Below are 55,215 nucleotides of genomic sequence, written 5' to 3' on the forward strand. Positions count from 1 at the left end.
GCCGACACCGCGCCGGTCGACATCACCTACCCGTTCACGAGCGCCGACGGCGGCACCACCATCGACCGGCAGGTCAGTGGTCAGCGCACCTTCGACATCAACGTCGACGGATTCGTGCACTCGGGCCTGACGCCCGACTACGTCGAGCTGCTGCGCCAGTCGGGCGGCGGCGACGCGCTCGTCTCCGACCTGATGCGCGGCGCCGAGTCGTACCTGCAGACGTGGGAGGCGACGACCGGCTACTCGAGCGCGGCGAACCTCGCGACGGGCAAGCCGGCATCGGCCAGCTCGAGCGAATGGAACCCGTTCACGAGCTACGCCCCCGGGCGCGCGGTCGACGGCAAGGCCAACACGCGCTGGGCGAGCGGCAACTGGGGCGTGAACCCGCAGTGGCTGCGCGTCGACCTCGGCGCCTCGGAGCCGGTCAGCCGGGTCGTCGTCGAGTGGGAGTCCGCCGCGGCGAAGGCCTACGAGGTGCAGGTGTCCCAAGACGGCCAGACCTGGACCACCGTCTCGTCGGTCACGAACGGCAACGGCGGACTCGACACCGCATCGTTCGCCGCGACGAGTGCCCGCTACGTGCGGGTGCTCTGCACGGTGCGCACGACGGAATACGGGTACTCGATCAAGGAGCTCGGCGTCTTCTCCAACTGACGCTGACGACACGGGCGGATGCCGCGGCGCGAGCCGCGGCATCCGCTCGTCTCAGATCGTGGCCCCGATCAGCGCCTCGCCGAGCGGGGTGCGCACATGCAGCACCCGCGCGCCGTGGCGTTCGCTCGCGATGAGTCCGCTCTCGCGGAGCACGGTGAGGTGATGCGACGCCGTCGAGAGCGCGAGCCCGCCGTCGGCCGCGACCTGCGTCGTGGTGCGCGGGTCGTGCGCGGCGAGGAGGATCCCGGCGCGTGCCGGACCGATGAGCGCACCGAGCGACCGCGAGGCGGCCTCCGGGTCCTTCGCCCACGTCTCGGTGACCCCCTGAGCCGGGTAGAAGAGCGTGGGCTGAGCGGGCGGCTCGGTGAGCACCGCGCATCCGAGGCCGCCCATGACCGACGGCACGAGCACGAGCCCGCTCCCCCGGCAGTCCACGAGCTCGCGGTGCCTGCGGAGGCGCACCCGCACGACGTCCCCCTGCCAGGCGACCGACTCGTGCAGGCCGGCGACCATCACGGCGATGCCCTCGGTCGTCATCCGACGGGCGCGCACGGCGATGTCAGCGCGCAGCAGCCGCTCGAGCTGCGGCCAGACGGGCGCGAGCACGGCCTGCCACACCTCGCTCCACGCCTCGGCGATCATGGCTCGCGCGTGCAGCGGCTGCTCGACCATGCGGCCGATGGCAACGCGCCGAGCGCCCGTCGATCGGGCGAGCATCTTCGTGAGGTCGGCGCACATCAGTTCGGCGGGCACCGTCGCGAGCCGCTCGGCCTCGTCGGCCGGGGTCAGGTCCCAGGTCGGAGTCGCGGTGAGGAAGTCGGGGAAGTAGCCGGCCTCGCCGATGATCACGGCCAGGAGCTCGAACGCGTCCTGCGGCACGCGGCCGCGCACACTCCGCAGCCAGCCCCACTGCAGCGGCTGCTCCTCGGGCCGTTGCAGCACCCGTATCGCGTGACTCAGCTCGTGCCCCGGCGAGATGCCGAATCTGATCGCCGAGATGTCGTCGGGCGCCAGCTGGAAGTCCGCGAACATTCGATCCACATCGAAATGCTACCGAGCCGGATGCCGCGGGCGGGAGCCTGTTCCCATCGGAACCACCGCCCGTGTTCGACGAGAGGACGACTCATGACCACCACCGCTTCGATCCCGCCGATCGTGCCCGCCGACGCGATTCGACTCGGCTCCGGCCGAACGCTGCGCTTCGAGGGACGCGATCACGGGGCCGCCGTCTCGTACTTCCTCGTCGACAACGACCCCGGGCAGGGCCCCGACCTGCATCGCCACCCGTACCCCGAGACCTGGATCGTGCTCGAGGGCGAGGTGCGGATCACGATCGGCGAGCACGAGTTCGTCGCGACCGCGGGCGACACGGCGACCGCACCGGCGAACACCTGGCACCGCTTCGTCGCCACGGGCGCGAGCCGCCTGCGCATGGTCTGCATCCACGCATCCGATGTCATCGTGCAGGAGTTCGCCGAGTAGCGCCGCACCCTGAGGCTCGCCCAGCGCAGGCACTGAGAAAATCTCAGTGTTCAGCACGGATGTGGCGGCGGCCGTCGGCGCGCACGCTTGCCCCCATGACTGATTCACGTGCCTCGCAGGCCTCACCATCGCCCACACCGACCGCAACCGCCACCGCCACCGCCCCGTCCGAGTCCGGCCAGACCGAGATCGACCCGACGACGGCCGATCGGGTGCTCAAGACGAAGCACCGGGCGATGTGGGCGTCGGGCGACTACCCGACGCTCGCCGCCGACCTCATCTGGAGCCTCGGCCCGGTGCTCGTCGACGCAGTCGGCGTGCACCCGGGCGACCGCGTGCTCGACGTCGCCGCCGGATCCGGCAACGCGGCGATCCCCGCCGCGCTCCGCGGCGGCTCCGTGGTCGCGAGCGACCTCGCCCCCGAGCTCTTCGACGCCGGTCGACGCCGCGCGCAGGAGGCCGGGGCCGAGCTCGAGTGGCGCGAGGCCGACGCCGAAGCGCTGCCGTTCGACGACGCCGCATTCGACGCGACCGTCTCGTGCGTCGGCGTCATGTTCGCGCCGCACCACCGTCGCGCGGCCGGCGAACTGCTGCGCGTGACCCGCCCCGGCGGCCGGATCGGCGTGCTGAGCTGGACGCCCGAGGGATTCATCGGCCAGATGTTCAAGACCATGAAGCCCTTCGCCGCGCCGTTGCCCGAGGGTGCCGAGCCCGCTCCGCTGTGGGGCGACGAGCAGCACGTCCGCGAACTGCTCGGCACCGACGTCGAGGAGCTCGAGGCACGACGCCAGAGCGTCACCATCGATCACTTCGCATCACCAGAGGCGTTCCGCGACTACTTCAAGCGGAACTACGGACCGACGATCGCCGTCTACGGCCGCATCGCCGACGACCCCGACCAGGTTCGCGCCCTCGACGATGCGCTCGTCGAGCTCGCCCGTTCCCACGGTCTCCGCACCACCGGCGATGCCCTGCAGTGGGAGTACCTGCTGGTCACCGCCCGCCGAGCCTGACCGCGGTCGGCGAACCCCCCGGAAGGAAGATCATGTATCTCAGCGAGGACTACCTCGTGTTCGAACTGCACCACCGCGGCGAGGAGCGCCTGAACCGCGAACTCGAGCGGCGCCGGCTCATCGCCGAACGCGCCACCGAGAACGAGGCGCCGCAGGTGACGGATGTCTCGCGCCCGCCGTTCCTCGTGCGGTGGCGCCGCCGCCTCGCCCTCTTGACAGCCGCAGTCTCCGGATCCGGCCACCACGGAGGACCGACCCCCGTCGCCTCGTGACCCGAGTCCCCGACGACACCACACGCCCGGTGCGGCGCGCGATCCTCGCGTCTACACTGGGCGTCGTGGCGGGCGAATCGCTCACGCCCCGCGAACGCGCGGTGCTCGCCGCCATCGAGCGGCGCCTCAGCAACCCCGAGATCGCAGCGGAGTTGTTCATCTCCGTGCGCACGGTCGAGAGCCACATCGCGAGTCTCCGGCGGAAGCTCGGCGCCGAGAGCCGGGTTGCGCTCGTCGCAGCGGCGGGCGAGCGGCACGAGGCATCCGTTCGCCTGCCGCGCGACGCCTTCGTCGGCCGGGTCGCCGATCTCGACGCGGTCGCCGCCCTCGTCGACGAGAGCGGATGGGCGACGATCGCAGGGCCCGGCGGCGTCGGCAAGACGCGGCTCGCACTCGAGTTCGCGAGCCGGCGGCACGGCGAACGGGCACCGGTCGTCGTCGAACTCGAGCACGCCGAGTCGGACGACGTGGTCGCACGCATCGCTCGCGCCTTCGACCTCGAGTCGAGCCAGGGCACCGACATCACCGCCGCCCTCGCGGTGGCGCTCGGCGCCCGCCCCTACCTGCTCGTGCTCGACAACGTCGACCGAGTCGGGCCGACGGTCGGCGAGGTCGTCGGCCGACTGTTGACGAGCGCCCCGGGGCTCGCAGTGCTGACCACCTCGCGCACCCCGATCGGCGACGGCGGCGAGCGCGTGCACAGCCTCGCGCCGCTGGACGCATCGGGCACGGATGCCGCGGCCACCGAGATGCTCCTCGAGCGCCTCGGTGCCCGGGGTCTCGTCACGACCCCGGCCGAACGCGACCTCGCCGGCGAGATCGCCGCACGGCTCGACGGGCTGCCGCTCGCGATCGAACTCGCCGCGGCGTGCGCACGCCACCTCTCCCTCGCCGAGCTCGCCTCCCGCCTCGAGCGGGACTTCGCGACCCTCGACCGCGCCGTGCCGGCGGGCCGGCACCGCACCCTCGACACGGCGTTCGACTGGACGTGGGACCTGCTCACCGACGACGAGCAGCAGGTGCTCTGCCGCCTCGGCGCACTCCCCCGAACCTTCGACGTCGACCTGGCCGCCGTGGTCACGCACCCCGGCGCCGAGGGCGTCGTGCTCCGACTGCTCGACCACTCCATGCTCGTGCCCGCCGGCGGGCACCCGCGCCGGTTCCGGCTGCTCGCGGTGATGCGGGAGTACGTGCTCGCGCGCAGCGACCCCGCCGACGTGCGTGACGTGCTCGAGCGGCACGCCGAGTATTACGCCGGCCTCGCATCGAGATTCGTCGTGCATGCCCGCACCGACGACAGTCACGAGGCGATGAGCCTGTCGACCCACATGTGCCCCGAGGTGAACGCGGCATTGCGGTGGGCACTGGCCGCGGGGCATCCGTGCGCCCTGCCGCTCGCCGCCGACCTCGCGATCGGCATCGAGCAGTACGGATCGGATGTCGACAGCGTGCGCACGCTCGCCATGGCGGCACGAGACGACCGCCTGCTGTCGTCGGCCTCGGCCGATGACCTGCTCGCGATCGGAAACGCGCTCTCGTACTTCGACGTGCAACTCGTCGACGAACTCGCCATACGCGCCCTCGCGATCGCCGACGACGAGCGGTCGCAGCTCGCGGCCCACCATCTCGCGGGCCTCGCCGCCGCGTACCGGCGTCGCACCGAAGACGCCGTCGGCCACCTCGCGATCGCGGAGCGGCTCGCTCTCGCCCTGCACGACGACTGGGAGCTCGCCGCCGTGCACCAGATGCGGGGCATCGCCGTGCGCGGCCCCGAGCTCGCCGACGCGGCGGCCGCCATCGCCGAGTTCGACGCCGCGATGCGCGGGTACGACCGGGCGGGCGACGCCACCCACGTCAGCAACGCCCGATACATGATGGCCCTCACGGCGGCGGAATCGGGCCTCGAGCCCGATCAGGCGGTCGCGTGGGCTGCGGAGTGCGCCGACTACGCGCGTGCGACGCACAACGAGCACGAGCTCGCGCATGCCGAACTCGTGCAGCAGATGCTCGAGGTGCCGGACGTCTCGACGGGCGTCGACGAACTCGTCGACGTCTTCCGGCGGCTCGGCGACGTGCGGTGCACGACCCGCAGCCTGATCCTCCAGGCCGATCGCGCGGAGCCGGGGCGGCGGGCGATCCTGCTCGAGCGGGCGCTCGGGTTCGCCGACTCGGCGGGCGATCGCGCGAATCAGGCTGCGATCCGCGAACGGCTCGGCGTTGCCGCGCGGTGACGTTCCCCGGCGAGGACCGGGGCGCACCTGCTAGAACTGCGGCATGGGTATCCGCATCGTCGTCATGGGTGTCTCGGCGGCCGGCAAGTCGACCGTGGGCCGGTTGCTCGGCAAGCGGTTGGGCGTGCCGTTCCGCGACGCCGATGAGCTGCACCCGGCGGCGAACGTGCAGAAGATGGCATCCGGCGCTGCGCTCGACGACGCCGACCGCGAGCCGTGGCTCGACAGCGTCGGCGCCGAGCTCGATGCCGCGACCACGGGGATCGTGATGGCCTGCTCGGCGCTGAAACGCTCGTACCGCGATCGGCTCCGCCTCGCCGCGCCGTCCACGGTGTTCGTGCACCTGCACGGTTCGCACGCGCTGCTCGCTGCGCGGGCGGCCGCCCGCGTCGACCATTTCATGCCGGCGAGCCTGCTCGACTCCCAGCTCGCCGCACTCGAGCCGCTCGCAGCCGATGAGGCCGGCATCACGGTGGACGTCTCCGGTGCTCCCGCCGAGATCGCCGATCGCGCCGCCACCGGTCTCCGGCCGTACTCCGCGACGATCACACCCCGATCGTGAGCGCCGCGGTGTATCCGCCGGCGACCGAGCCCGACATGCTCGCGATCTGGTGGATGCCGCCGTCGTCACGGAACACGTTGTCGCTCGAGAGGCTCACCTGCGAGATGTTCCGCACGCTCTGCTCGTAGCCGCTCGTCGCGTAGACGAGGCCGTTGACCTCCTCGGGCAGAGCGATCTGCGAGGTCTTCACGATCGGGCCCGACGCGACGGCGTTCGCCACGTCGGAGTACACCTCGAAGTGGATGTGCGGCCACCGGCCCGAGTAGCACGCCGGGTAGATCGAGGTGAAGCGCACCGTGCCCATCGCATCGGTCTCCTGCACGCCGCGCAGGTAGTTCTCGTTCTCGATGCCGCGCGAGTAGAGCGAGTAGTCGCCGTCGCGGTCGCAATGCCAGAGATAGACCCCGGCGCCGACGAGGGCGCTGCCGGTGGCGGCACCGCGCACGGTGAGTTCGATCGTGAGCGGCACGCCCTGCGCGACGGTCGTCGACGAGCCGAACGACGAGCGGATGTCGCTGCGCACGATGCCCGAATCGTCGAGCACGTTCACCCCCTTGGAGCCGTCGGCAGGGTACGGCCCCCCGGTCTCGTCGGGCACCTCGTCGAGCGGTCCGGATGCCGCGGCCGACGCCGACGGGCTCGGTGTCGCGCTCGCCGTGCCGCCGCCGGTGGCACTCGCGCTCGGCGCCGGTTCGCCGCCCGAGCAGGCGGCGAGGAGCGTGGTCAGCCCGATGCCGCCGAAGATGCCGAGCATCCGGCGCCGGTCGACGAGCGTGCGGATGTCGTAGACGAGGCCGCGGTGGTCCTCGTCGATCTCGTCGCCGTGCTCGTCGATCCAGCGCGGGTCGGTCGTGGGCCGGTCGGTCGTCATGGACTGCTCCTCGGATCTCGTCGGAGCACCAGCATGGGCAGCCGCGCAATGGTCGTGCTGTGCGCCGCCGATGAGGCTCCTATGGCGTGTTCACGCCCCTGCGCGCGTGCACCCGCTCGCCCTGCACGCTCAGCAGGTTGAGGATCTCGGCCGGTTCGGTCGACGCACTCGCGTGGCCGTGCGGCACCCGTGTGTCGAACTCGGCGGCCTCACCGGGCTCCAGCAGGATCTCCTCGTCGCCGAGCGCCAGTCGCACGCGACCGCTGAGCACGTAGATCCAGTCGTACCCCTCGTGTGCGCGCTGCGGGACGGGCCGGTCGGGCGGATGCCCCGGCAGCACCATCTTGAAGGCGTGCAGATCGGGGTTCTGCCGGGTGAGCGGGATGATGGCGGTGCCGTTCCGGTAGTACGGCTTCGGGTGCACGCGGGGATCGGCGATCTGCGGCGCGCCGACCAGGTCGTCGAGGTTCGCCCGGTAGGCCGCTGCGATGCGGATGAGCAGTTCGAGCGTCGGCCGCCGCAGTCCCGATTCGAGGCGCGAGAGGGTGCTCGTCGAGATGCCGGTCTCGGCGGCGAGTTCGGCGAGGGTGTACCCGCGGCGACGGCGCAGCTCGCGCAGCCTCGGCGCGACGGCGCTCAGCATCGTGTCGAGGTCGTGGGCCATCTGCGCTCCTTGCCGCTTCGGCAACAGTCGTTGCCAATCGCTCAGGTTACCGCGAGTCTGGTGGCATGCAACCGGAACCATTGGATGTCATCATCGTCGGCGGCGGCAGCGCTGGACTCAGCGCCGCGCTCATGCTCGTGCGCGCCCGGCGGCGCGTGCTCGTGCTCGACACGGGCGCGCCACGCAACGGCGTCGCCGCGCACATGCACGGCGTGCTGGGTCGCGACGGCTGGTCGCCGCTCGAGCTGCTCGAGCGCGGGCGCGACGAGGTGGCACGCTACGGCGGGGTCGTGCGCGGCGCCGAGGTCGCGAGCGCCGAGGCAACCGATGGGGATGCATCGGGCGGGCCCCGCTTCGCCGTGAGCCTGGCCTCAGGCGAGCGTCATGTCGCACGCCGACTGCTCGTGGCGACCGGCCTGCGCGACGAGTTGCCCGAGCTGCCCGGCCTCGCGGAGCAGTGGGGAACGGGCGCGGTCGTCTGCCCCTTCTGCGATGGCTGGGAGGTGCGCGATCGCCGCATCGGCGTGCTCGCGACCGGCCCGCGCAGCCTCCACCAGGTGCAGATGCTCCGGCAGTGGTCGCCGTCGGTCACGTTCTTCACGAACGGGGCCGAGCTCGACGGCGACGCCTCGGCCGGCATGCTCGCGCGCGGCATCGCGGTCGAGCCGCGCGTCTGGGCGAGCGTGGCCGCCGACGAGGCGGGCCGGCTCAGCGGCATCCGGCTCGTCGACAACGCGGTCATCGCCCTCGATGCGATCTTCCTCGGCCCCCGGCCCGTTCCCAACGACGCCCTGCTGACCGGCCTCGGTGCGACGACCGCCCCCGCGTTCGGCGATGCGGACTGGGTCGGCGTCGACCCGACCGGCCGCACGAGCGTTCCCGGCGTGTGGGCCGCCGGCAACGTCGTCAACCCGGGGGCGAGCGTGCCGATCGCCGCAGGTGCCGGCAGTCTCGCCGGCATGACGATCAATTCCGACCTCATCGAGGAGGAGATCCGAGCGGCCCTCGCCGGCTGAGCTCGAAGGGGGTTCCCCTCATGGGCATCGCGGCGAACAATGGGGAGGGTGCAGGGGAAGGAGCACGCCATGGGAGTCATCGTCGTCGACCTCTTCGTCACGCTCGACGGGGTGTATCAATCGCCGGGCAGCCGCGACGAGGACACCGAGGGAGGGTTCCCGTTCGGCGGCTGGCAGGGCGCGTATACCGACGCCGAGTCGGGCGCGGCGATCGGCGCCAACATCGAGCGCGTCGACGCGCTGCTGCTCGGCCGCAAGACCTACGACATCTGGGCCGCGTACTGGCCGTTCCAATCGGACGACATCCCCATCGCAGCCAGGTTCAACGCCGTGCCGAAGTTCGTCGCCTCGCACTCCCTGACCGACCCGTCGTGGGCCGGCACGACGGTCGTGACGGAGGTCGCGGCGGAGGTGCGCGGCATCCGCGACCGCTTCGACGAGACCCACGTCGTCGGCAGCGGCGACCTCGTGCGCACCCTGCTGCGAGAGGACCTCGTCGACCGCATCAACCTCTGGCTCTATCCGATCGCGCTCGGCACGGGCAAGCGGCTCTTCGCCGAGGGCACCGTTCCCGCGGCGTTCGCGCTCGTCGAACCCCCGCTCGCCTTCCCGAAGGGGTCGGTCCAGCTCGTCTACGAGCGGGCGGGCGAGCCGGTGACGGGCGTCGACATGAGCACGGTCGACGAGGCCGGGGCGTGAGTGGACGCGAGTCGGGCCGTGCCCGGCTCGACGAGATCGCGCCTGAGCTGCTGGCGCTCCCCGATGTCGCGATCGGCCGGATGTTCGGCTCCGACGGCATCTCGGTGCGGGGCAAGCTCTTCGCATTCGTCGCGAACAGCGGCAGCCTCGTGGTGAAGCTGCCCGAGGCCCGCATCGACGAACTCGAGCTCGACAACATGGTCATGCGCGGCCGCCCCATGCGCGAGTGGGCGGTGGTGCCCCTCGACGACGGCGTCGACCGCTGGCGCGAGGTCGCGGGCGAAGCGCACGCCTTCGTCGACTCGATCACGCCGTGAGCGGGTCACCTCGTCTCACCCGCGCAGCAGGCCGCGCAGCGTTTGGATCGTGTCGGCCTCGGCCGCGGTCTTGTCGTCGCGGTAGCGCTTGACCCGTGCGAACCGCAGCGCGATGCCGCCCGGGTACCGGCTCGACCGCTGCACGCCGTCGATCGCGATCTCGACGACGATGCTCGGCTCGACCCACACGGTGTGCTCGGTGCGCCGGGTCTCGATCTGGGGGAACCGCTCGGTCTGCCAGCGCAGCAGCTCGTCGGTGAGGCCCTTGAAGGTCTTGCCCACCATCACGAAGCCGCCGGGCTCGCCGAACTCGCCGCTCGGGTCGAGCGCGCCGAGGTGCAGGTTCGAGAGCCAGCCCGTGCGCCGCCCCGACCCCCACTCGCACGCGAGCACCACGAGGTCGTAGGTGAGCACGGGCTTGACCTTGATCCAGCTCGAGCCGCGGCGCCCGGCCGCATACGCGGAACCGATCGCCTTGACCACGACGCCCTCCTGCCCCGCGGCGAGCGCGTCGCGGGAGACCCGATCGGCGACCTCGGGGTCTGCGGTGACCTCGCCCGGGATGCGATGCCCGGGCGCGATGCGCTCGAGCTCGGCAAGCCGGGTCGCGAGCGGCTCGTCGAGCAGGTCGCGCCCGTCGACGTGCAGCACGTCGAAGAACCACGGATGCAGCACCGTCTCGCTCGCCGACTCGGCGCCGAAGCTCGACATCGTGTCTTGGAACGGGCGTGGTGCGCCGTCTTCGTCGAGCGAGAGCGTCTCGCCGTCGAGGATGACGTCGTGCACCGGCAGGCGCCGCACGACGTCGACCACTTCGGGCAGCCGCCGGGTGACGTCGGCGAGGTTGCGAGTGAAGACGCGCACCTCGTCGCCCGCGCGATGCACCTGGATGCGCGCGCCGTCGAGCTTGTACTCGACCGACGCCTCGCCCGTGGTCTCGAGCGCGGCGGCAGCGCTCGAGGCGGTGGCGGCGAGCATCGGCAGCACGGGCCGACCCACGACGAGGCCCACGGCGGCGAGTTCGGCCTCGGTGCCGGTGAGCGCGAGCCGGGCCGTCTCGCCGAGGTCGCCCGAGAGCATCGCGGCACGGCGCACCACGTCGACCGGGCGTTCAGCCGCCCGGGCGATCGCGTCGGTGACGACGCCCTCGAGCGCGCCGGTGCGCACCTCGCCGAGCAGCACCCGGCCGATGAAGCCCTGCTCGCGGTCGGTGGCCCGGCCGATCAGCTCGGCGAGCTCACGGGCCCGCTCCCCCGACGATCCGGCACCGGATGCCGCGGCGAGCCGGTCGAGCACGGCGTCGAGTTCGCCGACGGTGAGCGAGGGCTCGGCGGCGGGCTCCCCGGTCGCTGCAGCGACCCCGCGCCATCCGACACCCACCCGGCCTTGCCGCGGCTTGCCCACGAGGAACCCGACGGCGAGTGCGATCTCGTCGGGTTCGAGTCGGCGCAGCAGCTCGGCCAGCGCCTCGATCTTCGCGAGGCGCGAACGGGTCGAGGCGACGGTGTCGGCGGTCAGCACGAGTTCATCGAGCAGCACGGGGCCAGTCTCCCACCGGCGTCCGACATGCGGTCCGGCGGCCCGGCGGTCCGGCGGTCCGGCGGCAGCCGATCGCTCAGCGAGTGCCGTCGCCGACCCCGTACGCCGCCACGAAGACGCGCGCGGCGTGGGCCGCGTGTCGCTGCAGCGCCGCGGCATCGGGGATCGCTCCGTCGCCGAGCAGCATCGCCTCGTTCATGGGGGCGCCCATGATCAGCCAGTTGAACGTGGTCGCCGCCTCGATCGGGTCGTCGACCGAGAGCAGCCCCCGCTCGGCGAGCGCGGCCATCGTGACGGCGAGCGAGCGGATGGCGCGCGACGGACCGTGCTCGTACAGCGCGCGAGCGAGGTCGGGAAACCGCTCGACCTCGCCGATGACGAGTCGGCGGAGCTTGAGCAGGCGCGGGGTCATCACGACGGCGAGCTCATCGGCGGCGTAGCGGGCGAGGTACCCGGCGACATCACCGTCGGGCGCCGGGTGCTCGTCGTGATCGTGCAGGCCGTCGCCCGCCCCGGCGGTCATCGACGAGACGAGTTCGACGAACAGGGACTCCTTGCTGCCGAAGTGCGCGTATACGGTCTGCTTCGAGACCTCCGACAGCTCGGCGAGCTCGTCCATGCTCGTGCCGAGGAACCCGTTCCGCAGGAAGAGGTCTTCCGCGGCGGCGAGGATGGCGCGGCGCTTCCGCTCCGAACGCGATAGCTCGTTCGTGGTGGCCATGGCACTCTCCTCTTGACGCGCAGTACTGGACAGTCTAGTTTGACTGAATCACACTGGTCAGTCCAGTTCGAGCATCGTCTCAGGGAAAGAGGAACCGCAATGTCCGAGTTCGTCGTCTCCACTGCCGGGGATCGCATCGCCTACGACCGCCATGGCGACGGGCCCGCGCTCGTCTTCGTCGCCGGCGCCGGCCCCTGGCGGGCGATCGACCCCGAGACCACCCGCACCGCCGAGCGCCTCGCCGGCCTCGGCGTCACGGCCATCGTCTACGACCGCGTCGGCCGCGGCGAGAGCGCCGCCGACGGCACGATCACCCTCGAACGCGAACTCGCGGCCATCGAGGCGCTGATCGACGCCGCCGGTGGCAGCGCGGTGCTCTGCGGCCACTCCTCCGGCTGCTCCATCTCGCTGCGTGCGGCGGTCGCCGGCCTCGCCGTCGACGGCCTCGCCCTCTGGGAGGCGCCCCTGGCTCCGCCCGACAGCGGCGGGCGCGAATGGGCCGACGAGGTGAACCGCCTGATCGACGCCGGCGACAACGGCGGCGCTCTCGACGCGTACATGCGCGACATGCCGCCCGAGATCCTCGAGATCGTCCGCGGCATCCCCGCGATGATCGAGCAGGCCCCGAGCCTGCGCCCCGACGGCGAATCGCTCGCCTGGGCCGAGTCCGCGCCGCACGCCGAGCTCTTCGGCGGCATCCGGGTGCCGGTGCTCGCGATGGTCGGCGAGCAGACCTACGACATCATGACCCCCGCCGCCGAGTCCATCGCCGCGGCGATCCCCGGCGCGACATGGAAGGCGATGCCGGGAAGCGAGCACGGCTGGGAGCCCGAGTCGATGGCCGCCGAACTCGCCGCGTTCGTGCACGCGGCTGCCGCTCGGCGCGTCGCTCGGGAATAGCCGCGGCATCGGCTCGCCCGTCACGCGGCGGGCCGTATCCTGAACCGGTGGAGCTCACGTTCGATGGCGAGATCTGGTACTGGCGAGGTCCGGCGCCATGGCACTTCGTGACGGTGCCCGACGACGAGAGCGCCGCCATCGAGGCGGTCGCGGCGCTCATCACCTACGGCTGGGGCATGGTCCCCGTCACCGTCCGCATCGGCGGCAGCGAATGGCAGAGCTCACTCTGGCCGAAGGACGGCGGCTACATCGTGCCCATCAAGGCGTGGGTGCGCACGGCCGAGCAGCTCGAGGTCGGCGACACGATCGAGGTGCGCTTGACGGTCGGAGCCTGAGCCTCAGCGTGCGGCCGCGACCCGTTCGGTTGCACCGGATGCTTCGTCGGCGCCGGATGCTTCGCGGAGGAACCCGTCGACCGCCGCCGTGAACACCGCCGGATCGTCGAGCCACGGGAAGTGGCCCGCGCCGGGCTGCACGGTGAGTTCGCTGCGCGGCAGCGACGCGGCCAGCTCGGCGACCATGGCGGGCGGGGAGTTGAGGTCGGTCTCACCCGCGACGAGCAGCACCGGGGCCGCGAGGTCGGCGAGCGCGGCACGGGTCGACTCGGGATCGAACGCCCCGTCTGCGGCGAACACGGCCGCCGCCTCGTCGTTGCGATGGCGTTCGTCGGCGGCTCGATGCGCTTGCGCAGAGGCATCCCACCGCCCGTAGATGAAGGGGTCGATCGCCTGCCAGTCGTCGCTGTCGCCCGCCATGATCGCCTGCAACGCGGCGTATGCCGGGGCGAACCACGGCTCGGCCGCCCTGAGGCCCGCGACCGAGAGGCGCATCTCGGCGGTCACCGTCAGTCCGAGCGCAGCGGCGCTCGGGGTCACGAGTACGAGCCGTTCGATGCGCTGCGGGTACCTCGCCGCGTACATGACGGCGAGGTTCGTGCCGGCAGAGTGGCCGAGCACGTCGAGGCGGTCGAACCCGAGGTGCACGCGCAGCGCCTCGAGGTCGTCGACGAGTCGGTCGCATCGATACGACGACAGGTCGGATGGAGCGTCGGACGCCCCGGTGCCGCGCGGGTCGAACATGAGCAGTCCGCGCTGCGCTGAGAGGCCTCCGAGGTCGCCCAGATATCGGGAGTCGTGCATCGGGCCGCCGGGCACGCAGACCAGCGGCCGCTCTGCCGCCCCGTCTCCGTGCAGGTGATAGGCGAGTTCGGTTCCGTCATACGCTGCGAAGGTGGGCATCCGTTCGATACTCGCAGCTCCCACCGACGGCGGGGGAAATTCTCCACAGGCCCGCGGCGAGCGCAGCTCGCCCGTCGAAACCTGAGAGAACGCCAAGAGTCCTTACTTTCGACGTCATGATCACGTCACGGCGTCATCTCTCCAGTGAGGCGGTACCCGTCGTCTCGACCTTCGATCCCCCCGGAGACCAGTGAACACCCGAGCTTCCGCGCGCCAGCGCGCCCGTTTCCCCCTGCACACCGTCATCGCCGCGGCATCCGCGACCGGCCTCGCCCTGATCGGCGCGGTCGCCCTCGGAGCCGCCCCCGCGACGGCCGCGCCACGCGCAGCCGCGGTCGCCCCTGTGCCGTTCTGCCCGCCGCCCGGCGAGATGCCGGGCATCGGCAACGTGCCCGCCTACACCGACTCCAACGTCGCGGTCTTCGCCGGCGGCGACTACCTCGCGACCGGCAGCGCCGCGGAGTCCGAGGGCCTGCTGCTCGTGCAGGGCGATGCCGTCTTCGACAAGGCGAACGGCGGCGTGTTCAACGTCGGCAGCGTCGGCGTCGGCTCGGGCATCGTGCCCCCGGGCGGCACGACCATGCTCGCGGTCGGCGGCGACCTCACCGTCGCACCCACGACGAGCGTGCACGTCGGAGCGAACGTCGACGGCGGCGGTGCGGTCGCCGCGGGCGGCGCAGCCACGGGCGCCTTCGACCTGTACGGCGCCACGCTCACCGTCGACCTCGGCCGAGCTGCCGCGATGGCCCCGAACGAGGACTTCCAGTCGGTCGTCGACGGCACCTCGACGACCCTCGGCGCGCTCCCGGCGACCGGCACGACATCGGTCGCGTTCGGGCGCGTGACCTTCACGGGCACTCCCGGCGACGCGATGCAGGTGTTCGACGTCGACGGCGCGGACCTCGCCTCGACCTTCGAGGTGTTCTTCGAGGCCATCCCCGCCGACGTGCCGATCCTGATCAACGTGACGGGCGACGACGTGTCGTTCGCCCCGAACTACTTCTCGCTGAACGGCGAGCGCGTCGACGCCTTCTCGAGTCCGAACTTCGGCAACGCGGCATCCCGCATCCTCTGGAACGTCACCGACGCCACGTCGCTGCTCCTCGGCGGCTCGAGCCAGTTCATGGGCTCGGTGCTCGCCCCCACCGCGACGACCGAGGTGACGGCGAGCACGAACGGCAGGATGCACGTCGGCGGCGACCTGACGTACTCGGGCGTCGGCAACGAGCACCACAACTACCCCTGGACCGGCGGCGGTTCGCTCGGCTGCGGCGGCGGCTTCAGCGCTTCGAAGCTAGTGACCGGCAGCGGCGCGGCGCTCGTGCCGGGCGACACCGTCTTCACGCTCGCCTACGACTCCGAGCTCGACGGCCGCGAGGTCACCGGCACGCTGTCGCTGCGGGCCGACGGCACCGTCGCGAACGGCCCCCAGGGCCTGCCCGACGGCACCGTGGTGCACCTCACCGAGGTCGACCTGCCGTCGGTCCCCGGCGTGGAATGGGGCCCCGCGACGATCAGCCCCGAGGTCGTCACGATCGCCTCGGGCGAGGTCGTGCACGTCACGGTCACCAACACGGCGAACACGAACGCGCCGAGCGCGGTCGGCGGCTTCTCGGTCGCGAAGGCGCTCGGCGGCGAGGCATCCGCGCTCGTTCCCGAGGGCACCGAGTACACCGTGCAGTACCGGTACCTGCTCGACGGGGAGCCCGTCACCGGCACCGTGACCGTGCGCGCCGACGGCGTGGTGGTCGACGGCCCGCAGGGCCTGCCCATCGGCACAGTCGTCGAGTTCACCGAGATCGACCTGCCCGAGATCGACGGCGTGGCGTGGGGCACGCCGGTCTTCAGCCCCGAGACGGTGACGATCGCCGACGGCGCGTCGACCCTCGTGACGGTCACCAACACGGCGACGGATGCCCCGGTCGAGCCGACCCCCGTCGACCCGACGCCCGAGACTCCGGGCGACGGCGCCCAGGGCGGAGGATCGGGTCTCGCGAGCACCGGCGTGCAGGCCGTGCTGCCGGCCCTCCTCGCGGTGCTCCTCGTCGCAGCCGGCATCACGGCGCTCGTCGTGCGCCGCCGACGCACCGCCTGACGCGGCGCGCGACACTGAGCGGATGCCTCGGGGCTCGCGGCCCCGAGGCATCCGCCCTCGTCATCGAACCCGGCGGGCGGTCTCAGCGCGCGACGATGCCGGCGACCTCGCCGACGGCGCGCATGAACCCCTCGAGGTCGGGCTCGTCGGAGGTCGGCTGCAGCACGACCGCGTCGACACCGACGGCGAAGTAGCGCTCGGCGATCTCGGCGACGGCCGAGGCGTCGCCCACGGCGGCCGAGCGCTGGTCTTCGGGCATGTTCCACTGCGTGAGCTCGTGCGCGACGCGTGCCTCGGCGTCGCCGCCGCCGAACGCCGCCATGAGGTAGACGACCGACTCACTGCGCCCGTCGCGGCCGGCGGCGGTGCGGCCGGCGGCGATCGCGGCAAGCGCCTCGGCCGCGCGCTCGACCGTGGTGCCGCCCGTGAGCACAGTGCCGTCGGCGACCTCGCCGGTCAGGTGCAGCGTCTTCGGGCCCTCACCCGCCGCGTACACGGGCGGTGCGTCGGCGGGCGGCCAGTCGAGCTGCACGCGGTCGAGCTTCACGTAGCGGCCGTCGACTGTGACCTCGTCGCCGGCGAGCAGTCGCCGCAGCGCGGGCACGTACTCGCGCATGAGCGTCAGCGGCGATGCCACCCGGCTGCCGGTCTGCGCCATCCAGCGCTGCACGCCGTGGCCGACCCCCGGCAGCAGTCGGCCAGGGAACATGCGCTCGATGGTCGCGATCTCCATGGCGGTCACGGCGACGTTGCGCAGCGGCATCGGCGCGACGCCGATGCCGACTCGCAGCCGCTCGGTCCACGCAAGCGCGGCGGCCGCCGTGGCGAACGCCGACTCCTGGAAGCAGTCCTCCCAGAGCCACAGTTCGGGTACTCCCCCTGCATCGGCCGCCTCGACGGCGGCGCGCAGCCGCTCGGGTGGGAATGCGGGTTGGAAGATCGCTCCGATGCGTCGCATGTGCTCACTCTGGCACCACCCGCAGACGCCACGAGCGCATGACGCCGGTCGGGCATGATGGGCGCATGAGCGAATCCGTACCGACCGCCGCCCAGGGCGCCCCGATGAACTTCCGACTCCTCGGCGTGATCGCCTTCATCATCGGCGCCGCCGCCGTGCTGATGACGCGGCTGCTGAGCCTGATCGCACCGTTGATGATCAGCACCGGAATGCCGTCGGCGTACTCGCTCATCAGCGGCATGGGCGTGTTCGCCAACGCGCTCTCACTCATCCTCGGCATCGCGGCCCTCGTGCTCGGCCTGATCGTGCTCCTGCGTCGCGGCGCCCCGAAGGGATTCGCGGCCGCAGGCGCCGCCCTCGGCGGCGCAGAGATCCTGAACGCACTCATCGGGTTCGGCCAGGCGGCGTTCTACTCCTTCCTCTGACCAGCGCTCCTCCGATGTTTCGACCCAGGTCGAAACACTGGCGAGCGGATGCCCCGGCCCCCGAGTCTGTTCGAGGGGGATGCCGCGGTGGCATCCGCGAAGGGACCGTCAGATGTCATTCCAGGCCTACCTCGACAACATCGAGAAGAAGACCGGCCTCACGCCGCGCCAGTTCGTCGAGCTCGCGACCGAGAAGGGGTTCGGCGCGGGAACGAAGGCGACGCCCATCGTGGCGTGGTTGAAAGAGGACTACGGGCTCGGACAGGGGCACGCGATGGCACTCGTGCACGTCATCACCAAGGGCCCGCAGATCAGCACCAAGCACGTCGGCACCGACGGCGTGCACCGCGATGAGACCGACACGCTCTGGCTCGACGGAGCGGCGACGAACCCGAACGCGTAGCCGAACGACCGGCCGCCTCCGCGCCAGCGGCTCTACAGGTCGTCGGGCTCGACGACGCGCTCCTGGTTCCACGGCACAGCCCAGCCGAGCTCGTCGAACATGCGGGCGAGCACGAGCGCGGTGACACCCCAGACGAGGCGGCCGCCGACCGTGAACGCGGGCGAGCGGTAGGTGCGGTCGGCGAAGGTGAGCTGCGTGATCGCCCGGTTCGCCGGGTCGAGCATCTCGGCCACGGGCACGCGGAACACGTCGACGGACTCGTCGTGATCGACGGCCGCCACCTCCGACGGGCGGGTCCACCACGCGGGCACGGGCGTGACGAGATGCCGGCTCACGGGCACCGGCATGGGCGGCAGCGTGCCGAGCGGCTCGATGCCGTCGACCTCGACCCCGGTCTCCTCACGGGCCTCGCGGATCGCGGCGGCCACCGGTCCGGCATCGGATGCCTCCAGCCGCCCTCCAGGGAAGGCGATCTGCCCCGGGTGGCTGCCGAGGGTCGCGGCCCGGCGCAGCAGCAGCACGTCGAGGTCGGCCGCCACCGCTCCGCCGGTGCCGGCGGGCACCGCGTCGAGCACCCCGAAGAGCACGAGCACCGCGGCCGGGCGCAGCGCCGGGGCATCCGCTCGCCGCTTCGGCTGGTCGAGATGCCACTCGAGCCCGCGCTCGCACAGCGCGATGAGCTCGGCACGTGCATCGGCGACTACCGGCATGGCCCCACCCTCTGGGCCACCCACGTCAGCGCCGCGCCTCGGCGGTCGACCAGATCGCCAACGCCACGAGCAACGGCTGGAAGAGCAGACGGATGCCCCGTGCACGATCGGAATCGAGGCCGAATGCGGCTCGCTTCTCGGTGAACTGCGCGATGTTGCCCGGGAACACGGCGACGAAGAACGCGGCGACGATCCAGCCGATGCGCCGACGATCGCGGGGCAGCGCGACAAGCGCCCCGCCCAGCCCGATCTCGACCGCGCCCGATGCCACGACGACGCCGTCGGCATCCATCGGCACCCACGACGGCACTTGCGAGCGGAACTCCTTGCGCGCCCAGAAGAGGTGACTCACCCCGGCGAAGACCAGGCCCGCGGCGAGCGCGAGACGCGCGATCGTGCGGGGCGTGGTGCTCGTGGGAACGTCGCTGCGTGCCATGTCGACCTCCGGTCCGATATGTACGCCCACCCTACGGCGTCGGAATGACGATGAGCGCGGCGAACGCCCGACCCCTCGAGAGGAGGGCCGGGCGTTCGCTGTGCGACGCGTCGCGAGCCGGAACTCAGCCCTTGCCCGGGCGCGTCGCTTCGATCGGGAAGCTCCACGCGTTCACGCCGTCGCCCGTCGCCGCGTCGCCCGCAGGCTGCTCGGCGAAGGAGACGAGGATCTGCGCGTCATCGATGAGCGCCGAACGGATACCGGCATCGATCGGCACCGTCAGCGTGCCCTTGCCGGCGTCGACCGCCTGCTCGAACGACGCCACGAGACGACCGCTCATGTCGGGTGCCCACGGCGGTGCCGCGCCATCCGTCGGTGCGCAGGCCTCGAAGCCGAAGAGGTCGCCGACGCAGCTCGAGGTCCACACCGGGATGAACGACGTGTCGCCCTTCCAGAGGAACACGCGAACCGTTCCGGCCTCCGTCGAGCGGTACGACAGGCTCACCTTCTTCTGCTGGATCTTCACGTCGGAGATGGTCAGCGCGTCGCTCGGCTGCACACCCGAGATCGTGCCGCCCCGCGTCGCCGACTGCGCGACGGTCTGCGGGGACTGCACGCCCTGCAGGGCCGTGTCGGGGATGATCGGATCCGCCGACTCGGTCGGCCGGTCCGCCGGGGGCGTGTAGCCGTCGAGGTAGGCGTGACCCCATCGGTACGGCTCCGACTGCTGGCTTCCGAAGGCCGACCACGCGGTGCGGGTCTGCCCGATGAAGTTCTGCGTGTCGGAGTCGTACGGCGTGACGTTCAGCCCGAGGTACTGCGGATCGACGTCGTTCAGCGCGGCATCGCCCTGCGGCACCGCGCTCGTCGGTCCGACTCCCGCCGGCAGGGCGGAGAGCGGCACCTTCACCTCGATGTCGTAGCCGCCGCCGGCGAACGTGCCGTCGGCCTGGCGTGCGACCTCGACCGCGACCTCGACGCCCTCGGCGTTCAGGCCGCCTTCGACCGTCTCGGCGAGCGGGCCGGTCGAGAACCCCTGGTGGTTGTCGGCGTCGCGCGACCAGCACGGCCCGTCGGCTCCGTTGCCGTTGGCGCCTTCGGCGTCATCGGTGAACGGGAACATGCCGAGCTTGAACGTCGACGAGGTGTCGATCGAGTCGCCGCGCGGATCGAGCAGCAGCTCGACCGAGTCGACGAGCCAGTGGCCGAAGCAGCGGTCGGGCGTCGATGCGGCGCTGGCCACGTCGTCGGTCACCCGGATCTGGGCGTACAGCGCGTCGTCGTACCAGCCGAGCCGGGCGACGCCGCCGTCACCGCAGTCCACCCCGTCGGCGGCGCATTCGGCGCCCTCCCATCGGGTGCCCACGTCGATCGGCTGACCGACGTAGAGCTCGTCGGCGATGCCGTCGACGGCCGGTGCGGAATCGAGCTCCGGGATCACGACGGTCGGCACGAGGTACACCGTCTCGTTCTCGGACGAGACGCCGGCACCCGACATGGTCGTCGCGGTGAAGGTCACAGTCCTGCTGCCGGGGTCGGCCGGATCGGTGTGCGTGACGACGAACGGGACCGTCGTCGTCTCACCGGGCGCGAGCTCGGCGAACGGCTTGCTCGTCGCGTCGACGACGAAGCCCGCCGGCACGGCGAGCTCGACCGAACCCGACTCGACGACCGCGGTGCGGTTGGTCACCTCGACCGGCACGGTCACCGTCTCGCCGGCGCCGACCTTGGCGACCGCTCGCGAGCGACCGCCGACATAGGCGTCGTTGTCCTGCGTCCACTCGTCGTACTCGGCTGCCGTGCCCCAGCGGTCGAAGCGACCCTCGACGGGTGCGACGAGCTCGATGCGCGTGTCGTTGTACGCGGTGACGCCGTCGCCGGCGAACTCGGCCGCGAGCTTGTAGACGGCCGGTGCCGCGTCGCCCGAGGGCGTGACGGTGAACGTGGCCTGCGTGGCATCCGCGTCGCCGATGCCGTCGACCTCGACCGGTTCGGAGACCTGCCAGCCGGTGGGCACGACGAGGCTCACCGTGCCGTCGCCGAGCTCGCCCTCACCGGAGCGCAGCGTGACGGTCGTGGTGAACGGCTCGCCCGCGGCCTCGAAGTACTCCTCCGCCTCGAGCGAGAACTCGGAGCCGAGGGGCATGCCGCCCGGGTCGGCGATGACGGCGCCGTAGAGCACCGCGTCGTCGTTCGCCGAAGCCGGCGACGAGTTGGGCTGCATCGGCACGATCGACTGCGAGACGCCGTAGCGCTGGCAGGTCGGATCGACGAGTGCGGTCTGCATCGTGCGCGCCTGGGTGGGGTGCGCACGGCCGCCTTCGCGGCCGACCTGCGCCCAGGTCTTCGCGGACCCGGCGGCCTGGCCGGCGAGGTTTCCCTCGGCCCAGACGTAGGGCGACTCGTAGCCGGTCCAGGTGCCGACGACCGTGAACGGGTTCGTCGCGGCGGGCACGAAGCCGGCGTTGCAGCTGGGCGCGGCGGTGCCGCCCGTGCCCGTCGTCAGTCCGCCCGCGAGGACCTTCTTGACCTGCCACGGGTCGACGGCTCCGACGCCGGTGAGCTGCTCGGGGAACATGCTCGGGTCGGCGGCGGCGGCCGCGGCCTCCCAGATCATGCGACCCTGCGCGTACTGGTGGTTGCCGTGCCCGGCCGCGAGCGACGGCGTGCTGCCGACGAGGATCTCGGGACGGGTCTCGCGGATGATCCGCACCGTGCGGCTCAGGGTCTCTTCGGCGTCCCAGACCTTCGCGGTCAGGGGCGCCGAGGTGTTGTAGAAGAAGTCGACGCGGTCGAGGTTGAAGATGTCGACGGTGCCCGACCGGATGTGCGAGGTGCGGTCCTCGTTCTCGCGGCGCAGGCCGAGGTCGGGGCCTGCCTCGGGGCCGACCGAGTTCGAGCCGCCCTCGCCGCGCGTGGCCATGATGATGCCGCAGCGCACGCCGTAGAGGTCGTTCCAGACCCCGCACGGCGTGGTGAACCCGGCGTCGTCGTCGGGGTGGGCCCAGATGCCCATGATGTCGATCTTCTCGCGGTCGGTCTCCGTGGCGATCGCCGGGTCTCCGACCTCGAGCTTGACCGCCGCATCCGGTGGCCCCGAACTGCCGTTGCCCATCGTCGCGGCGACGGCTGTGCCCTGGCCCATGAGTGCGGCGACGGCGATCAGCGAAGTGAGCAGGATTGCGTGATGACGTTTCATGCGGTCCTCCGTTGGACGCTCGGTGCGGCGGATGCCGCCCGATCCCCCTCAAGCTAGGGCAGTATCAGTCACCTTGCAAGCATGAACGTGCATTTGCACGCAGAACAGCGCGCAAACGCGCGCGACTCGCTCGATCACTCGCGAACGGCGCCCTCGATCATTCCCTTGATGAAGTGCCGCTGCAGGAACACGTAGAGCAGCACGACCGGCAGCGCGACCATGACCGCGCCGGCCGCGAGCAGGGCGGTGCCCTGCGTGTACTGCCCTTGGAAGAACGCGAGCCCGAGTGGCGCGGTGCGTACCGCGCCGTTGGGCGACATCACGAGCGGGATCAGGAACTCGTTCCAGGTCCACATGAAGACGAGCAGCACGAGGGTCAGGATCGCGGGTCGCCCGATCGGCACCAGCACCTGCCAGAGGATGCGCATGGAGCTGGCGCCGTCGAGGCGGGCGGCCTCGATGAGCGCCAGGCTCGAGGTGCGGAAGTACGTGCGCATCCAGTACGTGCCGAAGGCGATCGACATCGCGATCTGCGGCAACGCGACGCCCCAGACCGTGTTGGTGAGCCCCAGCACGCGCAGGTCGAAGTAGAGCGGCACGATGAACGCCTCGGTGGGCACCATGATGCCGAGCAGGAAGATGTAGAAGACGAGCGTCGCCCCGCGGAATCGCATCGTTCCGAGCGCGTAGCCGGCGAGGATCGAGGCGAGCACCGACACGACGACCACGACCGTCGCGACGACCACCGACGTCAGCATGTACTGGCCGAATCGGCCGATCTCCCATGCCTCGGGGAAGTTCTCGGGGTGGAACGCGCCGCCCTCGCGGGCGGCGGAGGCGTCCTTCGGCCCGAACGCCATGGTTACGATGACGCCGATGGGGCCGAGCACCACGAGCGCGAACCCGATGAGCACGAGGTAGTTCGCGCCCCGTTCGATCGGGGAGACCTTCATTTCCTGTCTCCGATCATGTTGACGACGCCGTTGATGGCGAAGACGATGATGGTCAGCACGATGCCGACGGCGGTGGCGACGCCGACATCCCCGAGTTGGAATGCACGGCGGTAGATCTCGTAGCTCGGCACGGTGGTCGACGTGCCGGGGCCGCCGCTCGTCGTGACGTAGACGAGGTCGAAGGTCTTGAGCGCGGCCACGATCGTGAGGGTGAGCGCGACCGTGATCTCACCGCGAACGGTGGGCAGGGTGATCGCGAAGAACTCGCGCACCGGACCCGATCCGTCGAGGCGCGCCGCCTCGTACAGCTCGCGCGGCACGCGGCTCATGCCGGCCATGAGGAGCACGGTGACGAGGCCGGTGCACACCCAGGTGCCGATGAGACCGACGGCGGGCAGGGTGAACGTGTAGTCGCCGAGCCACGGCCGGGTCAGCGAATCGAGGCCGATGAGGCGCAGGAATCCGTTGAGGGGGCCGTCGGGGGCGTAGATCTGCCGCCAGGTCACGGCGACGACGACCATCGCGATCACCTGGGGCAGGAAGATGACGCTGCGGAAGAAGCCGAGCCCCCGCACCTGCGAACGGGTGAGCAGCGCGGCGAGCACGAGGCCGATGGCGAGGGGCAGCACCGCGTAGAAGAACACGAGCACGAGGGCGTGCCAGAACGCCTCGCGCAGGCGCTCGTCGAAGAGGATCTCGACGTAGTTGTCGAATCCGACGAACGTCGACTCCCCCAGGCCGTCCCACTCGAAGAGGGAGTACTGCGCCGCGCGGCCCAGCGGGAAGAGCAGGAATGCGCCGTAGATGAGCAGGGCCGGTGCGACGTACGCCCACGCGACCCAGCCCGATCGGGCGGGGCGCCGAGTGGCGCTCCGCCCGACCGTGGTGGTGCCGTCACTCATTGCTTGCGACGAACTCCGAGTAGTCGGCTTCCAGGGTCTCCGTGAACTGCTCGGGAGTCGCCTGTCCGGCCAGCAGGTCCTGCAGCGCCTGACCCATGGTGTCGCCGAACGTCGGCGTCGCGTAGTCGAGGTACGGCAGGAGGCTGCCGTCGCCGGTGACGTTGCCGAACACCGTGAACACGTCGGCCTGCACGCCCGAGTCGGGGGCGAGCTCCGCGGTGCGGTTCACCGGCAGGTTGCCGGTCTCCGCGAGCACGTCCATCGCCTCATCGCTCGTGATGAAGTCGAGGTAGGCCGCGGCCACGTCGGTGTTGTCGGCCGCCGAGGTGATCGTGAAGGGCAGGCCGGTGCCGCCCGTGGTGGCCGGGGTGCCGTCGCCCGTGTTCGGGATGAAGAACCCGACGTCGTCGCCCATCGCGTCGCCGAGGTCTGCGGCGAGCCACGAGCCGCCGATGAGGAACACGCCGTCGCCGCCCGCGAGGGCCTGCCATGCCGCGTCGTAATCCGTGCCGTTCACGCCGTCGTTGAAGTACCCGGCATCGACCCAGCCCTGCAGCGTCGCCGCGGCCTCGACGTTCTCGGGCGTCGTCCAGCTCTGGCCGGCGTTGCCGAGTCCGAGGTCGGTGATGACCTCGGCGTCGACGTAGTCGCCCTGCAGCGGACCGAACACGTGCAGCGCCGGCCACTTCTCGATGTTGCCGAGCTGCATCGGGGTCTCGCCTGCCGCCTTGGCCGCCTTCAGCGCGGCCTCGAACTCGGTCCAGTCGGCGGGCACCTCGAGGCCGAGGCTCTCGAGCTTGCTCTTGGAGTAGAAGATGCCGACGACCTCGCCGACCTGCGGGAGGCCGTAGAGGCTGCCGTCGCCGAAGACCTTCGCATCGTCGCTGTAGGTCGAGTACTGCAGCACCGACTCCGAGAAGCGGTCGCCCCAGCCGTAGGCCTCCGCGTAGTCGTCGAGCGGGCGCAGCTGGTCGGCCGCGACGAACTGGCCCATCGTGTTGCGGCCGTTGTTGGCCTGCACGACGTCGGGCGCATCGGCATCGGTGAGGGCGAGACGGAGCGTCGTCGCCAGGTCGTCGAACGACTGCGAGTTGCGGTCGATCGTCACGTTCGGGTACTTCTCCATGAACGCGGCGTTGAGCTGCTCCATCTGCTCGTTCTGGCCACCGCGCACCTCCTGGTCCCACACGGTGAGGGTGACGTCGCCGACGCCGGAGATGTCGGTGCTGATCTCACCCGTGGTCTCGTTGCCGCCGGTGCTTCCGGTTCCCGGCGCACAACCCGCGAGGGCGAAGATGAGCGCCGCACCTCCCAGGGCAGCAGTGCTCAGTCGGATGTTTCGCTTCATGATGTACCTCTCTTGTCGGGGAACGATCGCCGGGCTGCTGTGGCTCGGTAGTGGGCGAAGGGGAAATCGGAGTCCGATCGGCGGCGGCCCGGTGTTTCGGGCAGTGCATCGGAGAGGAATGCGAACCTGGCGACGAGGTCGCGGTCGCCGTCACGGCGCGTGCGCTCCCACCAGTCGGCGAGGTCGCCCCATCCGGGCGCCGCGAGCGCTCCGCCGGGATGCTCGACGGCGAGGGCGGCGCAGAGCGCGGCGAACGACAGCCGCTGCTCGAGCGGCCAGTCGCGCAGGGTGCCGAACACGAGCGCGGCGCCGAACACGTCGCCGGCACCGGTGGCATCCCGTCCGTTCGCGGGAACCGCCGCCACCGTCACCGCTTCGCCGCTCGCCGAGTCGACCGCGACGGCGCCGTCGCCGCCCCGCGTCACGACCACGAGCGGCACCCGGTCGGCGAGCGCCCGCGCGGCCTCGACGGCGGAGGTCGTGCGGGTGTAGGCCATCGCCTCCGACTCGTTCGGCGTGAACGCGAAGCAGTCCTCGAGCGGCTGCAGGTCGGCGGCGTCCCAGCGCTCCGTCGAGTCCCACCCGATGTCCGCGAAGATCTTCGTGCCCGCTCGGGCGGCGGGCCGCCACCAGGCGTCGTCGGCTCGGGCGCCGCGCGACATCGCGCCGAGGTCGGCGAAGGTCGCGCGAGCCGCGACCTGGTCGCCGACGAGGTCGCCGGCCGCCACTGGGGCCGCCACCTCGCGCGTGATCATGCTGCGATCGCCGCCCGATGCGATCGAGACGGTGACCGGAGTGGGCCAGTTCGGCACCAGTCGGGACGAGGCGAGGTCGATGCCCTCGTGGTCGGCGAGGAACTCCCAGCACCAGCGCCCGTAGACGTCGTCGCCGAGCGTCGAGGCGAGCGCGGTGGTGAGGCCGAGCCGGGCGGTCGCGACGGCGAGGTTGGCGACTCCGCCCGGGCTGCTCGCGAGTGCGTCGGCGTGCACCTCGGTGCCCGGCCGCGGCGTGCCGTTGAGCTCCGTGAAGATCAGATCGAAGAAGACCGGCCCGGTCAGCAGCACATCGACGACGTCGTCGGCAGCGCGTTCCGTCACGGATCCTCCTTGAGTGCGATCGCGTGAACGATCGTCGATGACCTTTGACTGAACATACTCTCGAATGAACGCTCTTGCGTCAATTCGTGCGCGAAGTTGACTGCTACGCTCTTCCACATGCTCACAGCAACGCGACAGGCGCACATCCTGAACTCCCTGCGCACTGACGGCGAAGTCACCGTCGAAGAGCTCGCCGAGCAGTTCGGCGTCTCGCTCTCGACCATCCGCCGTGACCTCAACACCCTCAGTGCCGAGGGCCTGCTCCGTCGCGTGCGCGGCGGCGGCAGCATCGAGCCCGACCAGATCCCGTTCACCGACGTCGAACGACAGCACCACCCCGAGAAGTCGCGCATCGCCGAGAAGGCCGCCGAGCTCGTGGCCGAGGGCGACGTCGTCATCATCGACATCGGCACGACGACCGCGCTGCTCGCCCGCCAACTGCGCGGCCGGCGCATCACGGTCATCACCGCGAGCCTCGCGGTCATCGACGAGCTGCGCGACGACGACGTGGTCGAGCTCATCGTGCTCGGCGGGGCCGTGCGCAAGAACTACAACTCGATGATCGGCACCCTCACCGAGCAGGCGCTCGCCCAGATCCGGGCGACCACGTGCTTCCTCGGCACGAGCGGCATCCGGGCGAACGGCACCATCTCCGACACGACGGGCATGGAGGTGCCGATCAAGCTGGCGATGATCGAGTCCTCGCAGCGCACGGTCGTGCTGGCCGACGCGTCGAAGTTCCCAGGCGTCGGCGTGCTGAGCGTCTGCGGCCCCGAGCACATCTCGGCCATCGTCACCAACGACGACGCGGATGCCTCGACGCTCGAGGTGCTGCGCGAGGCCGGTGTCGAGGTGATGGTCGCGTGAAGCTCACCATCATCGGGGGCGGCGGCTTCCGCGTCCCTCAGGTCTTCGAAGCCGTCTCGGCCGACCACGCACCAGTGCGCATCGACGAACTGAGCCTCTACGACGTCTCCGAGTCCCGGTTGCAGACGATCGGTGCGATCCTCACGAGCCTCGCCCGCGAGAAGCGCCACGTGCCCACCATCACGCTGACGACCGACCTCGAAGAGGCGCTCCGCGGGGCCGACTTCGTCTTCAGCGCCGTGCGCATCGGCGGCACCCGCGGCCGCATCCTCGACGAGAAGACGGCGCTCGACCTCGGCGTGCTCGGCCAGGAGACGGTCGGCCCCGGCGGCCTCGCGTACGCGCTCCGCACGGTGCCGTTCATGACCCGGCTCGCCGAGACCATCCGCGATGTCGCGCCCGACGCCTGGGTGATCAACTTCACGAACCCCGCCGGCATCGTCACCGAGGCGATGCAGCGCGTGCTGGGCGACCGCGTCGTCGGCATCTGCGACACGCCCATCGGACTCATCCGTCGTGCAGCCACCGCCGTGAGCGGCACCGCCGACCGCGTCGACTTCGACTACGTGGGCCTGAACCACCTCGGGTGGCTCCGCTCGATGACCGCCGGCGGCGAAGACCTCCTGCCGCGGCTGCTCGAATCCGACCAGGCGCTCGAGGGCATCGAAGAGGCCCGCCTGATGGGCTTCGACTGGGTGCGGGCGCTCGGGGCACTGCCGAACGAGTACCTGTACTACTACTACTTCACGCGCGAGGCGACCGAACGCATCCGCTCGGCGCCGTCGACCCGCGGCGAGTTCCTCGACCGCCAGCAGGCGGCGTTCTACGCCGCGCCCGGCGACGACCCGCTCGCGACGTGGATGAACGCCCGCCACGAGCGCGAGTCGAGCTACATGGCCGAGAGCCGGCCCGCCGATGAAGAGCGGCACGAGTCCGACGTCGACGGCGGCGGATACCACGAGGTCGCGCTCGACCTCATGGCCGCCCTCGCCACCGGCCGGTCGTCGACGATGATCCTGAACGTCCGCAACAACTCGCTCGTGCCGCAGCTGCCCGACGACGCGGTCGTCGAGGTGGGCTGCGTCGTCGACGCCGACGGCGTGCACCCCTGGCCGATCGCGCCGGTCTCGGGCGAGATGCTCGGGCTGATCACCCAGGTGAAGTCCGCCGAGCGGCTCATCATCAGCGCAGTGCACGAGGAGTCTCGCGAGCAGGCCTGGCGCGCGTTCGCAGCGCATCCGCTCGTCGACTCGGTCGGCGTCGCGCGTTCGCTGCTCGACCGCTACCGCGAGAACTTCCCCGAGATCGGCTCCCTGCTGCGCTGAGACGGTGTCGGCGTCGGGTTCGACGCCGACACCGTCGGCGAGCGGATGCCTCGGCTCGCCTAGCCCTCGAGGGTCGGCCACCAGGCCGGGTCGGTCCAGAGCGCGAGCTCCTGCTCGAGGGCGGCGCCCACGCGGAACACGGTGGTGTCGTCGTACGTGCGCCCGACGATCTGCACGCCGGTCGGCACGCCGTTCGGCGCGATGCCCGACGGCACCGAGAGCACGGGCACCCGACCGATGACGTTGAACGGCAGGGTCATGAGCTTCGAGAACACCTCGGTGCTGTCGGTCGCGGGCTCGTCGGCGGCCATGCCCGTGTTCGCGACGGTCGGGCAGATCATCACGTCGTAGTCGAGCATGATCTCGGCGAAGGGCCGGTAGAAGGCGGACTCGGCGACGAGGCCCTCGACGTAGTGCCCGCCCGCGGCGGCCTTCGCGGCGAAGGCGCGCGTGTACGGCATGAGCTGCGCCGCGCGCGCGGGGTCGCCCTCGACGATGCTCTCGATGAACGGCCCCATCACGGCGCCGAAGTGCGGCCAGGCCGTCTCCTCCACCTGCCCGAACGTCCACGGCAGCGTGACCTCGTCGACGATCGCGCCGGCGAAGGTGAGCGCCGCGGCGACGGCACGGGTGTTGGCCTCGACCACCGGATCGACGTCGTACGCGCCGAGCTGGATGCAGAGGGCGACTCGGATGCCTCGGAGCGAGCCGACCGCGCCGGAGACCGCAGCGATGTCGCGCAGCGATGCCGCGTCGCCGACCCACGGGCCCGAGATCACGTTCTGCAGCAGGGCGACGTCGGCGACGCTGCGCCCCATCGGACCATCGGCGCAGAAGGTGTCGGAGTTGAACGGAGCCATGCCCGGCACGCGGCCGAACGGCGGCTTGAAGCCGACGACGCCGCAGAACGACGCCGGGATGCGGATGGACCCGCCGATGTCCGAGCCGGTGGCGAGCACCGTCGAGCCGGCGGCGAGCACCGCACCCGAGCCGCCCGACGAACCGCCCGGCGTGTAGTCGGGATTCCACGGGTTGCGGGTGATGCCCCACAGCTTCGAATGGGTCACAGGTGCGCAGCAGTACTCGGGCGTCTTCGTGCGTGCGTGGATCACGGCGCCGGCGTCCTGGATGCGCTCCACGATCGGGTGCGTGACGTCGGCGATGTTGCCCCGCTCGAGGAGGCATCCGTCTTCGAGCAGTCGACCCGCGATGGGCTGCTCGTCCTTCAGCATCAGCGGGATGCCCTCGAGCGCGCGCACCGCGTCACCGGCGGCGAATCGCGCCTCGGAGACGACGGCCGATGCCCGCGCCTCGTCGAGCCACTGCTCGGTGACGGCGTTGATCGTGGGCTCGGTCGCCTCGGTGCGGGCGATCACCGATTCGAGCAGCTCGACCGGGGAGAGCTCCCGGGTTCGGAACAGCTCGGATGCCTCGGTGGCCGTGAGCCGATAGAGATCCATGAAGTGGTGCCTTTCGTGCGTCCGTACAATGTACGGACGATACTGTTGCACGCATGGCGCCACGTCAAGCGGTTGAGGAGATTCGGCAGAATCTGACTCGACGCGACCTCACTTCGGCCGCGATCACGCTGATCGAACGCGATGGTCTCGGCAAGCTGACGATGCGGCGACTCGCCGCCGAGCTCGACTGCGCGCCGATGAGCCTCTACACGCACGTGCGCAATCGCGACGACCTGATCGACGCCATCGTCGACGAGCTGATCGAGCGGCTCGACCTGCGCGAGCCGCGCGAGCCCGGCGGTGATGGCTGGCAGGAGATCGTGTGCCAGACGTTCCGGGCGTACCGCGATCTCGCCGTGCGGCTGCCGAACTCCTTCGAGCTGCTCGCGCTGGCGCCGTACGACACGTCACCCGTCGCGCCGCACCTCGCCCGGTTCGTCGCGACCCTCGAGGCCGCCGGCCTCACCGCGGAGCAGGCGCAGCAGATCCTCGGCATCGCCGACGCCTACGCCTCGGGGTTCCTCGTCGTGTGGGCGCGCAGCCAGGCGCGACGCGGCACCGAGCAGCCGCCGGAGCAGGGCGGCATCACGGGCCTGCGCGACCTCGCCATGTTCGACCAGGGTCTCGACGCCCTGCTCGCCGGGCTCGACGCGACGCTCGTGCGCGGCGTCACGCCGGCCGAGTAGGCCCGCCAGGCGCCTCGCCGGTCGCGCAGGCCTGCCCCGGCCGTCGCGAGGCCGGTACGCGACCCGTCACTCGTCGACGAGCGCCTCGTCCCACCGATCCATGATCCAGTCGACGGTCTCATCGGGGCTCTGGCCGGTCGAGTCGACCCAGAGGCCAACAGGCGGCGTCTCGCCGACCCATCCGTCGAACACGCTCACGGCGTCGGCGAGCGTGCCGTCGCCGATCCATCCGTCGTAGGCACCGGTTCCGCGTTCGGTCTCGCGGCGCACGATCGCCTCGACGCTCGGCCGCAGCACGACGAGCGCGCGCGGGCGCCCGCCCATGCGGTCGAGCTGCGCGGCGACGCCGTCGCCGAAGATGTTGTCGACGTGCACGGCGCTGATGCCGGCGTCGACGAACGAGCGGCCGAGCATCGCGCCGTGCCGGTAGCGCAGCTCGAGCTGCGCGAGTGCGGCGTCGGTGGGCGGGTCGCTCATGTCTTCACGCCCCGCCACGACCATCTGCCAGAGCGCGTCGCCCTCGATGAACGCGCCGGGACGAAGGCGTTCGGCGAGCAGACGACCCACGGTCGACTTGCCCGAGGCCGGGGCGCCGACGACGAGGATCGCGGTCGGCCGGGCATCGTTCGTCGGGTCGGCCTGCGCAGTCATGCCCGTCAGGCTATCGAACGGATGCCGCGGCGCGCCCGGCTCCCGGGCCCTACTCCCCCGCGCCCGCCCACTCGAAGCCGTCGGGGTCGGCGAACGCCCCGGCGTCGCCGTCGATGCGGATGCGGTGCGACCCCGTGCCCTCGGCGGCGACGCCGACGGTCTTGGCGAGGGCACGACGCTTGTAGAGGCCGAGCCCGATCGGGCTGCCCGGGGTGGCGAAGTCGACGTAGCTGCCGAAGCTCTTCGCGACGGCGAGCCCGCGGTCGACGTAGAAGCGCTTACTCGCGCCCACGTCTTCGGCGCCGATGAGCAGCACGAGGTTGTCGATCGTGCGGGTCGCCGGGCCCGTGTCCTTCTTCGACGAGGTGGCGACCTGCCAGATCGCCCCGTCGGGCGCCTGCACGACGCCGCCGAAGCCCCACATCGACTTCTCGGCGGGCTTCAGCACCGACGCACCGGCGGCGACGGCCGAGTCGAACAGCGACGTGACGTCGGCCGGCTGCGACACGATGACCGACATGGTGAATCCGCGGAACCCGCTCGACGGGGCATCCGCTGCCCTGGTGCGGATCTGCGGGCCGAGGCCGAAGGCGTCGGCGTAGAAGCGCGCGGCCGCGTCGGGGTCGGCGACGTCGAGCGCGATCGAGGCGATGGACGTGAGTTTCGTCGTTTCGATGTTCATGTCCCCGACGCTATTCACCCCGTTCGTCGGATGCTTCTTCGATCCTGCTTCATCGTCCGCTGAGGTATTTCGGCACTTCGGCACCGCAGACCTCACATTCCGCACGGCTGCATCGTCAGTACTTGCAGAGCGCCGTTCGGCGCGAAGGAAGGAAGCAAGCACATGCGCATCGTCGTCATCGGAGGAACCGGGTTCATCGGCGGACAGGTCGTCGAGCAGCTTCGAGCGGCCGGGCACGACCCCGTGATCGCGGCACCCTCGACCGGCGTCGACACCGTCACCGGTGCCGGGCTGGCCGAGGCCATGGCCGGCGCCGACGCGGTCGTCGACGTCAGCAACTCGCCCACCATGGACCCCGAGGGTGTCATGGCGTTCTTCTCCGGCTCGGCTCGCACCATCGCCGAAGCCGAGGCGGCCGCCGGCGTCCGCCACCACGTGCTGCTGTCGATCGTCGGCATCGACCTCGTGCCGAACAGCGCCTACTACCGCGCGAAGGTCGCGCAGGAGGAGGCCGCTCGTTCGGGCGAGGTGCCCGTCACGATCCTGCGATCCACCCAGTTCGCGACATTCGGCCGTCAGATCGCAGACTGGTCGACGGTCGACGGGCGGGCGTCGGCGACGCACGACCTCGTGCAGCCCGTCGCGCCGTCCGAGGTGGCGGCCGAGATCGTGCGCCTCGTCGTCGAGTCCGCGCCCGCCGGCATCGTCGAGATCGCCGGCCCCGACCAGCTGCACCTCGACGAGCTCGTGCGCGCCACGCTCGCGCTGCTCGGCGACGACCGCGAGGTCGACACCGTCGACTCGTCGCCGCTCATGGGCACCGAGGGTGCGCCCGAGGGCGCGCTGACCCCGAACCCCGAGTCGGGGCATCCGCTCACCATCGGTCGCGTGACCTGGCGTGAGGCGGTCGCCGAGGCGGCGCAGCATGCGGCATCCTGATTGGGTGAGCGATGAGGTGCTGAGCGAGCGTCGGCGACTCGTCGCCCTCGGCTACCGCATGCTCGGCACGGTCGCCGACGCTGAAGACGCCGTGCAGGAGACGTACGCGAGGTGGTTCCGTCTCTCCGAGGAGGAGCGCCGCGACGTGCGGTCGCCGGCGGCGTGGCTCACTCGTGTCGCCGGCCGGGTCTGTCTCGACATGCTCGGTTCCGCGCGGGCGCGGCGCGAGCAGTACGTCGGCGAGTGGCTGCCCGAGCCGCTTCCCGCGGGGCAACTGACGGATGCCTCGTCGGCGACCGATCCGCTCGAACGCGTGACGCTCGACGACCAGGTGGGCGCCGCCCTCATGGTCGTGCTCGAGTCGCTGTCACCGGCGGAGCGCGTGGCGTTCGTGCTGCACGATGTGTTCGGCATGCCGTTCGCCGAGGTCGCAGAGACCGTCGGCCGCTCCCCCGACGCCGTACGGCAGTTGGCATCGAGCGCGCGCCGACGCATCCGCTCGGCTCCCCCGGCGCCGCCGGCGAACCGCCGCGAGGGCATCGTGCTCGCGTTCGCGGCGGCCGCGAACACCGGCGACCTCGCCGGCCTTGTGGCGATGCTCGACCCTCGCGTCGAGCTGCGCGCCGATGGCGGGGGCGTCGTGAGCGCGGCGCTCAGGCCGGTGCGCGGAGTCGATCACGTCAGCAGATTCCTCGTCGGCGTGCTGGCGAAGCATCCCGATTGGCAGTTGCGGCCGCTCGACCTCGTCGACGGGCCCGGTCTCGCACTCGCCGACGCGCACGAGATCTACGCCGTCATCTCGCTCGGCCTGACGGAAGGCGCCGTCACCGACGTGTGGCTGATGCGCAATCCCGACAAGCTCACCGGCTGGCGCTGACCGCCTCAGCCGAGGGCGGCGATCGCGTCGGCGACCAGCTGCACTTCGGAGGGCTCGTCGTCGGCGGCCGGCGTGAAGCCCATGCGCACCACGACGAGCTCCTCCGACGGCACGATGACGACCTTCTGGCCGTCGTGACCGCTCATGTGATGAGCAAGCGCGATGCGCGCCGCCGAATCCTGTTCGGTTTCCACGGTTGGACAGCCGATTCGCCCGCCAGACGCGAGTCTTCCCCAGAATTCCGCCGTGACTGGCATCATCGTCCGGGAGCGATTGCGCACCACAGCACCACGACCCGAGCAGCACCACGACAGAGGAGCATCATGACCGACCCGAACCAGCCGCAGGAACCCACCGTTCCGACGCCGCCCGCAGCACCCGACTACGTCGCCGCGCCGCCGGCAGCGCCCGCCGCACCGGAAGCACCTGCTGCTCCCGCTGCTCCCGCGGCAGCCGAGGCGCCCGCCGCTCCGGCAGCTCCTGCAGCGCCGGCCGCTCCGGCATATGCGCCCGCTCCCGCCGCGGCGCCGGCTCCTGCCGCGGCATACGGCGCACCCGCCGCGACGGTTCCCGGCAAGGGCCTCGGCATCGCCGGCCTGGTGCTGGCGATCGTGCTGCCCCTCGTCGGCCTCATCGTGAGCATCGTCGCGAAGTCGCAGTCGAAGAAGGCCGGCGTGAAGAACACCCCCGCGACGGCGGGCATCATCGTCGGCGCGATCCTGACCGTGCTCGGCATCATCACCGCGATCGTCCTCATCGCGATCAGCGCGTCGCTCGTCGGCTCCGTCGTCGACATGTGCAGCCAGCTCGGCCCGGGCGTCTGGGAGGTCGACGGAGTCACCTACACCTGCGAGTGATCGCACCCCGCAACACAGCATGAAGCGCCGCCGGGCTCAGCCCGGCGGCGCTTCGTCGTTCTCACGGGCCGGCGACGCCGATCGGCCGACCGGCACCTCGTGACGGGTGTTCGGTGATTGTGCGCGACGCCAGACCGGAGCATCCTGAGATCATGAGCGATCGTGAGGATTTCCTGATCTGGCTCCAGAGCGAGTTCGTGCGGGCCGAACGCGCCATGTTCGACGGCGACGACGGCCCGCGCCGCGCCCTCTGGTCGGTGGAAGAACCGGTCAGCGTGCTCGGCGCCTGGCGCAACGCCTCGAATCGCGCCGAGCTGGTCGAGGCGTTCGAGGAGCTCTCGACGAGCTTCTCGAACTGCACCGACTACGCGTTCGACCTGATCGCCTTCGACGTGCTCGGCGAGGCGGCGTACACCGTGGGCTACGAGCGTGCCGCGGCGTCGATCGACGGCGAGCCGCGCACCTTCACCCTGCGCGCCACCCAGGTGTACCGACGAGAGCCCGGCGGATGGCGCGTGGTGCACCGCCACGCCGACCGGATCGGGTAGCGGGTCAGAAGCGCATCGGGAAGGTGAGCAGCACGACGAAACCGCTCAGGGCGATGACGCCTGCCAACCCCAGCATCATCCAGGCCGCCACGTGGTGGATGTCGCGCTGCGCCATCGCGGTCAGGAAGAGCACGAGGGCGAACAGCACGGTCAGCAGCGAATAGTTGTCACCGCGCTCGGTGTCCTCGAGCGCTTCCGCGAACCGCCGCTCGGCGACGGCGGTGAGCTCCGCGCTCTCCTCGGTGCCCGGCGGCACGTATTCGGCCATGGCGAACGGCCCGGGTTCGACGTCTCCGCCCGCCTGCCACGCATCGAAGGCGATCGTGAAGTGCGGCGTGAAGCGCGCCTCGATCTGATCGGCGAGTGCCGTGTCGCCCTGGGCGGTGGCGGTCACCCATTCCGCGTAGATGATCAGGTCGACGACCCTGGCCTCGCGCGCCTGGCTGTCGGCATCGCTCGCCTCCACACGGGCAGCGGATGCCTCGGCGAACGCGATCGCCCGCTCGCCGCTCCACTTGGCCGATTGGAAACCGCACCAGGCCGTGAGGATGGCCGTCACCGACAGCATCGCCACGGCGACGATCTCGATGAACGGCCGATGGCGCCACCGGGAGACCGGCACGGTCGTCGTGGCGGCTGGGGCCGCGGGCGCCGGTTCCGTCGATGCCTCGCTCATGGTGCCCCCTTCGCCCCACCCGACACGGATTGCTGCCCACCATGGCACAGCGCTCCGCATCCGCGCCAGCGTCTCCTCAGTCAGGCGGCGGAGTCCTCCGGCCGGGCAACGGCCCGTGATCAGGCGGCGGGGCCACCTGCCCGCGGGTCCGCGGTGGCGCGAACGCGCGCGTAGTGCTCGCGCACCCGGTTGCGGTTGCCGCAGTCGGAGGCGACGCACCAGCGGCGATTGTGCCGCGGCGAGGTGTCGAGGAACACCCAGCCGCACTCGGCGTCGGAGCATTGGCCGAGCCGATCGAGATCGTCGCGCAGAAGCAGGTCGACCGCGGCGAGCGCGATGCGCCGACGCGGCAGGGCGAGATCGGTGTCGAACTCCCAGGCCCACCCCTCGCCGTCGCGGTCGAGGCGGCCGGCCGTAGCGGCCTCGGCATGCGCGGCGACGAGCGGCTGTGTCGACCCGCCCTCGTACGCGGCCGAGTAGATCGCCTCGCGCAGCGCGATGACTCGAGCGAGTTCAGCCGCGGCATCCGCTGGGCGTTCGTCGGAGAGCGGGCCGAGCGCGGCGCTCTGCGCATCGTCGACGAGGCCGAGCTGGAGCGCCCACCGCCGCACGTCGTCGAAGTCGACGAGGTGCTCGGTGAACCGTTCGGCGTTGAGGCGCCATGACACCGTGTTGACCAGGTCGAGGGCCACGGCGCCGCCGACCTGCCCGTACGTGTCGCGGGACAGCGACCTCTTCGCGGCATCCATTCGGCAAGCATAACGCGTGATTCACGCTTTACCCATTCACTTCTCTGTGCCAACCTGTAACGCATGCACCGCGAATCACCAATTAGTTTTCGGCGGCGGCCGTGGTCGCGCGACTTCGCTCGGCTCTGGCTCGCCGAGGGCGCGTCGGTCGCCGCACAGCAGGTCGCCGAGCTCGCGCTCCCCCTGCTCGCGGTGCTCCTGCTGCATGCCTCGGCGATGGAGCTCGGCCTGCTGGGGGTGGCGCGATGGCTGCCGTTCCTGCTGCTCGCCCTCCCGCTCGGGGTGCTCGTCGACCGCTCCCGGCGCCGGTCGCTCATCGTGACGGCCGACTGGGCGCGGGCCGCGCTCACCCTCGCGATCGTCGTGGCCTCGGTGGCGGGCGCGCTGACCTTCCCGGCGCTCGCGCTGCTCGCCGCGGCGATCGGCTGCTTCACCGTGCTCTTCGAGGTCTCGTACCAGTCGGTGCTGCCGAGTATCGTGCCGACGGCGGCGCTGCCCGGCGCGAACACCCGGCTCGCGGCGACCGCGTCGGCCGTGCAGGTCGGCGGCCCCGGCCTCGGCGGCCTCCTCGTGCAGGCGGTGTCCGCTCCGTTCGCCTTGCTCGTCACCGCGGGCGGCTACCTCGTCTCGGCGATCTCGGTCGCGGGCATCCGCGCGCCGGAGACACCGTCGGGGCGAAGCGGCGGGTTCCTGGCCGAGCTCCGCGGCGGCCTGCGGTTCGTGGCGCGCGACCGCTACCTCGTGGCGAACCTCGGGTTCTCGGCGCTCTACAACCCCTTCAGCCAGTGGATCATGGTGCTGTTCACCCTGCACGCCGTGCAGGGGCTCGGACTCGATGCCGCCCAGCTCGGGCTCGTCCTCGCGATCGGCGCGGTCGGCGCCCTCGCCGGTTCGGTGCTCGCGGGGCCGGCCGTGCGCCGCTTCGGCGCGGGCCGCCCGATCCTCTGGTGCGCGGCCGTCAACTGCCTCTCCCTCTTCGCCATTCCGTTCGCGGATGCCTCGTGGGCCGCGCCCTGGCTCATCGCCGCGTTCGGCACGGCATTCGCCCTGAACGGCGCCAGCACGACATTGTCGAGCGTGATCCTCGTGACGATCCGGCAACTGCGCACACCCGATCGGCTGCTCGGGCGGGTGAACGCGAGCATGCGCTGGGTGTCGTTCGGCACGATCGCGATCGGCGCGGCGGCCGGCGGCTTCGCGGGCGAGCTGCTCGGCACGCGCACGGCGCTCGTCATCGGCGCCGTGCTCTGCCTCGGGTCGTTCGTGTGGGTCGCCCTGTCGCCGCTGCCGCGCATCGGCGACCCCGCCGAGCTCGCCATCGCCGAGCGACGTGAGCCCGAAGGCATGGCCGACGCCGGCGCCCTCGGTACCGGCGATCCTGGCGGATCCGGCGCGCAAGGCTGACCCTCGCGAGGCCGGCCTCACCGGTCGAGTCTCGCGCTGCACCATCCTCGTCTCTCGAGAGCCCCCGGTACTCCGGTACTTCGGTACTTCGGTACTTCGGTACCGCAATACGGCACGGGCACCCCTGCCGCCGCCCGAACGGCCCGAACAATCCGAACGGGAGTGATGCGCGGGGCCGGCTAGACGGCGGCCTTCGACGCCTTGCGCGCGACTCGCTGCGCCGCAACGCGTGCGGCGACGGTCTTGGGCGTCAGGTCCCCCGGCGACAGCACGGCCCTGAGCGCATTGCTCTCGCGCACGGCGGCGTCGGCGTCGAAGACGGCGATGAGCATCGCGACGATGAACGCCGCCGCCGCGAACGGCAGGGCGATCGCGGCATCCGCCCAGTACACGTCGAACCAGATGTCGGCGAACGCCACCACGATCGCGGCCGGTGCGATGGCTGCGACGAGGCCCTGTGCGAACAGCACGGCGGCGCGGCGGCCGATGAGGAACCGCTCGATGCGCTCGGCGCGCGTGCGACGAGGCTGCCCGTCGGCGATCCAGCGTGCGGCGGCGATCTCGCGCATGCGAAGCACGACGAGGTGGGCGACGAGCAGCACCACGAGCAGCACGGCGAGCACCGCCATGACGACACCCGAGGTGGCGCTGAGCCAGTCGATGAATCGCTCACCCGGCTCGTCGTAGGAGAGCTCGTCGCAACGGCGGCACGGCTTGCGCATCACGAACGACACGAACCATGCGACGACCGCGAGGCCGAGCGCCGCACCGGTCGCGCCGGTGGCCCAGGTCAGCCACCAGGTGGTGCGCGAAGCGAGGATCGCCGGGCCGGCATCGTCGACGGATGCCGCGCGGCGGCGCTCCTCGGCCTGTTCGACGAAGTTGTGACGGGCCTCCCAGTCGGCGGTGAGCAGGTACGTGCGCGCCTCCCATCGGTCGACCGAGGCGGAGAGCACGGGGGTGAGCGCGATCCAGGCGACCAGGACGACGGCGCAGACGACGAGGCCGATCCACGGTGCTGGCTCAGCGCCGGCATCGGGCTCCGTGACGAGCAGCATGACCAGCAGCCCGGCGACCGCCAGGGCGGCGAAGCCGCACCACATCATGAGCTTGCGCAGGGTGCGCGCCGGAGCCGTGGCCACGCGTGCCCTGGCGCGCGCGCTCGGCACGATCGCACGGTCTCGTCGCGCGGCTGCTTCGAGCCGCCCGAAGTACAGCCTGCTGTCGAGTGCGTACAGCGCGGGCAGCGCGATCCCGACGCCGGCCGCGGCGATCGACGCGGCGCCCACGCCGGCTCGAACGAACAGGTCGTACTCGATCGCGTCGTTCAGCCGGCTGAACGCCTCCTCGCCGATGATGCCGGTGATGAGCACGAGACCGGCGACGATGCTCATGCCCACGGCGAACCCGAGCATCACGTCGAGCGCCGCCCTCACGTACTTCGATCCCCCGCCGCCCACGTCGACGAATCGCGGCACGTAGGCAGCGCGGTCTTGCTCGGTGTGATCGTTCGGGCGCACCAGGATCCTCTGAGTCGGGGCGTTTCGGCTCGGCTCAGCGTACTGGGGGCGGTCGCCGCCCCACTCACCTTGACAATTTTCCTGAGTCGACTCACAATTGAGTCAACTCACTAAAAGGAGAATCCTCATGAGCACCACCCCCGATACCGCGAGCGGGCCCGTCACGTCGTACGCGAAGGCCCCCACCCGCACGATCACCGCCGGCGGCGTGTCCTACGCCTACCGCGAGCTGGGCCCGAAGGGCGGCGTGCCCGTCGTCTTCTTCGTGCACCTCGCCGCGACGCTCGACAACTGGGACCCGCGCATCATCGACCCCATCGCCGAAGGCCGCCACGTGATCACGTTCGACAACCGTGGCGTCGGCGCGACCACCGGCGAGGTGCCCGACAGCGTCGAGGCGATGGCCGCTGACGCCACGACCTTCATCACGGCGCTCGGCTTCGACGAGGTCGACATCTTCGCCTTCTCCCTCGGCGGAATGGTCGCGCAGGCGCTCGTGGTCGAGCACCCCGAGCTCGTGCGCAAGCTCGTGCTCACCGGCACCGGCCCCTCCGGCGGCGCCGGCATCGACAAGGTCGCCGGCGTCACCTACTTCGACATCCTGCGCGCGACCCTGACCCGCTCCGACCCGAAGGAGTTCCTCTTCTTCAACCGCAACGCCACCGGCAAGCCCGCCGCGAAAGCATTCGTGAAGCGACTCCAGGAGCGCACCGTCGATCGCGACGCCCCGATCACGACGAAGGCGTTCCAGACGCAGCTGAAGGCGATCAAGAAGTGGGGTCGCTCGGCGCCCGCAGACCTCTCGAAGCTCACTCAGCCCACCCTGATCGCGAACGGCGACCACGACCGCATGGTGCCCTCCGTGCTCTCCAACGACCTCCACCGCCGCATCGCGGGGTCCGAGCTGATCATCTACCCCGACTCCGGCCACGGCGGCATCTTCCAGTTCCACGACCGCTTCGCGCCCGTCGCCGTCGAGTTCCTCGCGCGCTGACCGGCATCCGAATCACTCAAGAAGGCATGCCATGACGAACACGATCCCGTTCACGAAGAAGGCGCTCGCGTCATCGATCCTGCTGTGGATGCGCACCGATCAGCCCCGCCAGCAGGGCATGGAGCACTGGAAGGGCCCGCACTCGAAGATCATCTCGGCATCTCCGGGGCTCGACGAATACCGGCAGCTCCACCTCGAGGCGGTCAACCCCGGGCTGTGGCCCGCCACCCACGGCGTCGAGACGGCCATTCCCGCAGATCGCAAGATCGACGGGGTCGCCGAGGTCACCTTCGCCTCCGCGCTCGCGCCGTTGCAGGGCCGCGCGCAGACCAAACTCGCCTTCCAAGACGAGGTGAACGTGTTCCGGCGCACCCTGATGTACGCCGGCCCGCCCAACTCCACCCGCTGGTACGAGCGAACCGGCGACACGGGGTCACGTGCCCTCATCTACGTGAGACGACGCGAGGGCGTCGGCACCCGAGCGTTCCGGAGGCATCTCACCGACGCCCTCGTGCCCGCGCTCGCGAAGACCGCGAAGTTGACCGAGCTGCGCACCCAGGTGTTCATGCCCTGGAACGAGCGGCTCTGGAACACGCCCGACGTCGCCCACGACAATCCCGCCGATCAGCGGTTCCACGCCTCGCTCGTGCTCGGCTTCGCCGATGCCGCCGCGCGCGCGGCATTCTTCGACGGCGACGAGATCTCGACCATGTCAGACGAGCTGTCGATGTTCGCATCGGCGATCCACGCCTACAACGTGTCCGAGGCGTTGACGTATGTCAGAGAGGGCCGCGTCCTGCCGCATTATGCTCAGGACTGAGCACAGTCAGATCCAATCCTGGAGGACGGAATGGCCTCGGTCACGGCACCGGTCGGGCGGCGCGAGCGGAACAAGCAGGTCAAGCTCGAACGCATCACCGCCGCCGCGCGAGAACTCTTCGCCGAGCACGGCGTCGACGACGTCACCACCCAGCAGATCGCCGAGAAGGCCGACATCGGCGCCGGCACCCTGTTCCTCTACGCCAAGACCAAGGGCGAACTGCTTCTGCTCGTGCAGAACTCCGCCTACGCCGACGCCCTCGACGAGGGGCGGGCGGCCGCCGCGAGCCTGCCCGATGCGCTCGACGCGGTGATGGCGATCGTGCGCCCGGTCGTGCACTGCAACCGCATCCAGATCGACAACGGGCGCACCTACCTGCGCGAACTCGTCTTCGGCGACCCCGAAGAGCCGCACCACCGCGACGCGCTCACGCTGACCCTGCAGACCGAAGAGGCCATCGCCGCCGTGCTGCGTCGCGACGACCGCGTCGGCGAGCGCGACGCCGCCACCCTCGCGCGCATCGTCTCGGCGATCATGTTCGTCACCATGGCGGCGACGGTGAACATCACCCGCACCGTCGACGAGCTCGTGCAGGAGATCAGTGACCAGGTTCGCGTGCTCCTGCCCTGCTGATCACCGCACGCCCGAAGCACGAATGCCCGGCACCCCCTTGAGATGCCGGGCGTTCTGGTGTCGACACGCGCTTCGCGCTACACGTCGAGACCGAACCCACTACTCGCTTCAGCCGACCAAGCCGCAAGCTTCGGATGCCTCTCCTCAGACGTCTCCTCGTCGAACCGCACCCCTTCGGGCTCGCCATCGGTGGGTTCGAGGTCTGCGCCGTTCTCGTCGTCCTCGATGCCACGATCATCGAGCACCTCTTCAGCGACGTACTCGAGGAGTTCGTTCTCGAGCTCATCGGTGTCGAGATACGGCACGAGCAGCTCGGGATCGGTGAGGGCGACGTCGACAACCTCGGCGCCCTTACCGATGAGCCATGAACGGAAGTAGTGGAATGCATCGTCGCCCATTCCGCCGGCTGCCGCGTACCCGGCATCCCAGAGCGACCAGCGATTGAGCCGAACGAGCTGGCGGCGAAACTCCGCCGCAAACGCCGCGACCACATCGTCTGGCAACCGGCTCAGCACTTCACGCAGGGCGTCAGGGTCGGCACTTGGAGAGTCAGGTGTCGCGCTCGGGCGCGCAGTGTCGATGAGTGCATAGAACTCGGTCTCGGTCATCCGTGGATCGTATCCATCGCCACCGATGTTTCTCCGTCACCAAGGTGTCGCTCAATGACGAACGCCCGGCCCTCGTGATGAGGACCGGGCGTTCGTCTTCGACCGGTTACGGCCGCTGCTTCACACGGTTACGTGCGACGCCGCGAGGTGGTTACGCCGCCGCCGGCAGCGTCACGGTCGCACGGGGCACGGATGTCACGACGAACTCGCCGTCCGCGGCATCCACCTTCACGCCCTCGCCGTCGCCGAGCGCACCGCTGACGAACAGGTCGCTGATGCGGTCGTCGATCTCGCGCTGGATGACGCGGCGCAGGGGCCGGGCACCGTACTCGGGCTCGTAACCGCGTTCGGCCAAGAACGACACCGCGGCATCCGTCACCTCGAAGGCGACCTCGCGCGCGGCGAGCCGTGACGCGGTCGCGCCGAGCATGAGGCGCACGATCTGGGCGAGCTGCGGCTCGTCGAGCTTCTGGAACAGCACGATCTCGTCGATGCGGTTCAGGAACTCGGGGCGCATGGCCTCGCGCACCTTGCCCATGACGCGGTTGCGCACGTCATCGGAGGAGCTGAAGCCCGAGCCATCCGTCGATGCCACGAAGCCGAGTGCACCCGAACGCGACGCGAGGAACTCCGAACCGAGGTTCGAGGTCATCACGATCACCGTGTTGCGGAAGTCGACCGTGCGGCCCTGGCCGTCGGTCAGGCGTCCGTCGTCGAGCACCTGCAGCAGCAGGTTGAACACGTCGGGGTGCGCCTTCTCGATCTCGTCGAACAGCACGATCGAGTACGGGTTGCGCCGCACGCGCTCGGTGAGCTGCCCGGCCTCGTCGTACCCGACATAGCCGGGAGGGGCGCCGACGAGTCGCGACACCGTGTGCCGCTCGCCGAACTCGCTCATGTCGAACCGAATGATCGCCTGCTCGTCGTCGAAGAGCGACGACGCCAGCGCACGCGCCAGCTCGGTCTTGCCGACACCCGTCGGCCCGAGGAATAGGAACGAACCCACAGGGCGCTTGGCGTCGCCCATGCCGGTGCGGCTGCGGCGCACGGCCTTCGCGACCGCGGTGACCGCGTCGTCTTGGCCGATGACGCGCGCGTGCAGCTCGCCCTCGAGGTCGCCGAGGCGCTCGCGCTCGCTCTCGGTGAGGCGGTTCACCGGAATGCCGGTGGCCCGCGAGATCACCGCGGCGATCTCCGCTTCGTCGATCACGGTGCTCTGCTGGTTGAGTCCGTCACCCTGCTGGTTGAGCTTGTCGAAACCGGCGCGCCCCTTCTCGGTGGCCGCATCGAGCCGATCCTGCACCTTCGAGATCTCGTCACGGATGCGCGAGGCCTCCTCGTAGTGCTCGGCGCCGACGGCGGCGTTCTTGTCGGCCTCGAGGTCGGCGAGTCGCGCGATGAGCGCGGAGACATCCGTCTTCATGCCGAGCTTGAGGCGCAGACGCGCGCCGGCCTGGTCGATGAGGTCGATGGCCTTGTCGGGCAGCACCCGGTCGGTGAGGTAGCGGGCACTCAGCTCGACGGAGGCGCGCAGCGCGGCATCCGTGTACTGCACGCCGTGGTGCTCCTCGTAGGCAGGCTTCAGCCCGTGCAGAATCAGCACGGCGTCTTCGATCGAGGGCTCCCCCACGCGCACCGGCTGGAACCGGCGCTCGAGGGCGGGATCCTTCTCGATGGTGCGGTACTCCTTGAGCGTGGTCGCACCCACGAGGTGCAGCTCGCCGCGCGCGAGGCGCGGCTTCAGGATGTTGCCCGCGTCGGTGCCGCCGTCGCCCGAGCCGCCCGCGCCGACCACGGTGTGGATCTCATCGATGAAGATGATGAGCTCGCCCTTGTTTGCGGCGATCTCCTCCATGGTCTTGGTGAGGCGCTCCTCGAAGTCGCCGCGGTAGCGGGTGCCCGCGAGCATGCCGGGCAGGTCGAGCGAGATGACGCGCTTGTCGAGCAGCGCCTCGGGCACCGACTCCTCGACGATCGCGCGGGCGAGGCCCTCGACGATCGCCGTCTTGCCGACGCCGGCCTCGCCGATCAGCACCGGGTTGTTCTTGGTGCGACGGCTGAGGATCTCGATGGTCTGCTCGATCTCGTCGGCACGGCCGATCACGGGGTCGAGCTCGCCGTTCGCGGCCAACTCGGTGAGGTCGGTGCCGAACTTGTCGAGCATGGGGGTGTCGGATGCCCCAGGCTCACCCTCCTCTGCGGATTGAGCCTGTCGAAATCCGCCCGCTTCGACCGTCTCCCGCATGCCCTGCGTGAGGGCCTCGGCGGTGACGCCGGCGCGCGCGAGCACCTGGCCGGCGGGGGCGTCCTGCCCCAGCACGAGCGCGAAGAAGAGGTGCTCGGGGTCGATGTAGGTCGAGCCGGCCGAGCGCGCCACCTGGTAGCTGTGGAACAGCGCGCGGGAGGCGCTCGGGGTGATCGTGGCGGCATCCTGCTGGTTGAGCTTGTCGAAACCAGCCGCGGGCAACCGAGCCTCGGTCATCGTGACGATGCGTTCGGCAGACGCGCCGACACGCTCGATCGCCTGCGTGACGCTCTCGTCTTCGACGATCACGCGCAGGATGTGCAGGGCGTCGAGCTCGGTCTGGCCGCGCTCGAGCGCGAAGCGTCCTGCTTGACGCAGGATGCCTTGAGTACGGGCGGTCAGGAACCGGCTGAGGTCGATCGACCGAGCCTGACGCGCCTGCTCACCCGCGAGATAGCGGGCGAGAAACTCGTCGAACGAGCTCGCGCCGGCTTCGGGGTTGAAGTCTTCGGGCACCAATCCTCCTGGAAGTTGAGCGGGGTACGCTCAAGTTCAACGCGGAGAGGGCGTGGGTATTCCCGACTTCGGGTAGCGACGTCCTGCGGTCATGTTCGCACGCGTCGCGTCTCAAAATCTGCTGTGGTTCGATCCCGTCAGTTCCTCGAACCCCGCAACCCCAGGCACCCGGGTCGCTCATGTCAGAGCACGTCGACTGGCCGGGTGTGGCGACGCACCTGCCATCAGCAGGGTTCTGGACTCTGCTGCACTTCTCGACCCTGGGTAAGGAACCTCGGCTCCTCAAGTGCTAATTGAAAGTCGGGAACGAAGCGCGTTCCTCTGCAGGCAGAGCTTCCCGCCCCATTTCGACGAGATCCCCCTCGAACGTAGTTGTCCCGAGCGGGTCATCGGCATTGAGCAACCAGTAGTAGCGGAACCAGCCCCACGAGTAATGGCTCCTAATCACGCTGACCTGCCGGGCCTCGTTCGTATACACCTCTGCATCGCCGAAGAACGAGCCCCACGGCATATCGCCCGTGAGTCGCAGCTCCAGCATGTCTTGCTGGATCGACAACGTGAAATGAAAATGCGGAGCCGCGCCAATTGCGCTTGGGTCGTTCAAGTAACCTCGCACACCGTCAGGGATTTGAACTCCAGATTCCACGGCTCGGCAGCAGGCGTGCTTGACGAAATACTTGATCAGGTTCGTTCGCTCTGCTGCCCAATCCGCACCGTAGACCTCTGAGAATCGGAACCGCCTGGACGTTCCCATTTCTTCTTCGTGATCCACGATGTACGCCAGCATCTTTTGGTAGGCGCGATCGAAAGGCTGACTGCGAGCGTTGTTGCAGTTCGCGCACATCGACGGAGGGAACTTTGCCAGGGCTGAATTGGGGCCCTGTACCTGCAGCAACTTCTCGGAGAAGTCGCCGTGAACGACGGCGCCATCACCAATCCAGGGTCCTGGGCCGTTTGCGAGTCGAAGCTCATACGCAGTGAATTTGTGCTCGCGAGAATCTGCAATGGCACCACACCACCAACATGATGGCCGAGCGACCGCAGTGTCCGTCATGATCGAACGTTAGCGTTGTTTCAACGCAAACCGCGCGTAAGCACGCACCCAAACCAATGGCGGTGGGAACGTGGATACATTCGTCCCATGTCACCCGAAGAGTCCGCAGCTGTCGCTGCTTGGGTTGCCGCATTCGTCGCCATTATCTTCGGGGGAACCGGTTTCATCGTCGGGCTCGTCGGTCTTCGTCATGCACGACAGGCAAAAGAGGCTGCCGCCGCAGCCAACCTGATCGCCAAGGAAGCGAACGGGATTTCAAAGAAGGCCAATTTCCTCTCGAACGAGTCCAACGAGATCGCTCGAGAGGCCAACGAAATTTCAGGTCGCGTATCTGAACTGAGTTACGAGCAACACGATGTCGTTTGGGAATGGGAATTCGACTCGGCGAATGATGGCGTCGTGACCATCCAGAACCTGGGCAAGGACGAGGCACACGAGGTCACTATCCAGTTCATGTTCGAGAGTACGACGGAGGCAAACCCCTCTCCGATTCAGGTCGCGGGTCGCGAGGTCGTGAAGTTCACCATCCCCACTCTGCGCGAGTCAATCGCGAAGGAGCGCGCTGAGGAGCGGGAGTCGGCGCGACATGCTGGGAGCCCGTACCGCTCGCCCCACTTCCCCTCGATGTATCGCGCTCGTCTTCGGGTGAAGTGGCGCACTGCTAGGGGAACTCCCAAACAGTCAGACACGGACTGGACTACCGCCTACCTGCCCACATAGTTCTACCGGGGATATCGGCAAGGGGAACCGACTACCCCGGAAATGGGGACACCCCGAGCGAGCCGAGGTGCCGAAATGGAATCCCGAGCCCCAGTAGGGTACGGAACATGGCACGAATCGAGGGCGAGTCGGCGCAGGCGAAAGGTGCCGATGGCGCTCGTCGCGCGAAGCGCTGGCTAGAGTCCACCACCCGCGTGAGCGCCCAGTGGGTAAACCCAGACCCCCCGGCCGTGAAGAAGCTCCGGTTCACATGGCCACACGGTGGCCAGAATTTTTCGTTCGACCTCGGGGGATTCCTCAAGCACGGCGACTACGACGGCGAGATGTTCTTCGCAGAGTCGAAGAACTACGCGACGCCAAGCGACCTTCCGGACCACTACTCGAAGTTCCTCGCTCAGTGTTACGTGGCATACCTGGACAAGCCGAGTTTCTGCGACCACTTCATGTGGGTGGCTTGGAGTCCGCACTCGATCAACCAGTGGCCGAACCTGATGAGCGAGGGCTACGTTCGGAAACACGTTCTGAAACACCGAGACAAAGTGTTCGGCGTCGAGAGCGAAGAGGAAGCCCGACCGCTCATCGATGACGATGCGGTGTCGGCTGTTGCCAAGAGACTGTGGCTAATCATCCTCTCGGAGAAGCAGGAAACACTCGTAATCTCCAAGGAGCACCGCGGCGTTATCGACAAATACGAGACCGGAAAGGACGACTGACGTGGAGACCTCCGGTTACACCACCCAGATCCGTGACGGCCTCTTCGATCCTTCCCCTCGCGATTCCATATTCCGGGTCAAGGCGGCAGTCGCGGACGAACTGGCCGCGCTTGACGACACGGCACGGATTCGTTCGACGGACTTCTTCAACCACACATTCGCGCCGGACTTCGTGCTGACATGGCCAGACAAGGCCGAACGTCACGTCTTCCTCCGGATGAGTTATGACCTCAACGCCCTCGTCGAAGACGTCGCCCTCATCGACTCGCACGACCCATTCATCTTTGGGTTGACCCCCAACGAAGGCACCGAGAAGGACAGCCGCATCGATGGTGCGGTCGAGGAGAGCGGCGCGATGTTCGCCGAGCCGGACGCGCTGGAACGCTTGATCGACCGGAAGAAGACAGATTCGACGGCCAACATGCTGAGCAACGCGATCGCCCAAGGTGGGCGCGGGACGTTCATCGGCAACGAAGCTGTGGAGTTCGCATCGGTTGTGTCTCGGGGATTCGAAGCTGCCTCTGACGTGAAGGCGGCAGGCACCGCCGAGGCGATCTCAGAAATCGAAGAACGTCTGGGCGGTCCGCAGGCGTGGCGTATGAACCGTGTCCTCCAAGCCGTGTGGGAGGGCAGCGAGGGTCCACTCATGCTGTTCCCCGGAAAGGCCGACCTGTCCGGGCGACTCAACATCGAGTCACTGCGATACCTCGTGACTTACATGCGGACCGACGATCCCGAGTTCTGGAAGAGGGTGGGCCGTGGCTTGAAGATGGCCGACCTCGAACACCTGGACTTCGCCGCGTCCAGGCCGAATATCGAGCGTTTGATCAAGGCCAACCTCGACATACTCTCCGCGCGGGCAATGGTGCTCGTTGACGACCCACTGGGTGTTGGTGAGATCGACCGGGAATCCAAATTCAGCTGGGACATCCGCGAACGCCGCCTGACCTTCGAAGCGCCAGGGTTCTTTGCATTCATCGGTGCGACGAAGAAGGATCTCGAAAGTGTTAGGAAGACGACCGCCAACCCTGTTGCGGTTTCGACCTTCGTCGACCGGGCCGAGAAAGCTGAACTTGCGGAGGTGACTCTTCACTCGGGCAGTGAGGTCTTCATCTTGAAGCACGAGGACGGCGCAATCGACACCCACCGCCTCGTCGGAGTTTCCGGGCAATTCGACGGCCCTTCCGAGGTGACGCAGGCCATCGCGACGTCGAGCTCAGGTCGAGTCACGGTTGACCTCACTGCGATGTCAGGCACTGGCCAGACACGGAGCAAGATTCGCCTCGCTGATCTGCTCGTCACTGCCACCCCACTCCTCCGCGACCTGCCGTACGAGGACACTGAGGCGCTGAATCACTATCTGGCGTACGAGGTCGATCACGGCGGGGTGACACTCGATGTACCGGACGACGAGGAGTCACTGGTTGATGACGGTGTTGCCGGCGGCGCCGAACCAGACGATGAGGACGAGTAGATCAAATTCTTCCGCAAGCAGCACACGGCCTGTTCTGATGTAGACCGCCGCTGAGAGTATCGAATGGGCGGCCGAAGAGCCGATTCGTGACTCGGGCCGCGACTACACGATCCTCAAGGCTGGCATGGTCTACGGCCAACGCCCCAAGTCCGCACTTCACAAGCAGTGCTCATCCCACCCAAAGCGGGGTTCGGACCCGTCCCGCGATGCTAATCGAGACCGTGAACCAGTCGTGACAGGTTGTGAACCTTCGCCGAACCCCTGACAAGGTCTCTACGCCACTCGAATGCACCCTCACTCAAGTCGCTGAGTACTAACCCGAACGTTCCCAGAATCTCAGCGCTCGCAATGCATGCGACGTCCAAACTAAGGGCTGTCATTTCGGGACTCAAGGTCCCAAAGCGCAGAGCCCCATTCCGGAACCGCACCGAGTGAAGCAGACCAAGCGGAGTCATGTGGGTCACCTGACTAAGCGCTGAATATGCGACCTTCAGCCACCCTGGCTCAGGGAAGGACTGACCGAGCATCCCCAGCATTTGCGCCACAGGAGGAAGCGGCACTCTCCCCCGACTCGCCGTCGATGGCACTCGCGACTGATCAACGTACTCGGGAAGCGCAAAGAACCGTTCCGCAGCCGCCCTGGAAACGCCGCTTGTGATTAGTTGGTCAATCGTCTTCTTGCGACGCGCTCGGTACTCATCAAAGAACTGCGTAGCTTGTTTCTCAAACGTGGGTACGTCCTGCGTTGCGTATCGCCACCTAGTTCGAGCGGCTTCCTCCAGCATCAGTCGAGCCACAAATGGCAGGATGATCGAAGCGCCCGGCTGATTGTTGACAGTCAACAGACTCTGAAAGTTTGAGATGGCCGCCCCGTAGCTGAGCACAGCGTGAAAGGTTTGATTCGGGGCCCAAGGGTCTACCTTGAATCGCCCAACAAGCTCGGCGTACTCCTGCACCGCGTCCCAAACCGGCTCTACGGAAGCAACGTCAGGCAGGAGGGCGCTCGTCTTCGGTGTAGCGCGCGGGTCAGGAGCAAATGGACCGTTCCGTCGTGAGGCAGTCGAACGCTTACGGCCTCCAGTAGCTCGAGAGTTAGGGCGCCCGACCAACTTGTGCACAGCGGTCGCGGCAGTCGATACGTTGTGGGCTAGATCGAGCGCAGTGTTGATGAAAGCGGCCTTCGGAACTTCTTGTGGCCACCAAACCCCGTCCGGGACCGAGGAGCCCACCAGCGTACCCACTACCCCAATCGCAGCGGCCTGCATGAACAAAGCCTCGTGATCGAATCGGAGATCGAACCCAACGCCACCGGCTTCGGCCACGCTGCTAAGGAGGCCAAGATAATTGCCATGACCGCTGTGTGCGAGGATCATGGTCGTCCCGTAGAGCTCTGCACTCGACAGCAATTCGTGCATGCGTTCCATCAATTGTTGCGATTGCGGCCGGGCTGAAACTACCGGATTAAGACGGCCCTCCAAGTATTCCGCGAGCAGGTCGTTGTCGCTGGGCAGTGGCTCTAGCCGGGCCCATCCCTGCGCCTGACCAGTGAGTCCTGCGATGTTGGGTAGAGGTTGCAGCCAACGGTTCAGTGCTCCGCAAGTACTGCCAGTACTGCCAAGCGTTTCGCAGATGCCGTCGCGTTCGCGAAGCAACTCCGCCAACAAACCCGCCTCGCGTGGCGCATCAGACGCAATCCACCACCACTTCAGCGCGTCGACAAGGAGGCCACGGCTCATTGCTCCCATCGCTGTCCCGCCGAATCCTGCGCCAATCAAGGACTCGACACAATCGAAACGCTGTCGCGCGGACGCGAATGCGAGCCCCGTCAAGAATCGCTGCGGCAACGCACCGAGACGATAATCAATCGGGAGTTCGTCGATGTGCAGCCGCAGGGCTCTAGTGGCGTTTCTCAGGCGTGCGACGTCCCCCGGCGCGATGCGTCCGTCCGGGCGCTGGGTGTTCTCTCTCATCGATACCATCGTGAACCGCGCATGAAGTTCGCCTCCTCTTGAACCTGCCATGCCGGTGCCTTGGCGATGACAGCGTAGTGTGAATGGGCCCAACATCCCGCTCGCCCTGCGGCATGCCGCCCCCTTGAGGCGGACCCGCGCGTGAGCGACCGACCTCAGCAGTGCGGCGAGCACCTTATTCCACGGCGCAGACTCATTCCACGGCGCAGACTCGCTAAAATTCGCACCACAAAAGTGCCTGAGCGCGAACACGAAGTTCGCGGAGGCGATGCCTTCTAGTCCTTCGCGGCTGCATCTGCGTCTTCCGGAGGTCGGAAGATCATCATGCTGAGCTCCCTGCGGGCCCGACCGACTGCGGATTCCCCTACAGGAGTCGAAATGGGCGGCCGGAGAGCTGATCCGCGACGCTGGCCTCGACAACACGATCCTCCCGAGGCGACCACAGCTCAGCACGCCAGCATGAAGCCGCGCTCGGGATCACGGCCTATGCGTGGTGAGCGGGTCGGTGTCGGGTCCAATTCTCGACGATAGTTACTTGGCGCACATCATCATCAGCAGCGTCGATGATCAGCCGAATGTCGTAACCAGCTGAGGTGGGCGTTATCTCCGTGACCACGGCGTCGGGCACATCCGCGAATCGCGACTGCCCGCCACCCAGCGGCCAGAGTTCCCCACGAGCGGGCGGCGACTCCATCTCGAAGTTCCTTGTGGCGTAAGGGAACTGATCCTCGCCTTTGGTGAACAGATCGACCCTAAGTTCTGTCATGATTTCACAGTGCCCCACGCGTGGAGGGACGACAAGCTTCGATCCCGGATGAGTACCGCAGCACTGGCGCGAAGGTCCATTCCATAGATTCAAGGCATGACCCAACACCCCCGCACCGCGATCACCGGCGGCACCGGATTCGTCGGACGCCACCTGGCCGAGCGGCTCGGGCCCGAGACATCCGTCGTCATCTCTCGACGCACCGGCGTCGACACCAGTGACGTCGACGCGCTGACGCGAGCGTTCGAGGGGTGCGAGGTCGTCGCGCACTGCGCGGGCATCAACCGCGAGATCGGCGACCAGACCTACCAGCATGTACACATCGAGGGCACCGCGAACGTGGTCGAGGCGGCCAAGCGCGCCGGGGTGCGCAAGGTCATCATGCTGAGCTTCCTGCGGGCGCGGCCCGACTGCGGCTCGCCGTACCACGAGTCGAAATGGGCGGCCGAAGAGCTGATCCGCGACTCGGGCCTCGACTACACGATCCTCAAGGCCGGCATGATCTACGGCCGCGGCGGGTCTCGAGACGCGCGCTTCGCGCGCTCCTCGACCTGCTGAAGGCACCACCTCAGCCACACCGTGCAGACCCTGCCGGTGTTCGCGACCGTCGGCTTCCGCGAGAAGCCCATCCGGCCCATCCCGATCGACGACCTTACCGACATCCTCGTCGCCGCGATCGACGGGCGGATGCCGCGCCCTTCGACAGGCTCAGGGAGCACCTATGCCGTCGTCGGCGCCGAGCAGCTCATGCTGTCGAAGGCCGTGCGGCGCGTGGCATCCGTACTCGGACGCCGCGTGGTCGTGGTGCCGCGCCCTTCGACAGGCTCAGGGAACACAACGGCGCAGTTCGCGCTCGCACAGGTGACCGAGTGGACCATGAAGGTGCCGCTCGTCGCGAAGGCCCAGGTGCGCATGCTCGCCGAGGGCGTGACGGATGCCGCGCCGCCCGCGGCATCCGTGCCCGACGGCCTGAAGCCGCGGCGCATGTTCACGGCCGAGCAGATTCGGGAGAGTCTGCCCGAGCCGGGGCGGTTCGGGTGGAAGGATCTGCGGGTCAGTCGCTGACGCCGTTCGCTCAGGACAATCTCTCCGGGCGCGCGCCAAGCCCCACGAACCGGCCCCCGATTCGTGCGAGACGGGGGAACTTTCGCAGCAGCCGAAGGAGCCCAGGCATCGGAGAGCCGGGCTGGGAGACCGAGAGCAGCGGCCCCTGCGCCGTGCGCTGAATCCTCTGGGTCACCAGGACCGGCCAGGTACGCCGGCGCTGGACCTTGCGGAGGTCGCGTTCAGTGGGGCGACGGACCTTCAGCACCGGCACGAGATACCGGGCCGTGGCGACGGCGTCCTGAATGGCCAGGTTGATGCCCACGCCGCCGGCCGGCGACATCGCATGTGCGGCGTCGCCGATGCACAGCAGGCCGTCGGTGTACCACCGGCCAAGCCGTTCCAGGCGCACCTGCAGCAGGTGCACGTCCGATGTCGTGAGGCCCTCCCGATCGATCGAGTCCGCAAGACCCGGCGAGACCTCGCGGAGGTTCTCGCGCATCCGGAGGAGGTCCTCATCGGTGCCCGACCAGGAGCCGGCGGGGATCACATAGGCGATCTGGAAGAAGCCCTCACGATCGATCGTGATGACCATCCCCGACCCCGCCTGCATGAAGGGGAAGCTCTCGCCCGGATGTTTGGACAGACGAAACCACAGCACGTCCATGGCGGCTGCGACGCGGTTCGGCGTCAGACCTGCGTCGGCGCGGACATCGGAGTCGCGCCCGGAGGCGTCGACCACGAGGCGGGCGGTGACTTGGACAGGACCGCCGTCGGGAGCGGTCGCCGTGATCCCGATGATGCGGCCATCGGCATCCCGCATGACGGTCTCGGCCGTGGTCGAACGCAGCAGACGGAAGTCCGGGAGCCGCTCGGCGGCGTCGGCGATCATGTCGAGGAAGTCCCACTGCGGCATGAAGGTCATCACCTTCCGCTGCGTCGGCAGGTGCGAGAAGTCCGCCAGGGTCACCGCGGTTCCGTGCCAGCTCAGTTGCACGCGGGACATGTCCGAGTGCGGGCGGCGCAAGAGCTCATCCAGGAGGCCGAGCTCGATCAGCAACTCCTGGGTCGAGGGGTGGATGGTGTCGCCGCGGAAATCGCGGAGGAAGTCCGCGTGCTTCTCGACGACGGTGACGTCCACACCCCGGCGGGCGAGGAGGAGTCCGAGCATCAGTCCGGCGGGGCCTCCGCCGATGACGACGCAGTCGGTGCGGATGTGCGTGTTCATGGTTCCAGGATCTGCCTCGGACTGCCACGATTCGAGAGTGGTCAATAAAGGATCCGGACGCCCTCGGGGCACGCCAACGGCGCGAAAGGCGTTGATCGACGCCGCGCAGCGGCACCTGGAAGCGGGGGACCTCACCGAGATGTCGTCCAGAGATCTCGCGGCGGAGGCGGGAGTGAGCCACACGCTGGTCAATTACCACTTCGGCTCCCGGGACGCGCTGGTCGCCGCTGCGATCGGCGCCCGAATCGCGCCGCACGACGTCGTCTCCCTCGCGCGCGACGCCACAGGCACGATCCAGACGCCGCGGCTCGTACAGGGGCTCCTCGCCGTCTGGGAGGACCCGATCCTCGGAGCGAAGCTCGTCGAGACCGCTCGCGAGTATGCCGCTCGCGGCGAGACATCGGGGGCCATCGCCGAGTATCTGCAGAACGTCGTCTTCGCGCCTCTGGTGGCGGACTTCGGAGTCGCGCGCGGGCGCCGGATG

Annotated in this window: 57 protein-coding genes (2 of these 57 only partly in view); 31 read left to right on the plus strand and 26 right to left on the minus strand. The window is 69.5% G+C overall.

Going from position 1 to position 55,215, the window contains the following annotated elements; translation table 11 throughout:
- On the plus strand, window positions 1–654 hold the 3' end of the coding sequence (locus tag BUR99_RS17890; RefSeq protein WP_084184131.1) for a galactose-binding domain-containing protein. Its footprint begins 1,482 nt before the window's first position; only the last 654 of its 2,136 coding nucleotides appear in the window; its start codon lies beyond the left edge, outside the window; it ends in the stop codon at window positions 652–654.
- Window positions 655–705: 51 nt separating this feature from the next.
- Here the strand turns inward: BUR99_RS17890 and BUR99_RS17895 are convergent, their stop codons facing one another.
- Window positions 706–1,686, minus strand: coding sequence for an ArsR/SmtB family transcription factor (locus BUR99_RS17895; RefSeq protein WP_074261758.1), 981 nt, complete (start codon window positions 1,684–1,686; stop codon window positions 706–708).
- A 93-nt stretch (window positions 1,687–1,779) separates the two neighbouring features.
- Here BUR99_RS17895 and BUR99_RS17900 point away from each other — a divergent pair, with 93 nt between their 5' ends.
- From BUR99_RS17900 to BUR99_RS17920, 5 genes are all read left to right on the plus strand, one after another.
- Entirely contained in the window at window positions 1,780–2,136 is a 357-nt protein-coding gene (locus BUR99_RS17900; protein ID WP_074261759.1) for a cupin domain-containing protein, read from the plus strand.
- 95 nt (window positions 2,137–2,231) lie between these two features.
- Window positions 2,232–3,149 (plus strand): class I SAM-dependent methyltransferase, encoded by a 918-nt coding sequence (locus tag BUR99_RS17905; RefSeq protein ID WP_084184132.1) that lies wholly within the window; start codon window positions 2,232–2,234, stop codon window positions 3,147–3,149.
- Between the two features lie 32 nt (window positions 3,150–3,181).
- Window positions 3,182–3,421, plus strand: coding sequence for a hypothetical protein (locus BUR99_RS20590; protein WP_074261760.1), 240 nt, complete (start codon window positions 3,182–3,184; stop codon window positions 3,419–3,421).
- A 65-nt stretch (window positions 3,422–3,486) separates the two neighbouring features.
- On the plus strand, window positions 3,487–5,652 hold the full coding sequence (locus BUR99_RS17915; protein WP_074261761.1) for an ATP-binding protein: 2,166 nt from the start codon (window positions 3,487–3,489) through the stop codon (window positions 5,650–5,652).
- A 43-nt stretch (window positions 5,653–5,695) separates the two neighbouring features.
- Window positions 5,696–6,214 carry a gluconokinase gene (locus BUR99_RS17920; protein WP_074261762.1) on the plus strand — a complete coding sequence of 173 codons (519 nt, stop codon included), beginning with the start codon at window positions 5,696–5,698 and terminating at the stop codon, window positions 6,212–6,214.
- Here BUR99_RS17920 and BUR99_RS17925 read toward each other — a convergent pair.
- On the minus strand, window positions 6,198–7,085 hold the full coding sequence (locus tag BUR99_RS17925) for an intradiol ring-cleavage dioxygenase (RefSeq protein WP_084184134.1): 888 nt from the start codon (window positions 7,083–7,085) through the stop codon (window positions 6,198–6,200). The genes BUR99_RS17920 and BUR99_RS17925 overlap by 17 nt on opposite strands.
- Window positions 7,086–7,164: 79 nt before the next feature.
- Complete coding sequence (locus tag BUR99_RS17930) at window positions 7,165–7,749, minus strand: helix-turn-helix domain-containing protein (RefSeq protein ID WP_074261763.1); 585 nt, start codon at window positions 7,747–7,749, stop codon at window positions 7,165–7,167.
- A gap of 65 nt (window positions 7,750–7,814) precedes the next feature.
- Between BUR99_RS17930 and BUR99_RS17935 the strand changes: the two genes are divergently transcribed.
- The 3 genes from BUR99_RS17935 (at window position 7,815) to BUR99_RS17945 (ending at window position 9,781) form a co-directional block, all read left to right on the plus strand.
- Window positions 7,815–8,765 carry an NAD(P)/FAD-dependent oxidoreductase gene (locus tag BUR99_RS17935; protein WP_074261764.1) on the plus strand — a complete coding sequence of 317 codons (951 nt, stop codon included), beginning with the start codon at window positions 7,815–7,817 and terminating at the stop codon, window positions 8,763–8,765.
- Between the two features lie 69 nt (window positions 8,766–8,834).
- Window positions 8,835–9,464, plus strand: coding sequence for a dihydrofolate reductase family protein (locus BUR99_RS17940; protein ID WP_074261765.1), 630 nt, complete (start codon window positions 8,835–8,837; stop codon window positions 9,462–9,464).
- On the plus strand, window positions 9,461–9,781 hold the full coding sequence (locus BUR99_RS17945) for a hypothetical protein (RefSeq protein WP_074261766.1): 321 nt from the start codon (window positions 9,461–9,463) through the stop codon (window positions 9,779–9,781). The genes BUR99_RS17940 and BUR99_RS17945 overlap by 4 nt, the downstream gene beginning before the upstream one ends.
- Window positions 9,782–9,796: 15 nt before the next feature.
- Here BUR99_RS17945 and BUR99_RS17950 read toward each other — a convergent pair whose 3' ends face one another.
- Both BUR99_RS17950 and BUR99_RS17955 read right to left on the minus strand, forming a co-directional pair.
- The gene (locus BUR99_RS17950; RefSeq protein WP_074261767.1) at window positions 9,797–11,320 is read right to left on the minus strand and encodes an ATP-dependent DNA ligase; all 1,524 of its coding nucleotides are present in this window, start codon (window positions 11,318–11,320) and stop codon (window positions 9,797–9,799) included.
- Window positions 11,321–11,396: 76 nt separating this feature from the next.
- A complete protein-coding gene (locus BUR99_RS17955; protein ID WP_074261768.1) occupies window positions 11,397–12,041 on the minus strand; it encodes a TetR/AcrR family transcriptional regulator in 645 nt (214 codons plus the stop codon).
- A gap of 99 nt (window positions 12,042–12,140) precedes the next feature.
- Between BUR99_RS17955 and BUR99_RS17960 the strand changes: the two genes are divergently transcribed.
- Window positions 12,141–12,941 carry an alpha/beta fold hydrolase gene (locus BUR99_RS17960; RefSeq protein ID WP_074261769.1) on the plus strand — a complete coding sequence of 267 codons (801 nt, stop codon included), beginning with the start codon at window positions 12,141–12,143 and terminating at the stop codon, window positions 12,939–12,941.
- A 47-nt stretch (window positions 12,942–12,988) separates the two neighbouring features.
- Window positions 12,989–13,276 (plus strand): DUF1905 domain-containing protein, encoded by a 288-nt coding sequence (locus BUR99_RS17965; protein WP_074261770.1) that lies wholly within the window; start codon window positions 12,989–12,991, stop codon window positions 13,274–13,276.
- Between the two features lie 3 nt (window positions 13,277–13,279).
- Here BUR99_RS17965 and BUR99_RS17970 read toward each other — a convergent pair whose 3' ends face one another.
- Window positions 13,280–14,179 (minus strand): alpha/beta fold hydrolase, encoded by a 900-nt coding sequence (locus BUR99_RS17970; protein WP_074261771.1) that lies wholly within the window; start codon window positions 14,177–14,179, stop codon window positions 13,280–13,282.
- Window positions 14,180–14,369: 190 nt separating this feature from the next.
- Between BUR99_RS17970 and BUR99_RS17975 the strand changes: the two genes are divergently transcribed.
- Window positions 14,370–16,274, plus strand: coding sequence for a choice-of-anchor A family protein (locus BUR99_RS17975; protein WP_074261772.1), 1,905 nt, complete (start codon window positions 14,370–14,372; stop codon window positions 16,272–16,274).
- 82 nt (window positions 16,275–16,356) lie between these two features.
- Here BUR99_RS17975 and BUR99_RS17980 read toward each other — a convergent pair whose 3' ends face one another.
- A complete protein-coding gene (locus BUR99_RS17980; protein ID WP_074261773.1) occupies window positions 16,357–17,232 on the minus strand; it encodes an LLM class flavin-dependent oxidoreductase in 876 nt (291 codons plus the stop codon).
- Window positions 17,233–17,297: 65 nt separating this feature from the next.
- Here BUR99_RS17980 and BUR99_RS17985 point away from each other — a divergent pair, with 65 nt between their 5' ends.
- Window positions 17,298–17,657 (plus strand): hypothetical protein, encoded by a 360-nt coding sequence (locus BUR99_RS17985; RefSeq protein ID WP_074261774.1) that lies wholly within the window; start codon window positions 17,298–17,300, stop codon window positions 17,655–17,657.
- Window positions 17,658–17,769: 112 nt separating this feature from the next.
- Window positions 17,770–18,060, plus strand: a complete 291-nt coding sequence (locus BUR99_RS17990; protein ID WP_074261775.1) for a DUF4287 domain-containing protein — start codon at window positions 17,770–17,772, stop codon at window positions 18,058–18,060.
- A gap of 32 nt (window positions 18,061–18,092) precedes the next feature.
- On the opposite strand, the gene BUR99_RS17995 is transcribed toward BUR99_RS17990, so the two are convergent.
- From BUR99_RS17995 to BUR99_RS18025, 7 genes are all read right to left on the minus strand, one after another.
- Entirely contained in the window at window positions 18,093–18,770 is a 678-nt protein-coding gene (locus tag BUR99_RS17995) for an NUDIX hydrolase (RefSeq protein WP_074261776.1), read from the minus strand.
- Window positions 18,771–18,795: 25 nt separating this feature from the next.
- A complete protein-coding gene (locus BUR99_RS18000; protein WP_074261777.1) occupies window positions 18,796–19,206 on the minus strand; it encodes a DoxX family protein in 411 nt (136 codons plus the stop codon).
- A gap of 124 nt (window positions 19,207–19,330) precedes the next feature.
- On the minus strand, window positions 19,331–22,405 hold the full coding sequence (locus BUR99_RS18005; RefSeq protein ID WP_074261778.1) for an NEW3 domain-containing protein: 3,075 nt from the start codon (window positions 22,403–22,405) through the stop codon (window positions 19,331–19,333).
- A 134-nt stretch (window positions 22,406–22,539) separates the two neighbouring features.
- Entirely contained in the window at window positions 22,540–23,358 is an 819-nt protein-coding gene (locus BUR99_RS18010; RefSeq protein ID WP_074261779.1) for a carbohydrate ABC transporter permease, read from the minus strand.
- Window positions 23,355–24,260 carry a carbohydrate ABC transporter permease gene (locus BUR99_RS18015; RefSeq protein ID WP_074261780.1) on the minus strand — a complete coding sequence of 302 codons (906 nt, stop codon included), beginning with the start codon at window positions 24,258–24,260 and terminating at the stop codon, window positions 23,355–23,357. The genes BUR99_RS18010 and BUR99_RS18015 overlap by 4 nt, the downstream gene beginning before the upstream one ends.
- Window positions 24,253–25,608 carry an ABC transporter substrate-binding protein gene (locus BUR99_RS18020; protein ID WP_074261781.1) on the minus strand — a complete coding sequence of 452 codons (1,356 nt, stop codon included), beginning with the start codon at window positions 25,606–25,608 and terminating at the stop codon, window positions 24,253–24,255. The genes BUR99_RS18015 and BUR99_RS18020 overlap by 8 nt, the downstream gene beginning before the upstream one ends.
- A complete protein-coding gene (locus BUR99_RS18025) occupies window positions 25,605–26,705 on the minus strand; it encodes a carbohydrate kinase family protein (protein ID WP_074261782.1) in 1,101 nt (366 codons plus the stop codon). The genes BUR99_RS18020 and BUR99_RS18025 overlap by 4 nt, the downstream gene beginning before the upstream one ends.
- A 117-nt stretch (window positions 26,706–26,822) precedes the next feature.
- Between BUR99_RS18025 and BUR99_RS18030 the strand changes: the two genes are divergently transcribed.
- Window positions 26,823–27,572: a DeoR/GlpR family DNA-binding transcription regulator gene (locus tag BUR99_RS18030; protein WP_074261783.1), complete on the plus strand. Its 750-nt coding sequence runs from the start codon at window positions 26,823–26,825 to the stop codon at window positions 27,570–27,572.
- Window positions 27,569–28,897 (plus strand): 6-phospho-beta-glucosidase, encoded by a 1,329-nt coding sequence (locus BUR99_RS18035; protein ID WP_074261784.1) that lies wholly within the window; start codon window positions 27,569–27,571, stop codon window positions 28,895–28,897. The genes BUR99_RS18030 and BUR99_RS18035 overlap by 4 nt, the downstream gene beginning before the upstream one ends.
- A gap of 59 nt (window positions 28,898–28,956) precedes the next feature.
- Here BUR99_RS18035 and BUR99_RS18040 read toward each other — a convergent pair whose 3' ends face one another.
- Complete coding sequence (locus BUR99_RS18040; protein WP_074261785.1) at window positions 28,957–30,357, minus strand: amidase; 1,401 nt, start codon at window positions 30,355–30,357, stop codon at window positions 28,957–28,959.
- A 53-nt stretch (window positions 30,358–30,410) separates the two neighbouring features.
- On the opposite strand from BUR99_RS18040, the gene BUR99_RS18045 reads away from it, so the two are divergent.
- Window positions 30,411–31,043 (plus strand): TetR/AcrR family transcriptional regulator, encoded by a 633-nt coding sequence (locus BUR99_RS18045; RefSeq protein ID WP_074261786.1) that lies wholly within the window; start codon window positions 30,411–30,413, stop codon window positions 31,041–31,043.
- A gap of 66 nt (window positions 31,044–31,109) precedes the next feature.
- Here the strand turns inward: BUR99_RS18045 and BUR99_RS18050 are convergent, their stop codons facing one another.
- Both BUR99_RS18050 and BUR99_RS18055 read right to left on the minus strand, forming a co-directional pair.
- The gene (locus BUR99_RS18050) at window positions 31,110–31,694 is read right to left on the minus strand and encodes an AAA family ATPase (protein WP_074261787.1); all 585 of its coding nucleotides are present in this window, start codon (window positions 31,692–31,694) and stop codon (window positions 31,110–31,112) included.
- Between the two features lie 49 nt (window positions 31,695–31,743).
- Entirely contained in the window at window positions 31,744–32,376 is a 633-nt protein-coding gene (locus BUR99_RS18055) for a VOC family protein (protein ID WP_074261788.1), read from the minus strand.
- Between the two features lie 162 nt (window positions 32,377–32,538).
- Here BUR99_RS18055 and BUR99_RS18060 point away from each other — a divergent pair, with 162 nt between their 5' ends.
- Both BUR99_RS18060 and sigJ read left to right on the plus strand, forming a co-directional pair.
- Entirely contained in the window at window positions 32,539–33,315 is a 777-nt protein-coding gene (locus tag BUR99_RS18060) for an SDR family oxidoreductase (RefSeq protein WP_074261789.1), read from the plus strand.
- Window positions 33,302–34,192: an RNA polymerase sigma factor SigJ gene (gene sigJ, locus BUR99_RS18065; protein ID WP_074261790.1), complete on the plus strand. Its 891-nt coding sequence runs from the start codon at window positions 33,302–33,304 to the stop codon at window positions 34,190–34,192. Before BUR99_RS18060 ends, sigJ begins: the two co-directional genes overlap by 14 nt.
- Before the next feature lie 5 nt (window positions 34,193–34,197).
- Here sigJ and BUR99_RS20315 read toward each other — a convergent pair whose 3' ends face one another.
- Window positions 34,198–34,338: a hypothetical protein gene (locus tag BUR99_RS20315; RefSeq protein WP_159441009.1), complete on the minus strand. Its 141-nt coding sequence runs from the start codon at window positions 34,336–34,338 to the stop codon at window positions 34,198–34,200.
- 177 nt (window positions 34,339–34,515) lie between these two features.
- On the opposite strand from BUR99_RS20315, the gene BUR99_RS19740 reads away from it, so the two are divergent.
- Complete coding sequence (locus BUR99_RS19740; protein WP_084184135.1) at window positions 34,516–35,049, plus strand: DUF4190 domain-containing protein; 534 nt, start codon at window positions 34,516–34,518, stop codon at window positions 35,047–35,049.
- Between the two features lie 152 nt (window positions 35,050–35,201).
- Complete coding sequence (locus BUR99_RS18080) at window positions 35,202–35,597, plus strand: nuclear transport factor 2 family protein (protein WP_074261792.1); 396 nt, start codon at window positions 35,202–35,204, stop codon at window positions 35,595–35,597.
- A gap of 4 nt (window positions 35,598–35,601) precedes the next feature.
- On the opposite strand, the gene BUR99_RS18085 is transcribed toward BUR99_RS18080, so the two are convergent.
- Both BUR99_RS18085 and BUR99_RS18090 read right to left on the minus strand, forming a co-directional pair.
- Window positions 35,602–36,273, minus strand: coding sequence for a hypothetical protein (locus tag BUR99_RS18085; protein WP_234980908.1), 672 nt, complete (start codon window positions 36,271–36,273; stop codon window positions 35,602–35,604).
- A gap of 119 nt (window positions 36,274–36,392) precedes the next feature.
- The gene (locus tag BUR99_RS18090) at window positions 36,393–37,022 is read right to left on the minus strand and encodes a CGNR zinc finger domain-containing protein (protein ID WP_074261793.1); all 630 of its coding nucleotides are present in this window, start codon (window positions 37,020–37,022) and stop codon (window positions 36,393–36,395) included.
- Window positions 37,023–37,085: 63 nt separating this feature from the next.
- Between BUR99_RS18090 and BUR99_RS18095 the strand changes: the two genes are divergently transcribed.
- Complete coding sequence (locus BUR99_RS18095) at window positions 37,086–38,426, plus strand: MFS transporter (protein ID WP_074261794.1); 1,341 nt, start codon at window positions 37,086–37,088, stop codon at window positions 38,424–38,426.
- A 179-nt stretch (window positions 38,427–38,605) separates the two neighbouring features.
- On the opposite strand, the gene BUR99_RS18100 is transcribed toward BUR99_RS18095, so the two are convergent.
- Window positions 38,606–39,946: a hypothetical protein gene (locus BUR99_RS18100; protein WP_074261795.1), complete on the minus strand. Its 1,341-nt coding sequence runs from the start codon at window positions 39,944–39,946 to the stop codon at window positions 38,606–38,608.
- A 127-nt stretch (window positions 39,947–40,073) separates the two neighbouring features.
- Here BUR99_RS18100 and BUR99_RS18105 point away from each other — a divergent pair, with 127 nt between their 5' ends.
- The 3 genes from BUR99_RS18105 to BUR99_RS18115 are packed head-to-tail and all read left to right on the plus strand — an operon-like array spanning window position 40,074 to window position 42,393.
- Window positions 40,074–40,940: an alpha/beta fold hydrolase gene (locus BUR99_RS18105; protein ID WP_074261796.1), complete on the plus strand. Its 867-nt coding sequence runs from the start codon at window positions 40,074–40,076 to the stop codon at window positions 40,938–40,940.
- A gap of 31 nt (window positions 40,941–40,971) precedes the next feature.
- Entirely contained in the window at window positions 40,972–41,760 is a 789-nt protein-coding gene (locus tag BUR99_RS18110) for a strictosidine synthase (RefSeq protein WP_084184136.1), read from the plus strand.
- A 30-nt stretch (window positions 41,761–41,790) separates the two neighbouring features.
- Window positions 41,791–42,393 (plus strand): TetR/AcrR family transcriptional regulator, encoded by a 603-nt coding sequence (locus tag BUR99_RS18115; RefSeq protein WP_074261797.1) that lies wholly within the window; start codon window positions 41,791–41,793, stop codon window positions 42,391–42,393.
- Window positions 42,394–42,470: 77 nt separating this feature from the next.
- On the opposite strand, the gene BUR99_RS18120 is transcribed toward BUR99_RS18115, so the two are convergent.
- From BUR99_RS18120 to BUR99_RS20100, 3 genes are all read right to left on the minus strand, one after another.
- Window positions 42,471–43,001: a DUF4240 domain-containing protein gene (locus BUR99_RS18120; RefSeq protein WP_074261798.1), complete on the minus strand. Its 531-nt coding sequence runs from the start codon at window positions 42,999–43,001 to the stop codon at window positions 42,471–42,473.
- A gap of 151 nt (window positions 43,002–43,152) precedes the next feature.
- Window positions 43,153–45,762: an ATP-dependent Clp protease ATP-binding subunit gene (locus tag BUR99_RS18125; RefSeq protein WP_074261907.1), complete on the minus strand. Its 2,610-nt coding sequence runs from the start codon at window positions 45,760–45,762 to the stop codon at window positions 43,153–43,155.
- A gap of 289 nt (window positions 45,763–46,051) precedes the next feature.
- Window positions 46,052–46,816, minus strand: a complete 765-nt coding sequence (locus BUR99_RS20100; RefSeq protein ID WP_143231707.1) for a hypothetical protein — start codon at window positions 46,814–46,816, stop codon at window positions 46,052–46,054.
- An 87-nt stretch (window positions 46,817–46,903) separates the two neighbouring features.
- On the opposite strand from BUR99_RS20100, the gene BUR99_RS20105 reads away from it, so the two are divergent.
- From BUR99_RS20105 to BUR99_RS18145, 3 genes are all read left to right on the plus strand, one after another.
- Window positions 46,904–47,536 carry a hypothetical protein gene (locus BUR99_RS20105; RefSeq protein WP_143231708.1) on the plus strand — a complete coding sequence of 211 codons (633 nt, stop codon included), beginning with the start codon at window positions 46,904–46,906 and terminating at the stop codon, window positions 47,534–47,536.
- Window positions 47,537–47,643: 107 nt separating this feature from the next.
- Window positions 47,644–48,249, plus strand: a complete 606-nt coding sequence (locus tag BUR99_RS18140) for a hypothetical protein (protein WP_074261801.1) — start codon at window positions 47,644–47,646, stop codon at window positions 48,247–48,249.
- A gap of 1 nt (window position 48,250) precedes the next feature.
- A complete protein-coding gene (locus BUR99_RS18145) occupies window positions 48,251–49,723 on the plus strand; it encodes a hypothetical protein (protein ID WP_074261802.1) in 1,473 nt (490 codons plus the stop codon).
- 209 nt (window positions 49,724–49,932) lie between these two features.
- Here BUR99_RS18145 and BUR99_RS20110 read toward each other — a convergent pair whose 3' ends face one another.
- Window positions 49,933–51,693 carry a hypothetical protein gene (locus BUR99_RS20110; protein WP_143231709.1) on the minus strand — a complete coding sequence of 587 codons (1,761 nt, stop codon included), beginning with the start codon at window positions 51,691–51,693 and terminating at the stop codon, window positions 49,933–49,935.
- Window positions 51,694–52,555: 862 nt separating this feature from the next.
- On the opposite strand from BUR99_RS20110, the gene BUR99_RS20595 reads away from it, so the two are divergent.
- Both BUR99_RS20595 and BUR99_RS20600 read left to right on the plus strand, forming a co-directional pair.
- Entirely contained in the window at window positions 52,556–53,017 is a 462-nt protein-coding gene (locus tag BUR99_RS20595) for an SDR family oxidoreductase (RefSeq protein ID WP_234980909.1), read from the plus strand.
- A gap of 21 nt (window positions 53,018–53,038) precedes the next feature.
- Window positions 53,039–53,524, plus strand: a complete 486-nt coding sequence (locus tag BUR99_RS20600; protein WP_234980910.1) for a Rossmann-fold NAD(P)-binding domain-containing protein — start codon at window positions 53,039–53,041, stop codon at window positions 53,522–53,524.
- A 10-nt stretch (window positions 53,525–53,534) separates the two neighbouring features.
- On the opposite strand, the gene BUR99_RS18155 is transcribed toward BUR99_RS20600, so the two are convergent.
- The gene (locus tag BUR99_RS18155) at window positions 53,535–54,731 is read right to left on the minus strand and encodes an FAD-dependent oxidoreductase (RefSeq protein ID WP_074261803.1); all 1,197 of its coding nucleotides are present in this window, start codon (window positions 54,729–54,731) and stop codon (window positions 53,535–53,537) included.
- A gap of 91 nt (window positions 54,732–54,822) precedes the next feature.
- On the opposite strand from BUR99_RS18155, the gene BUR99_RS19745 reads away from it, so the two are divergent.
- Window positions 54,823–55,215 carry the 5' portion of a TetR/AcrR family transcriptional regulator gene (locus BUR99_RS19745; RefSeq protein ID WP_074261804.1) on the plus strand. Its footprint extends 114 nt past the window's final position, so 393 of the gene's 507 nt are visible here — the first part of the coding sequence; the start codon lies at window positions 54,823–54,825; its stop codon lies beyond the right edge, outside the window.

This window comes from Agromyces cerinus subsp. cerinus, assembly GCF_900142065.1.
GTDB lineage: Bacteria > Actinomycetota > Actinomycetes > Actinomycetales > Microbacteriaceae > Agromyces > Agromyces cerinus.

Bases quoted from the DNA above. Each gene is read 5' to 3' on its own strand.
- BUR99_RS17895 (WP_074261758.1), bottom strand. From the start codon at position 1,686: ATGTTCGCGGACTTCCAGCTGGCGCCCGACGACATCTCGGCGATCAGA.
- BUR99_RS17900 (WP_074261759.1), top strand. From the start codon at position 1,780: ATGACCACCACCGCTTCGATCCCGCCGATCGTGCCCGCCGACGCGATT.
- BUR99_RS17905 (WP_084184132.1), top strand. From the start codon at position 2,232: ATGACTGATTCACGTGCCTCGCAGGCCTCACCATCGCCCACACCGACC.
- BUR99_RS20590 (WP_074261760.1), top strand. From the start codon at position 3,182: ATGTATCTCAGCGAGGACTACCTCGTGTTCGAACTGCACCACCGCGGC.
- BUR99_RS17920 (WP_074261762.1), top strand. From the start codon at position 5,696: ATGGGTATCCGCATCGTCGTCATGGGTGTCTCGGCGGCCGGCAAGTCG.
- BUR99_RS17925 (WP_084184134.1), bottom strand. From the start codon at position 7,085: ATGACGACCGACCGGCCCACGACCGACCCGCGCTGGATCGACGAGCAC.
- BUR99_RS17930 (WP_074261763.1), bottom strand. From the start codon at position 7,749: ATGGCCCACGACCTCGACACGATGCTGAGCGCCGTCGCGCCGAGGCTG.
- BUR99_RS17935 (WP_074261764.1), top strand. From the start codon at position 7,815: ATGCAACCGGAACCATTGGATGTCATCATCGTCGGCGGCGGCAGCGCT.
- BUR99_RS17940 (WP_074261765.1), top strand. From the start codon at position 8,835: ATGGGAGTCATCGTCGTCGACCTCTTCGTCACGCTCGACGGGGTGTAT.
- BUR99_RS17955 (WP_074261768.1), bottom strand. From the start codon at position 12,041: ATGGCCACCACGAACGAGCTATCGCGTTCGGAGCGGAAGCGCCGCGCC.
- BUR99_RS17960 (WP_074261769.1), top strand. From the start codon at position 12,141: ATGTCCGAGTTCGTCGTCTCCACTGCCGGGGATCGCATCGCCTACGAC.
- BUR99_RS17970 (WP_074261771.1), bottom strand. From the start codon at position 14,179: ATGCCCACCTTCGCAGCGTATGACGGAACCGAACTCGCCTATCACCTG.
- BUR99_RS17980 (WP_074261773.1), bottom strand. From the start codon at position 17,232: ATGCGACGCATCGGAGCGATCTTCCAACCCGCATTCCCACCCGAGCGG.
- BUR99_RS17985 (WP_074261774.1), top strand. From the start codon at position 17,298: ATGAGCGAATCCGTACCGACCGCCGCCCAGGGCGCCCCGATGAACTTC.
- BUR99_RS17990 (WP_074261775.1), top strand. From the start codon at position 17,770: ATGTCATTCCAGGCCTACCTCGACAACATCGAGAAGAAGACCGGCCTC.
- BUR99_RS17995 (WP_074261776.1), bottom strand. From the start codon at position 18,770: ATGCCGGTAGTCGCCGATGCACGTGCCGAGCTCATCGCGCTGTGCGAG.
- BUR99_RS18000 (WP_074261777.1), bottom strand. From the start codon at position 19,206: ATGGCACGCAGCGACGTTCCCACGAGCACCACGCCCCGCACGATCGCG.
- BUR99_RS18005 (WP_074261778.1), bottom strand. From the start codon at position 22,405: ATGAAACGTCATCACGCAATCCTGCTCACTTCGCTGATCGCCGTCGCC.
- BUR99_RS18010 (WP_074261779.1), bottom strand. From the start codon at position 23,358: ATGAAGGTCTCCCCGATCGAACGGGGCGCGAACTACCTCGTGCTCATC.
- BUR99_RS18015 (WP_074261780.1), bottom strand. From the start codon at position 24,260: ATGAGTGACGGCACCACCACGGTCGGGCGGAGCGCCACTCGGCGCCCC.
- BUR99_RS18020 (WP_074261781.1), bottom strand. From the start codon at position 25,608: ATGAAGCGAAACATCCGACTGAGCACTGCTGCCCTGGGAGGTGCGGCG.
- BUR99_RS18030 (WP_074261783.1), top strand. From the start codon at position 26,823: ATGCTCACAGCAACGCGACAGGCGCACATCCTGAACTCCCTGCGCACT.
- BUR99_RS18040 (WP_074261785.1), bottom strand. From the start codon at position 30,357: ATGGATCTCTATCGGCTCACGGCCACCGAGGCATCCGAGCTGTTCCGA.
- BUR99_RS18045 (WP_074261786.1), top strand. From the start codon at position 30,411: ATGGCGCCACGTCAAGCGGTTGAGGAGATTCGGCAGAATCTGACTCGA.
- BUR99_RS18050 (WP_074261787.1), bottom strand. From the start codon at position 31,694: ATGACTGCGCAGGCCGACCCGACGAACGATGCCCGGCCGACCGCGATC.
- BUR99_RS18055 (WP_074261788.1), bottom strand. From the start codon at position 32,376: ATGAACATCGAAACGACGAAACTCACGTCCATCGCCTCGATCGCGCTC.
- BUR99_RS18060 (WP_074261789.1), top strand. From the start codon at position 32,539: ATGCGCATCGTCGTCATCGGAGGAACCGGGTTCATCGGCGGACAGGTC.
- sigJ (WP_074261790.1), top strand. From the start codon at position 33,302: ATGCGGCATCCTGATTGGGTGAGCGATGAGGTGCTGAGCGAGCGTCGG.
- BUR99_RS20315 (WP_159441009.1), bottom strand. From the start codon at position 34,338: ATGAGCGGTCACGACGGCCAGAAGGTCGTCATCGTGCCGTCGGAGGAG.
- BUR99_RS19740 (WP_084184135.1), top strand. From the start codon at position 34,516: ATGACCGACCCGAACCAGCCGCAGGAACCCACCGTTCCGACGCCGCCC.
- BUR99_RS18080 (WP_074261792.1), top strand. From the start codon at position 35,202: ATGAGCGATCGTGAGGATTTCCTGATCTGGCTCCAGAGCGAGTTCGTG.
- BUR99_RS18085 (WP_234980908.1), bottom strand. From the start codon at position 36,273: ATGAGCGAGGCATCGACGGAACCGGCGCCCGCGGCCCCAGCCGCCACG.
- BUR99_RS18090 (WP_074261793.1), bottom strand. From the start codon at position 37,022: ATGGATGCCGCGAAGAGGTCGCTGTCCCGCGACACGTACGGGCAGGTC.
- BUR99_RS18095 (WP_074261794.1), top strand. From the start codon at position 37,086: ATGCACCGCGAATCACCAATTAGTTTTCGGCGGCGGCCGTGGTCGCGC.
- BUR99_RS18105 (WP_074261796.1), top strand. From the start codon at position 40,074: ATGAGCACCACCCCCGATACCGCGAGCGGGCCCGTCACGTCGTACGCG.
- BUR99_RS18110 (WP_084184136.1), top strand. From the start codon at position 40,972: ATGACGAACACGATCCCGTTCACGAAGAAGGCGCTCGCGTCATCGATC.
- BUR99_RS18115 (WP_074261797.1), top strand. From the start codon at position 41,791: ATGGCCTCGGTCACGGCACCGGTCGGGCGGCGCGAGCGGAACAAGCAG.
- BUR99_RS18120 (WP_074261798.1), bottom strand. From the start codon at position 43,001: ATGACCGAGACCGAGTTCTATGCACTCATCGACACTGCGCGCCCGAGC.
- BUR99_RS20100 (WP_143231707.1), bottom strand. From the start codon at position 46,816: ATGACGGACACTGCGGTCGCTCGGCCATCATGTTGGTGGTGTGGTGCC.
- BUR99_RS20105 (WP_143231708.1), top strand. From the start codon at position 46,904: ATGTCACCCGAAGAGTCCGCAGCTGTCGCTGCTTGGGTTGCCGCATTC.
- BUR99_RS18140 (WP_074261801.1), top strand. From the start codon at position 47,644: ATGGCACGAATCGAGGGCGAGTCGGCGCAGGCGAAAGGTGCCGATGGC.
- BUR99_RS20110 (WP_143231709.1), bottom strand. From the start codon at position 51,693: ATGAGAGAGAACACCCAGCGCCCGGACGGACGCATCGCGCCGGGGGAC.
- BUR99_RS20595 (WP_234980909.1), top strand. From the start codon at position 52,556: ATGACCCAACACCCCCGCACCGCGATCACCGGCGGCACCGGATTCGTC.
- BUR99_RS18155 (WP_074261803.1), bottom strand. From the start codon at position 54,731: ATGAACACGCACATCCGCACCGACTGCGTCGTCATCGGCGGAGGCCCC.